The following is a 56,574-nucleotide window of genomic DNA, read 5'->3' as shown; positions in this document are numbered from 1 at the left end:
TCCACGCCCGTGAGCATCGCCGCCAATAAAACCTATTTCATGCGCCCGCTGCGCGAGATGAGCAAAAGCGTCGTTTTTGCGGGCGAACATTTTCCGGGGGAGATCAAAAGCCCCAAGGACGACAGCATCGAAATCGTGTGGCCAACCAAAACCCGGGTGGAGGTGTACTTGAAAGTACAGCCCTACAACTGCCCGAAGGACATTACCGCCAACATCATTTTGGATCTGTCCCATTAACACGGAGGAACAACCATGAGTCAAAAGCGCCTCTCCGGCAAAGACATCGACGTGATGATCGGCGACATGCTGGTGCATGTGGAGGAAGTCACTTTGAGCATTGAGGACGCCACGGCGGTGACCAAAACGCGCGGCATTCCTAACGGCTACGTAGACGGCGAAGTCAGCGCGTCCGGCGATATCACAGTGGACACCACCAACCTGCAAACCATTTTAGACGCGGCCAAGGCCGCCGGCAGTTTCCGCGCCCTGGAGCCGTTCGACCAGGTGTTTAACGGCGCCACCAGCGGCGGGGAACTGCGCATCGAGGCGTTCGGCTGCAAGTTAAGAATTTCGGATCTTCTCAACGCCAAAGCCAGCGGCGGCGAACAGCTGACCCACAAACTGGCCTACGACGTGACGGACCCCGACTTTGTGCGCATTAACGGCGTGCCCTATGTGGACGCGTCGGAAACGGAAAAGCTGGTGTAAGTCATGGCAAGGGACATCTTAGACCAAGCCGCCGAGTTGCAAGAAAAGCTTAACGCGCAGGCGTTAGCCCGGCAGCTGGCCGGCTCCACCCTGGGCCAACCCAGCCGCGCCGTCTGCATCGACTGCGAGGACGCCATTCCGCTGCTACGTCAGCAACTCGGCGGGGTCTCCCGCTGCGTGGAATGCGAAGACTACTACCAACATGCGCAACGGCAAATACGCCAAAGGGGGCGTGGATGATCGCTATCAACTATGAACAACTGCGCGCGGCGGTGCGTAACCAGGGCCACCGTTTTTTTGAAAGTGGCGATTACAACCTGAACCTGGTGGGCGTGCGCGCCCAGGATCGCCACGCCAACACCTTTAACGATTTGCTCTGTGTGGCGTTTCAGATCCAAGGGAAAACCCACTGCTTTAGTTTCCCGGCGACCACGGACCCCGGCGTTTATTGGCGCGAACACCTGGCCAACGAAAAAGGGACCGCCATCGTCGCGCCGGGCCAATACGCAGGCGTGTGGGCGCTGGGCAAACATCAAGGCAAGTATGAAGCCCTGGTGCAGCGCGGGCCGATTACTGTGTTTCGGGATAAGGACCGCAACGCCCAGCTGGACGCCCAGGGAGAAACCGAAACGGGGCTATTCGGCATCAATTGCCACCGCGCCACGGAAGCGGGCCAAAGCCTTCGGGTTGATCGCTGGTCAGCGGGCTGTCAGGTCATTGCGGACAGCGCCGACTTTGATGTGCTGATGGCCTTATGTCGCAAGGCGGCGGGGCTGTATGGACCCCGTTTCACTTACACCCTGTTGAACGAAACCGAGGTGAACCGATGAGCCTGTTAAGCAAAGTGGTGGACGTGGTGACCGGCGGCCTGGCGGACAGAGCTTACCAAGTCGTCAAAGACTATTTCCCGCCGGACATGAGCGAGGCGCAGCGCGCCAATGTGCAGCTGGCGCTGGACAAGCTGGAGCTGGAACGCAAACAGCAGGCGGAGCAAGCGCGCCAGGCGGCGGAAAAGCAGTTAACCGAACGCATCAAGGAACTGGAGGGCAGCGCCAAAGACCTGCTGCGGCTGCCCATCCTGGGACCGCTGATGTTGTTTCTGCGGGGCTGTCAGCGCCCGGTGTGGGGCTTCGCCACCCTGTATCTGGACTGGATGTGGTTTAGCGCCTGGACCCTGGACGAACAGCAACAAACCGCGCTGATCACCATCAACGTGCTGGTGTTGGGATTCCTGTTTGGCGAGCGCGCGCTGGCCAACGCCGCGCCCCGCATCCTGCACTTTATGAAAGCCCGTAAAAGGGGGTGACCCATGCACGACAAAGCCGCGTCAGCGGCGGCTTACGCCAGCTCCGCCGTGGCGACCTTATTCGGTTTGAGCCTGAGCCAGGTGGTCGCCTTGGGCGGGCTGCTGATCGCCGCCGCCACCTTTGTGATGAACTGGTATTACAAACAAAAGCATTTAGACCTGGCCCGCGAGCAGGCCAGCCAACAACGCAACGGAGTTAACCAAGATGAGCAACCCAACCACCCAACTGATTGACGTTACGGCAGCCGGCCAGGACTTCAGTTTTAACGTGACCCGCGAGGCGTACAACAAGTACGTCAACGCGGTGACGCCTAACAACAAGATCGCCCCCAGCCATAACTTTTTGGTCGGGACCATCGCCCAGGAGCAGCGCGACGCCCTGGTGAAACTGATCCGCGACATGCCCGGCGCGGAGGTGCAGCTAGCCGGCGCCGTGCTGGAGGAGTACACCCCGGATCTGGGCATCGTGGCAAAAAAGCGCAGCGCATAGCGGACCAGATCGCCGCCAACGGTTACGACCAGTTGCGCGCCTACGCCGCCAAGTGGCTGCCGGGACAGGACCAGGACGAACAGGTTTTAGGGTTCGCCCTGTTTCTGGAAACCGACTTTTGGAAACGCCAGGAAATCGCCATCGCGAACGGCATCGCCAAAGCCTTAAAAGGGTAAGACCCCATGAGCAACAAACTCGAAAAACTGATGTTCAGCGTGTCGCTGATCGACCGGGCGAGCGGCGTCGCGGGCAAGATCCAGCACAGCCTGGACAAGCTGACCCAGCACGCCACCCGGGGCTTTGTGCAGATGGCCGCCGGCGCGACGGGTTTGCTGGGCGCGGGCGTCGCCCTGGAAAGCATGCTGGGGCCGGCCATCGAGATGGACCGCGCCTTGGGGGAAGTCAAAAGCCTGGGCGTCGCCAACGAAGCCTTGCGCACCCTGGAGGAAACCGCGCTGCGCTTTTCCATTCGCTACGGCGAGGCCGCCGACGACTTTGTGCGCTCCAGCTACGACATTCAAAGCGCGATTGCCGGGCTAAGCGGTCGCGAGCTCGCGGCCTTTACCGAGGCCGGCGGCGTGCTGGCCAAGGCCACCAAATCCGACAGCGCCACGATCACCAATTACATGGGGACCATGTACGGCGTGTTCCAACGTACGGCGGAGCAGATGGGCAAGGCGCAATGGGTGCAACGCCTGGCCGGCCAAACCGCCAGCGCGGTGCAGATGTTCAAAACCACGGGGGCGGAAATGGCGGCGGCCTTTAGCAACCTGGGCGCGGAAGCGCAAAGCCAGGGCGTGGCCATGGCGGAGCAAATGGCCGTGCTCGGCTCGCTGCAGGCGACCATGAGCGGGACCGAGGCCGGCACCAAATACAAGGCGTTCTTAGCCGGCGTCGGCAACGCCCAGAAAGCCCTGGGTCTGGCGTTCACGGATAGCCAAGGCCGCTTATTGCCCATGGTGGAGATCCTGACCCGCATTCAAGGCAAGTTCGGCGACATCGACACGGTGGCCAAGGCGGACCTGTTGAAACAGGCCTTCGGCTCCACGGAAGCGGTGGGCCTGGTCAAGCTGCTGATGCAGAACACGCAAGGACTGGCCGGCGCTATTGACCAGCTGGGGGCGCAGACCGGCATGGACAAAGCGCGGACCATGGCCGAGGCCATGATAGATCCCTGGCAGCGCTGGGCGGCGGGCGTCAACGCGGCCAAGGTCAGCCTGGGGCGGGCGTTCCTGCCTTTGCTGCAACCGCTGTTAGAGCGGTTGACCGCCGGCGCGGAGACCCTGACGCGCTGGACCCGATTGTTTCCGAACCTGACCCGTTTGGTGGCGATCGCCACGTTAACCGTGATCGGGTTGGTGGCGGCGGCCTCCGCCTTCGCCCTGGCCGCCGGCGTCGCCCAGCTGGTCCTGGCGGGCTGGCATGCGGTGCTTTTGCTGGGAGCGGGAGCCATGCGCGCCTGGTCGCTGGCGGTCAGCGCCGGACGCGCGGCGCTGTTCCTGTTGCAGATCGGCACCTACCTGGCGGCGGGCGCCTTTACCGCCATGCGCGCGGCCCTGCTGACCGGCGCGGCGGCGACCTGGGCGTTTTCCACCGCGCTGCTGGCCAACCCCATTACCTGGATCGTGTTGGGCGTGGTGGCGCTGATCGCGGCGCTGGCCGCCCTGGTGATCTATTGGGATGAGGTCAGCGCGGCGGCGTCCGCCGCCCTGGGCTGGATCGTGGAAAAGTGGACCGGCTTACGCAGCCTGATCGAGGACAACGCCTTTTTAAGCGTGGTATTCGCGCCGCTGTTGGCGGCGGCGGATCTGGCGGGATGGGTGATTAATTCGTTTGGAAAGATCCCCGACTGGTGGGCGCAGTTTACTGACTGGCTGGCGCAGCTGGACCCGTTCGCGGTGATCGGCGCCGGGGTGGATTGGTTGATAGACAAAATCAACGCCATTCCCGGGATCGACCTCGGCGACGGCGGCGAGATCCAGCTATCGGAAAAAGTGCGCCAGGAGCGCGAAAGCATCCAGCGCTTTGCGCCGGCCCTGGACGAAGGCCGGGTGAACCAGACGCCGCCCGGGGGCTTTCTGCAGCAAGTCAGCAACGCCAATACGACTAATAACCGGGGCGTGACCGTGGAGAAACTGGAGGTGAACGCCACGGGACCGGTGAACGGTTTCATGCTGGCGGACGAACTGAGCATGGCGGCGGGGTAAATCGTGGCGGACTTTATCGACCTGCACATCGTTAACAACGATATCAGCCTGGACGCTATCGGCGTGCCGCAGGAGATCAGCGGGCGCGCCTCTATCGCCCAGGATATTAAACACATGATCCGCGACAGCGGTCTGCTGGTGGAGCTGATCGGCGAACGCAACCCGGAAAAAGTGGCGCTGAACCTGAGCCGCATCGAAACCCGGGTGGAGAACGACGCCCGCATTACGCCTGGCACGGCCAAGGTTACGCGCACGGATCTGGAAACGGTGTATATCACCGCCAAAACCCTGAAATACGGACACATCGAGTTTTACCTATGAACGATCACCACGCGGACTTTGCGCGCCTGGTCAAAGAGGCCGGCATTCCGACCACCGAGGCGGAGTTAAAAACCGTCTGGGAAAACGAAGTCGCCGCCCAGGGCGTGGCGTTCAGCAACAACAGCGAGTATTCGCCCTGGTGGCGCATCGTGTCGGCGCTGGTGACCAAGCCCGTGCTCTGGCTGGTGGATCTGCTGATGACCGGCGTCCTGCCGCAAATGTTCGTGAAGACGGCCAGCGGCTCCGCCCTGGATCTGCTGGCCTGGGGCGTGGCGGTAGAGCGCAAGCAGGCGGCTAAGGCGCGCGGACGCGTGCAGTTCACCCGGGGCGATTTGTCCGGAGAGCTGGAAATCGCGGCGGGAACCGTCATTCAGAGCGCGAGTATTAACGGGCGCATCTATCGTCTACAGACCACCCGGGCGCAACGCTTTAAAGACGGCGAAGCCCACTTGCGGGTGGAGGTGGAAGCGGCGGACACGGGCAGCGGTTACAACCTGGCGGCGGGCTATTACGCCGTGACGCCGAGCCCCATCCCGGGGGTGACGGTGACCAACCTGGATAACTGGCTGTTGCAGCCCGGCGCGGATCGCGAGACGGACGACGCGCTACGTCTGCGAGTGCGTAACCAGTTCAGCGCGGTGAACCAGTGGCACACCGACGCGGTGTATACGGCGATTATCGCCCGTTTCGACGGCGTCAGCGTGGATAACGTGTTTTTTGAACATGAGGCGCCGCGCGGCCCCGGCACGGCCAACGCCTTTATCTTGTTTGAAACCGGGACGCCGGACGCGGCCTTTTTGGCGCGCATCCAGGCGCGGATCTCCGACGAAGGCAACCACGGCCACGGCGATGACCTGCAGGTGTTCGCCATGCCGGAAACCCCGCACGACGTCAGCGCCGATCTGTGGGCGGACAGCGCCCTGGATGCGGACGCGCGGGAGCAGCTAAGGCAGGCGGTGACGCAGTTTATTCGGGCGGCGTTTCGGGAGAATCAGGACTACCAGCCGACGCGGACCTTTCCGTTTAGCCGGTTTTCCTTCAGTCGCCTGGCGCAGGAATTACACACGGCGTTTCCGGCGCTGTTATCCATTGATTTTAAAACCCGCGATATCACCAGCGGGATGGACATTCCCCGGCTGAAATCGCTGACGGTGACCTTGCCATGATCGAGATTAAATTGCCGTTTTGGCTGGGCGGGGAGCAGCTGGCCAAACTGGCCCGCGCCGCCCGTCGCTATTGGGAGCGGGTGGAACACTGGTTGCGCTGGCCGCTGCGTCAGATCGACGCGGAGACCTGCGCCCTGGGCGTGCTCAACCTGCTGGCCTGGCAGCGCAATATCGCGCGCTTCGCCGGCGAGCCGGAACGACTCTACCGGCTGCGGGTGAAGTACGCCTACGCCAACGCGGTGGACGCCGGCAGCATCGCTGGCTTCAAGCGCATCATGCTGCGCTTGGGGGTGGGTTATGTGGAGATGGAGGAACGCGCCCCGGGGCGGGACTGGGACGTGATCATCTTGCGTCTGTCGGATAACCAGTTAAGCGACAACCCGGAGCTATTGCGCATCATCCTGCAAATGTACGGGCGCACCTGTCGCCGCTATGAGTTCGCCTTGATTACGCCTGTCACGGTCGGCGTGCGCGTGGGGGAATTTGACTGGGACCAGCAAACCCTGACGGCGACCTTGCCGAACAGCCTGCGCCTGACCTTACGCCTGGCGGAGCCTAACCACGATTCACAACAGTTAGTCGCACGACTTTAAAGGAGTTTTTACCATGCCTGTGATCACCCTCGCCGGGGAACGTTTGATCGCCCAGAAACAAGCGGCGGGCGCGCCGCTGACCATTGACGGTTTTGTGCTGGCCAACGTGCCGGGACTGGACCCCGTCGCCCCTATTGACCGGGGCGACTTTGAATTTAACTGGATCGGTCTGGTGTCCTCTTCTGACGATAACGCGGTGGTGGCCATCGCCCATGTGCCGCTGCAACAGAAGCGCAAAACCCAGGGCGGCGTCACCGGCAACGCGATCACCCGCAACTTTATGCTGGAGTTCAACGGCGCGCAGTCGCTGACGGATATCACCGTCAGCGCCGACACCTGGCAGATTGATTTCACCGCGCGCCTGCTGGGCATCGACGAGCGCGAGCGTTTGAGCAATCAGGATTTTTACGGCGCCGCCACCTTCATTCAAGACGGGTTTAAAGTGGTGCGCGCGGGTGGGCGCTTCGCATTGCAGCCCGGCGTCGGCTATGTGGGCGGCGTGCGTATCGAGCTGACCGAGCCCTTAGCCGTCACGGTCACCGCGTGGCCCGCCAGTATTTGGGTGGACGCGGCGCTGGTGGGAGACGTGAGCGGCGTGGAGGCGCGCTTGCAGGTGATTGTCGCGGACCAGGCCGAAGGCGGCCCCGACGTTAACGGCGTGCGTCACTATGTGGCGAAGCTGGCGGATATCGCCATAGATGGCGTTATTACAGATCGCCGTCCGCTGGCGGTCACTGCGATCAAGGACGCCCTGAAAGCGCATAAGGCCAACTCTGACCCGCACCCGCAATACCTGACCGATGGCCAGGGGCGTAGCGTCGCCAGCGAGGTGGCCAAGTCGGCGTTGACCGCGCACCAGGCGGACGCCGATCCGCACGCGCAATACCTGGACACGGACAGAGGGAAGAAAGTCGCGGCGCAAGTGGCGCAGGGCTTTATGGGCGCGCATATGGCCCAGGCGGACCCGCATCCGAATTACCTGCGCAAGGACCAGTTCACGACGCTGATTTCCGGGCGCAAAAACTTGTTGATCAATCCCTATTGTTCCGTGTGGCAAACCGGCCCCGCCGTGGTGAGCCCCACCCACTTAACGTATCTGGCCGATGGCTGGCGGTTGCATCGCGCCAATAAGTTCAACGGCGAGCTGAACGCGCATTTGCTGGATAACAAGCAAGGCATGGCGTTGACCTGCACCGCCGCGTCCACTCGTAATTCGCTGGTGAGCGTGGTGCAGTACGTCGAGGCGTCCACCTTGCAACCGATCACCCGCCTGGGCAAAACCAGCAACATCAAAGCGGTGTTTAAAGTGCGCTTCTGCGCCAATTACACCGGCAAACTGGGCGTGGCGGTGCATAACCACGACACCAGCCTGCTGCTGGGTTGGAAGGCGTTGGCCGTCACCGGCGGCGCCACCTTTCCCTTTCAAGAGGTGGAAGTCGCCTTTGAGTTTGCGGACCACCACTTAAGCACAGAGCGAACCGGCGTCGGGATTAGCGTGTCCGTGCATATCGAGGACGACAGCCATTATGGATTTGCGGCCAAGGCCAACAACCAGCTGCGCCTGCATGCGATGCAGTTGGAGCTGGGCGAAACGTCCAGCGAATTTGAACCGATCTCATTGCATGAAGCCCTGGCGCAATGCCAACGCTATTACCGCGCGGTGACGATTCCCTACTTGCAAGGATGGACCACTGACCAGGAGCGCTTCACGGTGGGGAGTCTATGGTATCCCACTATGCGCGTGCCGCCGGCGGTCAGTCTGTTGGACCTCCATATCACGGGCGGCAATTTCGTCAGAGCGGAAGGGGTCACCGATAAAAACTGTTATCTCACCCTGGAACCCAACGGCAGCGGACACACGGCGGTCAGGCAAGGCAGAGCCATTTTGGACGCCCGCTTTTAAGGAGTAAGACACGATGACGAAACGCTATCTAGAAAACCAATTTGGTGAGTTTGTGTGTGACTGCACCACGTACCCGGCGCACTTTAAAACCCAGATCCTGGCGGAGGTGGAAGCCGGCGCCGCGACGCTGAGCCCGTTTGACCGCAGCGCGGCGGCGTTGGCCGACAAGCAACGCGCGGAACGCGCCTGGCGTGACCTGGAATTGAAGCGCGCGGACATAGAACTATTCAAAGTGGAGGACCAGAACAGCGACGGCCAGGCGCAGCGCTGGCGGGCGTATCGTTGCGCCCTGCGCGACTATCCCCAGCAGGCGGATTTTCCGAATGGACCCCGGCCCAGCGCGCCGAATCTTCGGCCCGAGGCGTTATGAGCTGGCGACTGACGGCGTTCAACGCGTCAACGACGGAGGCGCAAGCCGTCGCCCTGGCGGCGCCGATCCTGACGGGCGCGGACGCGTCCCTGGCCGATGCCAGCGCACGGGTGCAAGGCGTGTCGCTCGCGTACTCACCAAATCCCCTGGCGACGCAGGCCAGCGAAGCCGCAGCGGCGCGGGAGGCTTACCAGGCGCTTATGCACTACGAAGGCCAGATCCTATGCGTGCATCCGTTTCAGGAAGGCGTGGCCGATGGCAGCGGGTTGTATCGCTATTTGTCCGCACCCAATGCGGCGGCGCGCCTGGCGGCCAAACTGACCGACGCCCAGGACGCAGGCCGGCCCCTGGGCCAGCTGGACGCGGTCGCCCTGTTGATCGTGGCGCGGGATCTGGCGGGCTTCGCCGAACGCCTGGCGGCTTTCAACGCGGTATTCCCCGCGCCGGAGCTGCAACTGGCGCAGCGGCGGGCAGCGCAGCTGGCCACCCTGGAGCAGGAAAAATGGTTGCTACCGGATGCCCCTCTGACACCGCCTTGGGTGGCTCGCGATGGCCTACAAATCCCGCGCCTGGCGCAGCACGGGCGCGCGGTCGGGGCGCAGCTGGCGACGGCGCAAGGCTACGCAGCGGAAACGCCAAGCCCGATAGCGGAGTTACAGGCCGTCATTGAACGAAAGCGCCAACACCTGCAACAGCTGCAAAGCCACTACGACCAGTTAAAAAGCCAGCTGACCGGACAGGCGGGTTATGCGCTTTACGCCGAGGGCGATGCGTCAGCCGTGGCGGCGCAGTTACAAGCAGGCGCGCCCGGGCATGAATACGTGCTGACGGCGGGGGCGTTGTTTGTCGCTGACGCGGGCCGGCTGACCTTTTTAAAAGAGACTTTCGGATTATGAGATTGAACGACTTTACCGTTCCCGGGACCGAATTAACGGTGACGGGCAATCTGCGCATCGAGACGGAGGACCTGGGCGGCCAGACCAGCGGCACGGATCGCGCCAATAAGGGCATCAAGCCGAAAACGCTGACCGTGTCCCTGTTGATCCTGAAGAAGCACGCCAGCGACTTAACCGACTTGGTGAAAGTGGCGGAAGCGGAGGACGGCGCCGGCAAGCTACGCGTTTACGACATTGTCGAAGATACTGCGCGAGCGATGAACGTGCGCCAGGTGCAATTCACCGGGGCGTTCGTGTGCAAGGATCTGTCCCCCAGCCAGGCCTGGCGCGTCAGCTTCACCCTGGCGGAATACCTGAGCGTGGCCGAGAAAACCGAACAGCGCCGCGACCTGAGCCAGGTGGAAGCCCAGCAGGCCACCGGGGAAACCATCGCGGCCCAGGAAGACGCGCCCGCCGCAGGGGAAACCCTGACCGGCTTTGAAACCTTTCTGAGCAAGGTGGACAAGGCGCTGGCATGAAGCTGCATAAATCCCTATGCGTGGGCGGAACGCCGCTTAAATTGGTCTCTGAAGACGTGCGTCTGGCGTTGTTCAGTCCTGGGCGGGCGGTGTTTACCGTGCAGGCGGACGTGCCCTTGTCGGGCGTGGTCCAGTTCGCCCTGGGCTATGACCCCAACGCCTTACAGCGCTTTTTTATCGGTTACGTGGAAAGCTGCACGCCCCTGGATAACCAACAACAGCGGCTATTTTGCAGAGAGTTGACCGCCACGTTAAACCGGCGCTTAGCGCTCAATCTGCGCCATGTCTCGCTAAATGAAACCCTGGCGGCGATCAGCCAGGACACAGGGCTAACCTTCGTCACGCCGCCGGAGTCTTACGCGACCACCAAAGCGCCGGCGTTTTACTCCTGGGGCGGCGGATACCACTGCATGGACGCTTTGGCGGAGGTCTACGCCATCCCGCGGATGATCTGGCAACAACAAGGCGACGGCGCGGTCTATGTAGGAAGCTGGGCGCATAGCTACTGGGCGACCCGACCCGTAGAGATCCCAACCCATTTACTAAACGGCTTCGGCGTGGCTAACCGCGCCCGCCTGCCGGCGACGCCGAAACTCCGCCCGGGTGTCTGGCTGAACCAAACCCATTACGTCACCCAGGTGTGCCTGGCCGACAACCATATGAATCTGACCTGGAGCGCTGCGCCGTGGACGAAGAGATTAAAAAAATAGTACTGCAGATGTTCCCGGAATTGAGCGGCAATTTGCACTTGCCGCGCCTGGCCAAGGTGGTGGCGATCAGCGACCCACTGCAAAAGCCGGAACTCTGCGACCGCTTCCGCCCTCGCTACGCCGTAGACGTGCGCGTGCTGACGCCCCAGGGCGAGGAAGCCCCGGAGTTACCACTTTATCGCTGCGTGCCGCTGCCAGCGTCTTATGGCGGCATCGAGCGCGGCCAATATGGTTTCCCGGAACCCGGGACCATCGTAGAGGTGGCGTTCGCTTATGGCTTACCGGACCAGCCCTTTATCCGCACGGTGTTGGGACAGGGTTTAGGCGCGCCAGGCATTCAACCGGGTGACCTGATTTGGCAGCAATCCGAAGCCGTGCGCCAGTGTGTGAGCGCGAAAGGCGACTGGCTACGGGAGACGCACGGAAACATAACCGACACCAGCGCCCGCCGGCGCGTGGACGCCCTGAACAATCAGGAGCGCTACCAGGACAGCCAGATCGAAGTCAGCGAACACAGCGTGGAACAGGTGGGCGGCGTGAAGACGGTGGAAGCCTTGGGCGCGTTAAAGCTGCTGAGCGGAGGCCATGTCAACCTGTCGGCGGCGGATAACCTGAACCTGACCACCGCCGCCGACCTTAATCAGGCCGTCGCCCGGGACCGGAAAGCGTCGATCCAAGGCGACGACCAAACCACCGTGTGCGGCTCGCGTTCAGCAACGATCAGCGGTAACGACACGCAGACCAGCTCCAACAAAACCATAAACGTTCAGGGAAGCCATACGGATATCGCCAGCGCAGCTAGGAAGATTCAAGCGCAAGTTATTGAATTAAAAGCCAGCGCCGCCGTGACCATCCAAGCGCCGACTATCGCCATAGGCGGCGGGGGCGTGGATGTGTTGCAGGTGATTGCGGATCTAATTGGGGTGGTTCAAGAGTTGGCGGCTACGACGGCGAGCCACACCCACGGAGACGGAGGAAGCGGGACGCCATCAAGCAGTGGGAGCCATAGCAGCCAAGCGAGCCGCGCAGAAACTTTGAAGGGGCAAATATCAAGGCTTATGTGACTAGTTCTGTACTAAGCCGTTCTCAGCGAAGATCATTTATGCTTCGCTTTGTGCACAGATAGTTGTCAATAATCTGTTGACTGGTTATCAGATAACCGCTAAATTGTACGGTAAATGTCCGTACATAATGGGTGTTGGCTAACAGGCATCACTCAGCCCGCTAATGCTTTAATTCGTAGGGCGTACAACTATTAACTGACCCCCACAGAAGGGTGAGCAAAACTAGGATGAGGAGAAGCGAATGCAATCACTATCACGCATGGATCTACGTTTAGATCCTGAAATTAAGAAGCTTGCGTCTAGGGCCTCGGCCTTATCAGGTTCAAAGAGCCTATCCGAGTTTGTTATACAGGCAATCCGTGAAAAGTCTCTGCGAACTATTGAAGAAGTAGAGTCTCTGAAGCTGAGCAATAGAGCATTTGATGATTTTTGGGCAGCGTGCCAGCAAACAGTACCACCAAATGATGCACTTGTAGCAGCTAAACGACGCCTCAATAAACAGGTTGAAAATGGTGAAATTAGTATTAGAACAGCTGAATAGATCACGTCATGAACGAACAGGCTTTGATTGCGGGAACGACGAGGTCAACAACTTTTTACGCAAATCAGCTAATAAACTTCAAATTCAACAGGCCAGTCAAACGTATGTACTTGTTAAAGAGGAGCAAACGGCTGGCCTACAGCCTATAGTAGGATTCTTCACACTCACTTACTCTGAAATTAGAAGGGAAGAAACGCCAAGTGATGAAGAAATGAAGAAATTTCCGAGGTTCCCTCTTCCCGCAATTCGTTTAGCTTGGCTCGGAGTTGACAGTCAATATCAGAATACTAAAGATCGTATTGGGGCAGCAGTCCTACTTTTGGCCTTGGGAGAAGCATATAGAATTGTTAGCAACTCTGGTTTAGGTGTAGCTGTCATCGTTGATCCATTAACTAAGCAGAGCGATAGCTTTTTTAAGAGGTATGGATTTCAAGAAATGGAAAGAGATTTTGGAAATCTTAAGTCTCTCTATATCCGCATGACTACTGTGAAAGATATGCTTCAAATCTAATCGCTTATTAAGCGGGCTTATGGCCCGCTGTTAGCCTCGCCGTCCTCCTCTACAACTCAAGACTGATAATTCAGCCATCTTCTGACATGACTTGCCGAGACCTAAGAGGATTAGTTGGCCCGAACCAAGAGCTTCAAGGTCTGCTATATTCTTTTATGGTGAAAGAAAAGAGTTCTAGGTATTTTGGTGCAGTAGATTTCAAGGGCGTATCAGTGAATGTGTGGTTTAAGCTATTGCCATTCAAAAATTTTCTCAACGCTAATGAGAGGAAGGGACTTCTGAAATGTATTTTCTATATGCAGATGAAAGTGGTGATGTCGGAATGAGCGGGAGTCCTTGCCGCTATTTTTGTCTCAGTGGCTTCGTAATTCATGAGCTGAGTTGGCATGATACCCTAGAGAATATTATAAATTTCAGAGGGAGGCTCAGAAGTCAATATGGACTGAAGCTGCGTGAAGAAATACACGCAGCGGAATTCATGCACAAGCCTGGCAATCTTTCCCGAATTCCAAAGTCAGTGAGATTAAGAATATTGCGCGACACCATTGATTTCCAGGCAGGCCTCAACGGTGTAAGCATCATCAACGTTTTGGTTGATAAATCAAAAAGAAGAGCGGATGAAGACATATTTGGAATAGCCTGGACTACTCTTATTCAAAGGTTCCATAACACATTGTCAAAAAAGAACTTTCCTGGCCCTAAAAACTCTACAGACTATGGACTACTGGTTGTGGATCGTACTGAAGAGGTCAAATTGCGGGCACTTAGTCGTCGTATGCGTCGATACAACCCAGTGCCAAAAGCGTTTGGAACTGGAGCCTTTGCTATTCCAATCTCAACCCTAGTAGAGGACTCTGTTCATAGAGACTCAGCACACTCTTACTTTATTCAGTTGGCCGATGTAAATGCTTACTTCCTAAAGCAACGCTACGACGCTTGTAAGTATGTAAAAAAGAAGGGGGCTAAAAACTATTTCAGTCGCCTTGGGTCGGCGCTCTGCACCGTAGCCTGCAATAAGCATCCAGAGGGAATTGTTGAGAGATAGAAAGGTAAGGGCTCGTTTCCGAGCCCGGTAGATCCTACTGTGAAGTCTAGCTTCAGGTCAGATCTGTAACCTAGGCTAGTAGTTACAATCTAACAAGTCAATTATTAACCTAAAATATATCTATATTGAGAGCAAAGTCTGGCTGTTCAGACTAATAGCCATCGAGCCGTAGATACCTGCCTATGTGTTAAAAGCAAAAATAACTCTGAATGCCCATAGAGATGGTGTAATGGGGAATCTTCAAGTGGAGCCTTAAGAAAGCTGTTTCGCTTGATAGGCTTTCAAAGAGCTATTAAATGAAACTCACTCCTCCCCACGCCTACGCACAGACCAAGAGTTAGTAATTATTGAAACAGGCCCTAGCTGGAACTCCATATTAGTAGCGAGGTGTCAGAGGGCTGAGAAGTTCGTAGTTTGAAACCAATGGAAGGTCTCTGCACTCGAAAGCTGAGTGTGACACATCTAGTTACCCCTAGAACATCTGCGTTTTTGAGAATTTTCGTTAGTAGTCTACGCTTATATTTTAACAAGGCTTTTCAGGCAGGCTGGGCGCTCCTTGCTAGGGCCTATCCAGGTAGCTGGCAAAGCTGATTCACTGGGAGATGAGAGGTTCATCACAGGAGGGAGGTCACTGGAATGGTTGTAGAAAGTGGGCCGGAAAACTATGATGGCGAAGTGTTCATGTACTACGGAGACATCGCTAGAGAAGGGTACAACAAGATTTCTGAAGCTTATGAAAAAGCCGAAAATAAGAAAGATAAGGTTTGCCTCGTTCTCGTAACTTATGGTGGAGATCCCGATGCAGCGTATCGAATTGCTCGGGCTACACATCACCACTTTTCAACCGTTGAAGTCTTGATTCCTGATATTTGTAAATCCGCTGGAACACTTCTCTGTATCGGCGCGCAGAGGCTCATTTTTGGCGATAGAGGTGAGCTTGGCCCTTTAGATATTCAGCTATCTAAGCCTGATGAGATGTTTGAGAACATGTCAGGGCTGGATATTATTCAAGCTATAAATGCTCTACAAAACCAAGTATTAGAATCGTTTCGCACTTACCTATTCGACATACGGACAGGGAGCCGAATTCGTACAAAAACAGCCGCAGAGCTTGCTATAAGCTTGGCTGATGGCTTTGTGGCTCCAATTGCAGCCAGAATTGACCCTCTAACTTTGGGGTCTCACCAAAGGGCGATGCAAATAGCGTATGACTATGGTGAAAGACTAGGTAAAATGGCCGACTCCCTGAAACCTAATGCCCTTGTTAGACTTGTCAGCACCTATCCTTCCCATGGCTTTGTAATCGATAGAAAAGAGGCTGGGGAGTTGTTCAATCAAGTAGTAGCGCCTGAAGGTGCTACGCTAAGTATATATAATTGGGCCCGCGAAGTTATTACAGCTTACCAGTATCCCTTTGGAAACTCGCCGTGCGTACATAACATCCGTGAGGCTATAATGACTAATATATCGGCACAGGAGGCCTGTTATGAAGGTGGAAATACTAATGACCAGCGACTCAAGAGCAAAAGCTCGGAAGCTAATGCAAGCGCAAGGAACAAAAGCGAAGACCATGAGCCAGATGTTAGTCAATCAAGTAAATCGGGAAATGGCTCGGGGAATTCAAAGCGAAAAAGGGCGTATAAAGCAACTGGGGATGAGTAATTCAAAAGCTACTGCTCATGACGTATTCTTTGATTAGTTTGAGCGTGCCTTTTGATATTTAGATAGGAGGTATCCCTCTGCTTCCTATTTCCATCTCCTCCTGCATTGATCGCATTTTGCGACTGGTCTTTACCTTGCCCTTTACACTTTAGAATTAGCAAAAATCTTTCCAGAGAGCCTTTTCAAGGAAAAGTTTGATGGTGTCTATATCTGCACTGATTTGAAACTTCTAAACTTTTCAAATTGTTACTTTAATTCAGAAGCGTTCGTGTAGGCCGAAGCGACCTATACCAGCAAAGTTTCAATTCTTGCTTCCTGCAAACTTTAGCCCGTTGTTTTCAATAATGTTATTGACGCACTTGCGCTAACCTGCCAAGGACTTTATGGGAACCTGTGGTTAGTGCTGGGAACAATTAGGTAGATGCTTACGGCAATAGTAATAGTAGGGAAGTAAGGGGCTGGATTAAGGCATAGAGGGCATAAAAAAGCCCGCTTGTGAAAGCAGGCTTTCAAGATAATCACCAATTTAACCGCTGCTTTTGGTCGCTAGTGAGAATTCAATTTTTTTCCGCGTTGACACTTTGTTGACACTTAGGCGAAAACAGCACGAAATTACGCCACCACCAGCAAGAAATTGCTTTGTAATGTGCTGTTTTTAAAGGGAAAAATTGGTGGGCCCACCAGGACTTGAACCTGGGACCAACGGATTATGAGTCCGCTGCTCTAACCAACTGAGCTATAGGCCCTACATTGTTTCTGATTTCTCAGAAGTCCCGAATTTAGATGTCCGGGGAAGAGAGGGCGCCAATTATACCTTTCAGTTATAGTTGGCGCCAGTATTTTGCTAGCTTTCGATTAATCGTCGATGAAGCTACGCAGATGGTCAGAGCGGCTGGGGTGTCTCAGTTTGCGCAGGGCTTTGGCTTCGATCTGACGGATACGCTCACGGGTGACGTCGAACTGCTTGCCGACTTCTTCCAGAGTGTGGTCCGTATTCATCTCAATACCGAAACGCATACGCAGTACTTTGGCTTCTCTTGCGGTCAAACCAGCCAGTACGCGGCGAGTAGATTCTTTCAGGCCTTCAGTGGTCGCTGAATCAATCGGAGACTCTGCGTGAGAATCTTCGATGAAATCGCCCAAATGCGAATCTTCGTCGTCACCGATCGGCGTCTCCATGGAGATGGGCTCTTTGGCGATTTTCAGGACCTTGCGCACTTTGTCTTCCGGCATATCCATCTTCTTCGCCAGTTCTTCCGGCGTCGCTTCGCGGCCCATTTCCTGCAGCATGTGACGGGAAATGCGGTTCAGCTTATTGATGGTCTCAATCATGTGCACAGGAATACGGATAGTACGGGCCTGATCAGCGATAGAGCGCGTGATCGCCTGACGAATCCACCAGGTCGCATAAGTGGAGAACTTGTATCCGCGGCGGTATTCAAACTTGTCTACCGCTTTCATCAAGCCAATGTTGCCTTCCTGAATCAGGTCCAGGAACTGCAGACCACGGTTGGTGTACTTTTTGGCGATGGAGATAACCAGACGCAAGTTGGCTTCCACCATTTCTTTCTTGGCGCGACGTGCTTTTGCTTCGCCAATGGAGATACGACGGTGGATTTCCTTGATGTCTGCAACAGGCAGATCAACATCATTCTGAATGCTGACGATGCGACGCTGCAGGCGAGTGATTTCCTCTTCCTTGGTTTGCGCTGTTTTAGCCCATTCCTCGCTTCTTGCAGCCAGACCCTTGACCCACTCAAGGTTGGTCTCATTGCCGGGGAACATCTTGATGAAGTTCTTACGCGGCATTTTGCAGTCGCGGGTACAGATATTCAGGATCTCGCGTTCGTACTTACGGACACTGTCGTTAGTAATGCGGATCGTATTGATAATTTCGTCGAACTGCTTTTGCGCCAGTTTGAAGGGAGCAAAAATACGACTGACCTCTTCAAAGCATTCCTGTGCTTCACGGCTGGCGCGGCCATGCTTGTCAATGGCGGCGTTCAGCGTGTTAAAGGCTTCGCGCAATTCAGCAAAACGGCCGCGCGCAATTTCAGGGTCGGGGCCACTGTCATTGTCGTCGTCGCTATCGCTGCTGTCGTCGCCCTCGCTTTCTTCGTCCTCGTCCTCGTCGAGGTCTTTTTTGGCTTTAGCGTCGTCCTTCTTGCCTGAGCTTTCTTCTGCTTCTTCGTCCTCATCCTCGTCTTCGTCGACGTCATCGGACTCTATTTCATCGTTAGCTTCAGGAATGACGCCATCTTCAACAGGGTCAAGGAACCCGGTGATGACGTCGGAGACGCGACCGCCATCTTCGCCTTGTGTGGCGTCAAAAGCGGCAAGAATGTTGGAAACCGTGCCAGGATAGTAAACCAGCGTGGCCATAACATCGCGCAAACCTTCTTCGATGCGCTTGGCGATCTGGATCTCACCCTCACGAGTCAGCAGCTCAACCGTACCCATCTCACGCATGTACATACGCACCGGGTCAGTAGTGCGACCTACATCGTTTTCGACAGAGGCAAGCGCCGCCGCAGCTTCCGCTGCTACAGACTCATCAGTGGAATCACCATCGGTGATCAACAAGGTATCCGCATCTGGAGCTTCTTCGCAGACCATGATACCCATGTCGTTAATCATGCGTATAATGTCTTCCACCTGATCCGGATCTGCTATATCCTCTGGCAGATGGTCATTAACTTCTGCGTATGTTAGGTAACCTTGTTCTTTGCCGCGGGCGATGAGTTCTTTCAATCGAGATTTTCGGGAATTGCCTGACATAGTCACCCTACGAATTCGGTGGCTTAATGGGAGAAAAACAAACAGCTATTATAGCCTGTATACTGTTTGCGCGCTAGAAACCCTATGTGGAGACGACTTAAAAAATTTCAAGTCCACACAAGATTAAGATTTCGGTGTGGCGATCATCGCCATCTTTTCGCTCGACATTGTTCTGAATTTTTCGTGTAACTCCTTGTTTTTAGGGTCTCTTGAAAGATCCTGATGAATTTTGTCAAAAGACCTGTCGAAATATTTTCTTTTGAGCACTAATAAACTTTCCTGAGCTCCCGCTTCAATTTCTTCCGCACCGAAAATATGCTCCAAGGAATTGAACAGGTTTTTGAAACGTCTTTGTTGGTGTGGATCAACCGCTAACCGGTAAAGTAGGTCTTCCGCTGTCTCGATATTTTCCTTAAGCAGCCACTCCAGAAAGTAAGTCAACGCCCTTTCATCGTCCTGAGTAATCTCATAATTCAGAGTATTTGAGATTTCCTTCGCCCAGGATGGATTGACGTACAAGCCAAGACAGGCGCGGGCGGCAATACGATTGGGCACCGGGATGGGTTCTTCACGAGGCTCGTCTCGGTTCTGAAACGAATAGCCTTTTTTGCCTTTCCAGTCGCCTTTCTTCCACTCCCCGCCATTTTTGCCTTGCCGGTCTCCCCAGCGGGAAGAGCGCGTCAGTTCATTCAGGCGCTGGTAAAGAGCATCCTTTAGGACTGGCGCATTAATGACTTTTAGCGCTGTGCGGGCCTGGGTGGATAGTATGCCTTTGTTTTCCGCAACGGACAGGTCCAGACCCCTGCTCATGGCCTGGAAAAAATACTCCGAAAGGGGCGTAGCATTGGCGACGCGCTCGCGGAATGCATCCGCGCCTTCGTTCCTGACAAATGTGTCTGGGTCCTCACCTTCCGGAAGAATCAAGAAGCTGACCTTGTAGCCATCCTGAAACATGGGGAGCAAGTTATTAAGCGCCTTGTCGGCAGCCGCCAAACCGGCTTTGTCGCCATCGAAGCAGAAGACAATATCCTGACTGGTGTTAAGCAGGTGACTTAAGTTGTCCTCGTTGGTGGCGGTTCCCATGGCGGCGACAGCATTAACCACACCAAACTGGGCCAGAGAAATAACGTCAAGATAGCCTTCGACCACAATCAGCTGTTCAAGCTTGCGTGATTGCTTGCGCGCTTCCCACAGCCCATACAGCACGTTGCTCTTGTGAAATATAGGAGATTCGGGGCTGTTGATGTATTTGCTGCGGTCATTGCCAAGTGTACGACCACCGAAAGCGATGGTTCTGCCCCGGGTATCCCGGATGGGAAACATAAGGCGGTTTTGGAACATATCGAAACGATCCTGTTCCTTTTCTATTACCAAACGCAGCGTGCTGAGCGCTTTGACCAGACTGCGGTCGCTGGAGCCACTAAGAAACTGGCGTTGCGCTGGTGCGAAGCCTATGCCGTATAAGTCAGCCATTTCGGGAGAAATATTTCGACGTTTCAGGTACTCCTGAGCGACTCCGCGTTGCGGATGGCTTCCCAGCGCCTGACGAAATGCTGCATCTGCATGTGAGGAGGCATCATACAGTGATTTGTTTTGACTGACTTTTTGCTCCGCCGCTCTATCGCGAGGGACTTCCACGCCGCAACGTTTCGCCAATTGCTCAACGGCTTCATTAAAGGAAAGATGTTCGGTTTCTTTGATGAAGTTGATGGCGTCGCCGTGAGCGCCACAGCCATAGCAGTGGTAATGCGCAGGGTGGTTTTCGTTGTATACGTGAAATGAAGGAGACTTTTCGTCGTGAAACGGGCAGCGACCCTGATAGGTTGCGCCGGATTTCTTGAGATTCACCCGCTCAGCGATGAGGCTGGCAAGATCAACCCTTGAAAGTAAATCATCGACAAATACTTGAGGGATCAGACCGGCCATGACTTTAATCTATCAAGTAGAAAGTCTAGTTGCAGGGCAACGCCTGCAACCACTCTGACCTGGCGAAGTCCTGAAACAGGTCGCCGTAATATAGAGAAGCGTTTGGGTGATTAAGATAGTCGCAGAAGGGATCAGGACAAAGCTTTTTTAACTTTTTGTCCGATGACCGCCATGTCCGCACGTCCCTGAACTTGTGGTTTCAGGACCGCCATTACCTTGCCCATATCGCGTATCGACTCCGCGCCTGATTCGCTTACCGCAGTCTGGATAAGTTGATCAAGTTCTTCTTCGCTGAGCGCTTCAGGTAGAAAGCCCTGAATTACGTCCAGCTCAAGCTGTTCTTTAGCGACCAGATCATCCCGGCCAGCGGCGGAAAATTGAGAGATGGAGTCTTTGCGTTGTTTCGCCATCTTATCCAGTACTTCGAGAACACGAGCATCATCAACTTCAATGCGCTCGTCCACTTCGATTCGTTTAATGTCCGCCAGAATCAAACGAATGGCTCCAAGGCGGTCTTTTTCCTTGCTGCGCATGGCCGATTTCATGGCTTCAGTTAAACTGTCTTTCAATGACATGATCGAATTGTCTCTGTCCGTATTTGGATATATAAGCGTACTAGAACTGGAAAATGCGAGACTTGTAAAAGTCGTATTAACGCCAACAACCCGGTCTCAACAGTATTAAGACCAGGTCAACGCGGGCGTAATTCGATTAGTACAGGCGCTCGAAACGTCTTTGTTCGCGCTGAACTTTCTTCGCGTGACGTTTTACAGCTGCAGCCAACTTGCGCTTTCTTTCTGAAGTCGGCTTCTCGTAGAACTCGCGACGACGTACTTCTGAAAGGATTCCTGCCTTTTCGCATGAACGCTTAAAGCGGCGCAGGGCAACGTCAAATGGCTCGTTCTCTTTAATTTTTACGGAAGGCATATCCCCTCTCTATGATCTGTAAAAACCGAATTGGTTAAAATTGTGTCAACACAAATAGGGCGCGCATTGTAATCCCGTTAGGCTGCTCTTGTAAAGGTGTTGGCCTGTATAAATTCTAACAAATCTGTGCGAGCGGCGCTCAATTTAAAAGCGATTTGGAATGGAATAGTTGCCACGATGGCTATAAGATGCCCGGCTTGGGCGAGCGGCCTTGCTGGTCGCTGCTCTCAGACGTTTGGGCGCTTAGCTGGCTTTTATTGTACTGTCCTGACGTAGACGAGAATCAAGAGCCCCCCCGATTAGTATGGTGGCCGACCTGTGCGGCGATTTGATGATGGCGGAACGCAACATGTTAGTACTGGGCATAGAAACATCCTGCGACGAGACCGGAATTGCGTTGTATGACGGAGAGCGTGGACTGTTGGCTCATACGTTGTACAGTCAGATCAAGTTGCATGCGGATTATGGCGGCGTCGTTCCCGAGCTGGCCTCTCGCGATCATGTGCGAAAAGTCATTCCTTTGATTGAAGAGGTGCTAAGTCAGGGGGGCGTCGGCAAAAGTGATGTGGACGCTATTGCTTATACGGCGGGCCCAGGTTTGGTTGGCGCATTAATGGTGGGAGGCGCCATCGCCTCGGCGCTGGCTTACGCTTTGAATATCCCCACTATTGGCGTTCATCATATGGAAGGGCACTTGCTGGCGCCCATGTTGGAAGAAAATCCGCCGGAATTTCCTTTTGTCGCTCTTTTGGTATCGGGTGGTCATACGCAGTTGGTGCGAGTCGATGGCGTTGGCGAATATGAGTTGCTAGGGGAATCCGTGGACGATGCTGCTGGGGAAGCTTTCGATAAAGTGGCCAAGATGCTTGGTCTGGATTACCCCGGTGGCCCTCAAGTCGCTAAGCTGGCGGAGCAGGGGAATCTTCAGCGGTTTAAATTTCCTCGTCCGATGACGGATCGCCCTGGGTTGGACTTCAGTTTCAGCGGACTTAAGACGTTTACGCTGAATACTCTTCAGGAGGCGGAAGCCAGTGGTGGCGCAGACGATAGTTTACGCGCAGATGTCGCCGCCTGCTTTCAGGAGGCCGTGGTGGAGACTATGGTGATCAAGTGTCGCAGGGCGCTCAAGCAAACAGGGTTGAAACGATTGATCATGGCTGGCGGCGTAAGCGCGAATCGTCGCCTGCGGGAAAAACTGCAGCAAATGGTCAAGGGCGAAAAAGCGCAGGTGTATTATGCCCGGCCTGAATTTTGTACGGATAACGGTGCGATGATCGCTTACGCTGGTTATCAGCGTCTGGCTGCCGGACAACGAGGAGATCTTAGCGTTGTCGCCACGCCCCGCTGGCCTTTAGTGGAATTGCCTTCAATTAGAAGCTAAGGCGGCAGGAGACTAAAGCGAGCGCTCTTTGCCTTTAGCTAGATTGATGATGTTCTCTCTGTGTCGAATCAGGATGAACAGCGACAATATGAGGAATAGGGCGAGATGCTCTGGATTAAGTCGCCATGCCACCCAGGGCGCCATAACTGCCGCAGTCAGAGAGGCAAGGGACGAGATCCGTTTCCAATATACGACGGCCGTCCATACCAGCGTCAAAGCAAGAGTGGTTTGCCAGGCCAGCGCCAGTCCCGCTCCCAACACGGTGGCGACGCCTTTACCTCCCTTGAAGTGATGAAAAGCCGGTAGCATATGGCCGACAATCGCCGCTACGGCGGTGACGCCTTGCTCATAGGGCGACAGTCCCAGCATGGCTGCAATACAAACGGCGGCGGCGCCTTTGGCGGCGTCCCAGAATAAAGTGAGCGTGGCGGGAATGGGGCCGCCGAGGCGGTAAATATTGGTCGCGCCAGGATTGCCGGAGCCCGCTTCGGTGGGGTCGGGGAGCTGGAAGTAACGGCATACCCAGTAGGCCCCCATGATGGAGCCGAGCAGGTAGGCGATGGATGTCGCCATGAGAAGTTGAAAAGGATGCTCCATGGGCCCCTGCGGCTTAAAATAGATCAGACTGCGTAGATTATGAGCCATAATAGAGGTTGCTTGTCTACACCCCTTTGGTCGCTAGGGAGCGCTTCTTTCCCAGCGTATAAACGACGGGCGTATGTTAGGTGTCATGGATACAGTACTTATTGAAGGTTTGCAGGTAGACGCCATAATCGGTGTTTACGAATTTGAGAAGGGATATCAACAACGGCTTTTTGTTGATATCGAGCTGGGTTGCGATATTTCTGGCGCTGCGCGTGAGGATAACCTTGATCTCACCTTGAACTATGCAGCCGTCAGCGAGCGTTTGCGTGAATATGCGGCCGCCAGTCGTTTCCAACTCATTGAAACTTTGGCGGAGCGGTTTGCTGAATTGCTGCAGAAAGAGTTTGGCGCGCCCTGGTTGCGTCTGACGATCCGAAAGCCTGGCGCTGTCGCGGAAGCGCGTAGCGTGGGAGTAAGAATTGAAAGAGGAGCTCGCAAGAGTGGTTAAGGTGGTTGTTGGTATTGGCAGCAATATCGACCCGGATAAGAATATTGCTCTGGCGCTAGACGCGTTGGATGCGCATTTTCAGGATCTGCGTTTATCGCCGGTGTATGAGTCGGAAGCGATTGGGTTCGCCGGCGACGCCTTCATCAACTTGGTGGCGGCGTTTCACACTGATGAGTCGGTTGGCGCAGTGCAGCGCACCTTGAAGCAGATTGAAGCGAGCAGTGGGCGTACGGGGTTGGAGTCCAAGCACTCTGGGCGCACGCTGGATATCGATATCCTTACCTATGGGGATGTTGTGGGGGAAGTGGAGGGGATTGCGCTTCCGCGGGGTGAAATAACCGAGAATGCGTATGTTTTGCTGCCCTTGGCTGAACTTGAACCCAATGAGCGTCACCCTGCCTTGAACGTCTCCTACGCGGAGTTGTGGGAAAAGTACGATCGCGCCCAGCAACTTCACAGAGTCGCCTTTAGTTGGCGCGATCAGACTTTCTAGCGGAATCCGGGAGAGTTAGCTCCCGGAGCCGTTGGCTTTGCGGAATTTCTCCACCAGCGCCGCGCTGGACGGATCTAGCGCATCCGTCGACGCACCTGTGTCCAGCAGCATGGGCAATATGCTGTCGCTGAGTTGTTTGCCCAGCTCTACGCCCCACTGATCAAAAGAATTTAAGTTCCAGATAACTCCCTGCACGAAAACTTTCTGCTCATACAGGGCGATCAGCGCGCCGAGTGTATGCGGGTTGATTTCGTCCATCACCAGCGTGTTGCTGGGACGGTTGCCGGGAATCACTTTATGAGGCGCCAGTTCCTCTGCTCGCTCTGATGACATGCCGCCATCGAGCAGCTCCTGGCGGGCCTTTTCCAGAGACTTGCCGCACATCAAAGCCTGACTTTGCGCAAAGCAGTTGGAGGCAAGCATGGCGTGATGACGCCCGGCGGGCTTGTGGGATTTCAGCGGCAGTATGAAGTCCGCTGGGGTCCAGCGTGTGCCTTGGTGTAGTAACTGGTGATAGGCATGCTGGCCATTAGTACCGGCGCCGCCCCAGATAATAGGGCCTGTGGCGTAGTCGACGCCAACGCCTGCGCGGTTGACGCCCTTGCCGTTGCTTTCCATATCAACTTGCTGCAGGTGCGCAGGCAGATTCTCAAGCGTCTGGTCATAGGGCAGGATAACGTAGCTGTCCGCGCCCAGGAAATTGTGATACCAGATGCCCAGCATGCCCATCAATACTGGCATATTCTGTTCAAGCGGCGCTGTTTTGAAGTGCTGATCCATGGCTTCTGCGCCGGCGAGCAACTCTCTGAAGGCTTTCATGCCCACCTGCAGCGCAATGGGCAAGCCAATAGCGGACCACAAAGAGTAGCGTCCACCCACCCAGTCCCACATCGGGAATACATTTTCCGCATCGATACCGAAATCGCGGGCGCGCTGCACGTTGCTGGAAACTGCGACAAAATGCTTGCTCAGTCCCGCTTCAGAGCCGCCTTCGCGCAAATACCATTCGCGAGCCGTCATGGAGTTCGCCAGTGTCTCCTGAGTCGTGAAAGACTTGGACTGGACTATGAACAAGGTTGTCTCTGGGTTCAGGTTCTCCAGGGTGTAGGCAATGTCAGAGCCGTCCACATTGGAGACGAAGTGGCAGCGGATATTTTCCTGCCAGTAAGGGCGCAGTGCTTCTACAGCAACACGAGGCCCCAGATAAGAACCACCGATGCCGATACTGACGACATCATTGATCGGCTTGCCGCTGTAACCTAACCATTCGCCACGGTGAACCTTGCTAACGAATTGCTCCATTTGCGCCAGGGCACTGCGAATTTCAGGTTTGATATCCTGACCATCCACCAGCACGGGCGTAGCTGAACTGCTGCGCAGTGCGGTATGAAGTACCGCGCGACCTTCTGTATGGTTGATCGGCTCGCCAGCGAACATGGCGTCGATGGACTTTTTCATCCCTGCGTCTTCAGCCAGTTTTACCAGCTTTTCCAACGTAGCGGAGTTTGCTCTGTTTTTGGAGTAGTCCAGAGTGAGTCCCGCAGCGGTGAGAGAGTAACTTTGGACTCTGGCGGGATCGCGGTGAAAGTAATCCAGAATATGGTCGTTGGCGGTGTTTGCAGCATGTTGCTGCAACGCCCGCCAGCTTTCTCTAGCCTTATCGTTAAGCGTTTGAGGCGTGTCTTGCATTGTTTTGAATTTCCTTGGGATTGATGAAGGGTATCAACCTAGGTGTACGCTGATGTTGTCGATAAGCCTTGTCGTTCCCAGATAGGCCGCTGCAAGTATCGTGATATCGCTGTCACTGGCGACCGCCGGAGACAAAGTGTCGCTGTTCACAATATTGAAGTAGTCAGGAACGAAGCCGGCTTTTGTCAGTTTATTGTTGGCTTCTGCGCTTATTGCGGCGAAGTCCTTGTCGCCATTTTCAATCTGCTCCGCACTTTCCTGCAGGAGCTTGTACAGCAATGGCGCCGTTTGGCGTTGTTCGGCGGAAAGGTAGCCATTGCGGGAACTCATCGCCAGACCGTCCGTTTCCCTGAGGGTGGAACCGCTCTCAATGACAATGGGGAGATACAGATCGCGGGTCATTTTGCGAATGACCGCCAATTGCTGAAAGTCTTTTTCACCAAATATGGCGACATCAGGCTGCACCATATTGAATAGCATGGATACGACGGTCGTCACGCCGGTAAAGTGTCCGGGCCGGCTGGCGCCGCAATGAAGCTCGCTCAGCGCTGGCGTGATGACCTTAGTGTGACGCTCTATTCCCTCAGGGTACAGCTGACTGACCTCCGGGGTGAATAAAAGGTGGTTGCCGGCGGCGACCAGCTTTTCTTTATCTGCGTCCAGGGTTCTCGGATACTTGTCCAGATCCTCGTTTGCCCCGAATTGCAGCGGGTTAACGAAAATGGACGTCACCACATAGTCGCACAATTCCTTGGCTTGTTTGACAAGGCTGACATGCCCTGCATGCAGGTTGCCCATGGTGGGCACCAGTCCAATGCGTTTCCCTTGCGTACGCTGCTGCCGGATTGCGGCGCGCAGATCTTTAACCCTGTGGATGGTGATCATATGTTGAAGCTGTGCTCCTCCGCCGGAAATGCGCCGCTTTTGACGGCCTCCACATAACCTTTAAACGCTGCTTGAATAGAATCGGAACCGGTAAGGAAGTTTTTGACGAACTTCGGTTTCTTACCTGCGCCGATTCCTAAAAGATCGTGCATAACCAACACTTGTCCGTCAGTGTAAGGCCCAGCGCCAATACCGACGACTGGCGCGCTGACTTCTTCCGTCAATTGCTTGGCGAGCTTGGTGGGCACGCACTCCAGCAATAATATGTCCGCGCCGGCTTGTTCTAATGCCTTGGCGTCGTCCAGCATCACCTGCGCCTGACTTGCTTCTTTGCCTTGCACTTTATACCCGCCGAATTTGTTGACGGATTGCGGTGTTAGTCCCAAATGAGCGCATACCGGGACGCCCTGGCGGGAAAGATGAGCAATGGCGTCACAAAGCCAGGCTCCACCTTCCAGTTTTACCATATGCGCGCCCGCTTGCATGAGCTGCTTGGCGCCGGCCATCGCTTGTTCCGGCGTGCCGTAACTCATAAAAGGCATGTCGGCGATGATGAACGCGTTGCGCGCGCCGCGTTTGACTGACGCCGTGTGGTAAACCATGTCTTCCAGGCGAACTGGAACCGTACTGTCGTGACCCTGTAAAACCATACCGAGCGAATCGCCGACCAATATCACCTCAACGCCAGCCTGATCCATTTCGTAGGCGAAGGTGGCGTCATAGGCGGTCATTACCGCGAACTTTTCGGATTTCTTCTTGAGGTCCAGGAGGGTGCTCAGAGTGATGGACATGCAATCATCCTGTACTGTTGGAGGCAATAGACTAAATGGAAACCTGGTGTGAATAAAGCCCCGGATGCGTTGGGTCGACGTTTCGCTCTACTGAATACGCTCAATGCCTTCCTGCGGCAATGTCGCAAGCAGGGCGGAGATCAGTCCAATGCCCGGAATAACGCAGTTTGGCGCAATTTCAGCCAGGGGGAAAATAACGAAATTACGCTCATGCATGGCGTAGTGAGGTACGATCAATTCTTCGCTGTTGATGGTCTGTTCTCCAAATAACAGCAAATCCAGATCCAGGGTTCTGGGAGTCCAGCGTTCGCCCTGGCGTACGCGCCCTTGGTTGTTTTCGATTGTTTGCAGCTCTCGCAACAGGTCGAGGGAGGACAGGCTGGTTTCCAGCTGTGCGACAGCGTTGACATACCAGGGCTGGTCAGGCGCGCCGAGCGGCGCGCTGCGATACAGGCTGGACGCCTGCAACAACTGGACTCCGGGTATATCTTCCAATGCGCTTAGCGCTTGGCGCAGCTGTTGCTCAGGCTGGCTTAGGTTGCTACCCAGGCCGACATAGCAGTTTGTCATTGCGATGGCGCACTGTTGTTAGTGCGGCGCGGGCGTCTGCGCGGACGTCTGCGTCCGCCGGAGCCGTCCCGTTTAGGGCCTTGCTGCTGCAATTTGCTGCGCCCCTGGTCATCGGCTTCCTGGTAGCGCGTCCACCACTCGCCAAGTCCCTGCAGGTCTTCACCGCTTTGTTCGCGTAAGACCAGGAAGTCATAGGCGGCGCGGAAGCGTGGATGCTCCACTAAGCCTTGCAGACGCTTGCTTTGTTTGCGGGGCAGACGGAGCTGCAATTCCCAGATTTCGCGCATGGGCTGGCTAAAACGCTTGGGCAAGGCAGTGTGTTTGACCTGCTGCGCCAGTACTTTGTCGATAGCCTTATGCATCGCCTGCATGGGAGGCAAGCCATCGTCCAGATAACGCTGCTGCAGCCTTTGCATTGGCGACCACAACATGGCTGCGTACAAGAACGCAGGAGTTACTGGTTTGTCCTGGGCGATTCGCTTATCTGTATTGCGCAGCGCCTGCAGGATCAGTTTTTCCGCGTATGGGTGCTCAGCTTCCAACAGGCGGTCGGTTTCTGGAAACAGAAACTTGAATAAGTCGAACTGGCGCAAAATTTCGAATGTGCGTACGGCTTTGCCGGATAAGAACAGCTTCAGTACTTCTTCAAACAAACGCGCGGAGGGAATGTTGAGAAGCAAAGGCCCCAGTTCCAGAATAGGACTGGCGGTGCGTTCTTCGATGGAAAAATCCAGTTTTGCCGCGAATCGGGCTGCGCGCAGCATGCGTACGGGGTCTTCCCGATAACGGGTTTCAGGATCGCCGATCAGCCGCAGAACCTGGTGCTCAATGTCTTCGATTCCGCCAGCGTAGTCATAAATACTGAAATCTCTGACGCAGTAATAGAGCGCGTTAACGGTGAAGTCGCGGCGTAGCGCGTCTTCTTCCTGATTACCGTAGACATTGTCGCGCAATATCTGGCCTGAGTCGCTGGTGACCGCGTCGCCATCGTCTTCGCCAGCATTTTGATGGCCGGCGCGAAACGTGGCGACTTCGATGATCTCACGACCGAAGCGCACATGAGCGAGGCGGAAACGACGCCCGATCAGACGGCAGTTGTTGAACTGCTCGCGCACTTGCTCTGGGGTTGCGCTTGTGGCGACGTCGAAGTCTTTGGGCTGTTCGCCCAGTAATAAATCGCGGACGCCGCCGCCGACTAGAAAGGCGTCATAGTTGGCGCTGTTCAGGCGGTAGAGAACTTTCAACGCCGCAGGGCTGATCTGCTTGCGTGAGACTGTATGGCTGTCGCGGGGGATGATTCGCAGTTTCAAAGGTTTTGCGCCGGCTTCTTTGCGTCCCGGTTTTATCAGGCCCATTAACTTTTTCAGCATGACGATCTTGTGTCTATCAATACCAATGATTTCGAGGGCCGGAGTGTACTCTTTTGTAACGGATATTGCGACAGCAAAAGCCGTGCCTCATACGTGGTGGAATGCGGCTGAAAGGTGCACAGACCCAATATGCTTTAAGCATAGCTTTGATGAGGCATTAGTCGACAAAAGACGGAAATTTAAGGAAAAAATGAGAAGAGGGGAGAATAACTAAGGGGAAAGCAATGTTGCTTTCCCCCACTGAGAAGAAGGTTAGACGATTTTTTGTTTTTATTTTTGTCTTGGTCCCAAACGATTGGTCGCTCCACAATTAGAGCCTAGAGTATTAGTTACAAACGGAACGCTTTGAATACTTTGAGTGATAATAGGGATTTGGATAGTGTTGTTTATGTCTAGAATGTCCACTGTCGTGGTTCTTTTTAATACTAGACACCCTACCCATACCTTGAAATACCACTAAAAAGCTCGGCATCCAAAACAATCAGTTCGCCACCCGTATTTTTATTTTTGTTCTGGGTTGTTCTTTTTGTTCACTCTGCTTTTTTATTTTTATTTGTGCAGTTCGGTGCATTTTTATTTTTATTTTGCACTGTAAGAGAGCATGGGGCGTGCCATAAAATTAAAAAAACATTATAAAACAGCAATGTAGCTGCAAGTGTTCAAAAGTCATACGTGTTTTTGCTTACCTGAGTGTTACCAATGCCCACTGAAAGGGCATCCTGGTGTTCCCCAAAGTAACGCTGGGTAACAACTCAACCGCAGTTGGTGTCACAAAGAGGGGCGCGAGGCGCATTTAGGCTGTTTTTTAATCAAAATTATGGTCCACATTAGTGAATATGCAAGTCGGCTTAGCGCAATAATTTAAGGTTGTGAGCAATAAATGCGCGATTTCGACTAAATGTTGATCAAAGATGGGCGATTTGGGGCGTGAGAAAAGAAAGTGTGGGGGAATTGCAGCCCGGATGAGCCGGGCTGGCTGGAAAAAGTGTTACTTAGCGCTTTTTTTGGTGCGCGGTATGCCCAAACGCTGTCGACGCTCCCACAAACTCTTGCGGCTGATGCCCAATTTTCGGGCCAACTCGGTTTCGCTCATGGTGTCCTGGTTTTCCAGTACAAAGTGCTGGAAATAGTCCTCTAATGACAGATCGGTGCCTTTATCCGCGCCTTTGGAGTTGGCGGGGTTATCCATACTCAGCATACCTTCGGGGATATCCAGCTCACCTTCCAGATCAATCGCCAGCAGGTCTTTGCCAATATGGTCGCTGTCCGAGAGGATGACAGCGCGCTCGACGGCGTTCTCCATCTCTCGCACGTTGCCTGGCCACTGATAGCGGCGAATAAGGGTGAGGGCGTCCTTATCGAACTTGAGGTTGGGCTTATCCATACGCTCGCCCATTTTAGTCAGCAGCATTTTAGCCAGGCCGATGACATCATCTTCCCGGTCGCGCAATGGGGGGATGCGGAGCTGCATGACGTTGAGTCGGTAAAACAAGTCCTCCCGAAACTCGCCCACTTTCGTCATGGCCTTGAGGTTACGGTGCGTTGCGGCGATGAGGCGTACGTCCACGCGTTTGGACTGGGTGGAGCCGACCCGACGAATCTCGCCTTCTTGGAGCACCCGTAACAAACGCGCCTGGGCTTCCAGTGGCAGTTCGCCTATTTCGTCGAGAAATAAGGTGCCGCCATCAGCCGCCTCTATCAGGCCGCTACGCGCGCCCACAGCGCCCGTAAACGCGCCTTTTTCATGGCCGAATAGCTCGGACTCAATCAGTGTTTCTGGAATCGCTGCGCAGTTGACGCAGATGAGGGCGCCTTCCCTGCGTCGGCTCAACATATGCAGAGCGCGTGCGGCCAGCTCTTTACCCGTACCTGACTCGCCTTGAATCAGGACGGTGGTGTCGGTCGGGGAGACTTTACCGATCAAATCGAACAGCTTCAGCATTTCTGTGCATTCACCGAACATCAGGTCATTGATGTCCGTGCGCGCTGAAGAATTTTCCGCTTCAAGTTTGGGAGGCGAGGGCTTGGCGGGGCGCCGGTCCAGGATGGATTTGATCGACGCCAGCATCTCGTCGTGATCGAAAGGCTTGGCGATATAGTCCACCGCGCCGAGTTTCATGGAATCCACGGCGGAGCGCAGGCTGGCGTAACTGGTCATGATCAGGACGGGAGTCTCGGTCGCCTGAATCAGATCGGTGCCGGGTCGACCGGGAAGACGCAGATCGGAAATGATCAAATCCGGCTTGCTTTGCTCCGCAACTTCCAGGGCGCGATCAACGGAGTCCGCTTCGGCGACGGCGTAACCGTTGTGCTGTAAGAGTCGCGTCAGGGCGGAGCGGATAATGCTCTCGTCTTCTACAATCAAGATTAAAGCCATAGCTTAAGTTTCCGTTAACTCTGCAGAGATACTTTCTGAGTCGGACTGATAAGCCGGTAGTTCGATAATGACCCGGGTTCCTTTGCCGGATTCTTTATCAGCCGGACTTTCTATCCGAATGTGGCCGTAGTGCTCTTCTATAATGCTGTACACCAGAGACAGCCCCAAACCAGTGCCCTTATCGGGGCCTTTGGTGGTATAGAAGGGCTCGAACAGGTGATCTATCTGGTCGCCGCTGATGCCGCTGCCTTCATCCTCCACTTCAACGTGGATGGAATATTGTTGCAGCGTCGCTCTCACCCAGATATTGGCTGAAGCCTCCGAAGCGTCGCGGGCGTTGCTGAGCAAGTTGACGAACACCTGCACCAGGCGTTGTCCGTCGCCCATTACCTTTACCGTTTCGTCCACTTCGTTGACGTAGAGCACCTGTGGCTCTTTAGTGGATAAGGAGAGTAAGTGTATCGCTTCGTCGACGCAACGTTTTAACTCCGTCGGCCCATGCTGGGCGGATTGCGTGTAATTGCCGGAGCGCGCGAAATTCATCAGGGTTTGTAAAATTCTAGAGACCCGCTGGGTCTGCACAAGAATATGTCCCGCTGTCTCCAGCACTTCTTCGTTGCTGGTCATTAGTTTGAGGTTTTGGGCAAGACAGGCGATGCCTGTTACCGGGTTGCCAATTTCGTGGGCGACCCCCGCTGCAAGACGTCCCACGGAAGCAAGGCGTTCACTATGAACCAGCTCGTCTTCCAATAACTGGGTCTCCGTATAATCTTCTAAAAGCAACACTTGCCCTGCGCCGGATGCGCCATCGCTTTCAATCGCGGCTTTGTGCAGATTGAACCAGTGTGGCGCGCCGCTAATGTCCAAGCGTTTCTTGGAGACATGGCGCTCTTCCGCATTGGCGAAGCTGAATAGCAGCGTGGACCAGGGCTTGGCGATAGCGCTGATGTGCGAACCGATGACCTGTGGAGCGGGAATTCCCGTCAGCTGTTCCATCGCGTGATTCCACATCAACACCTCAAGGTCGGCGCCTAAAGAGCAGGTGGCGATAGGCAGATTTTGCAGGGTTTGCCGATGGTAACGGCGCAGCGTATCCAGCTCGCCTGCAAGTCCGCTGAGGCGGTTATGGTATTCCTCCAGTTTGCTCTCAACGAAGTAAATGTCCTGAGCGGGGGCAACGCTGGTGGCGGGCTTGAAGCTGAGATTCTGTTTGACTATGTCCTGCGCCAGAGCCGGGCCTAACAATCCTGACAAATTGGCTTCGATCTGATCGCGCAGTCTGCGTAGCGCGTAGGGGCGGTACTCGACTTCGTGCAACTGCAACTGCGCAAGAGCGTGATTCACTTCCCTCTCAGCAGCTTGGCGGCCCAGAGACTCTGTCAGAAAATCCTTAAACTGCTCGGAGCTGGTGGCGACCAGTTCGCGCCGTGATGGCCGCATCAATGTGTCGACGGAGCAGGCCTGGGCGGAACGCGCTTCCGCTTGAGAGGCGTCGGTAAACAGGCTGACCATAACGAAAATGAAAATATTCAGCGTTAGCGACGCCATCACATAGTAGTGCCAGTCGTCAGGATTGAAGCTGTAGCTGTCGCGCCATGGATTGACCGAGAATACGTCTACGCCAAACAGGATGGGCAGTGGCATGGTGACGAACCACAAGCTTACGCCGGCGCATAAGCCACTGATGAACCCGTTGCGATTTCCCAGGGGCCAATAGATGACCGCCATCACCCCCGGCAGCAATTGCAGGCCGGCGGAAAAAGCCAGTATGCCCAGCTCGGAAAGAGAAAAGCGGTTGTCCAGGAATAGAGAGAACAGGTAGCCGGAGCCAAGGATAAACAAGATTAACCCGCGTCTTACCCAGGTCAGCCAGGAATAAATATTGCCGCGGGACAAAGGCTGATACACAGGGAGAATAACGTGGTTAAGCATCATTGAAGCCAGCGCCAGGCAGGTCACGATCAGTAAACCGCTGGCGGCGGTCAGTCCGCCAAGAAAGGCGACAATGCTGATCCAGGGGGCGTTGAGCACCTGACCCAGGCCCAGAATAAAAAACTCCGGCGTTGTGGGAACGGACAGCTTGATGCCCGCCCACATGAAAATTGGGATGGGCAGACTCATCAGGAGCAGGTACACCGGCAGTCCCCAGCTTGCTTTGTAAAGCGCGGTGGGATTCAGGTTTTCCGTAAAGGTGACATGAAACATGTGCGGCATCACCAGGGCGGATGCGAAGAATATCAGCAGCATCGCCCGCCAGGGTCCTTCCTCTAAGTGGCGCTCCATGGCGCTGATGCGTTGCGCGTTCTCTTGCAGCCAGCTGTTCACTTCTCCGAAGCCGCCGAACACCTGATAGGCGATCAATATGGCCAGGGCCAGAATGATCACCAGCTTGAGTCCGCCTTCAAGCGCTATCGCCACGATCAGGCTGGGGTGTCTTTCCGCGCGAGTTTGCCCGCGGGCGCCGAAAAAGATGGCGAAGAAAATAATCATGGCGCAGAACAGCACACTGACGATCCGTGTGTCCTGAGACGGAGCCAGGACATGCAGAGAGTTGTCGAGCGCCTGGAACTGCAGCGCCAGCAGCGCGAGTGAAGCGAAACTGATGAAGAGCGTGCTGATGGTGCCAGCAGCCTGACTCCTGTAGCGGAAGGTGAATAAGTCCGCCACTGAAGAAAGTTGATAGGATTTTGTAACCCGCAGAACAGGAATCAACAACACCGGCGCAAGGAGAAAGGCGCCACAGACACCCAGGTAGAAAGCTAGAAAGCCGTAGCCGAATTCGTAAGCCAAGCCGACGGAGCCGTAAAACGCCCAGGCGCTGGCGTAGACGCCGAGAGATAGAACATAGGTGGCGGGGTGCCGAACCCAACGCAAAGGTATCCAGCCGCGCTCGGTGATATAAGCCAGGCCAAACAATGCGCTGAGGTACAAGGCTCCGTAGGCGAGCAGGCTCCAGGCGCTAAAATTCATTCGGTCCCCGCTTTCGCTCTAACCAGTATGCGACGACGATCAGCAGAGACCAGATAATGTAAGGCCTGTACCAAGCGCTACCTGGCGCGATCCACCAGTCCATGATCACTGGTGAAAATATGTAGACGCCTAAAATCAGCAGAAACACCAAGCGATAAATATACATAGACCGCGTTACCAAAATACCCGGAAGACTAGGTTTGTCCATGTTACTGGAGGAAACGGGAGCATGCAAAATACCTTTTTGGCTTCCCAATTGTTTGTTTTCGCGCACTTATTAAATATAAGTGGGTGAAAGCAGGGTAACAGGTTTTAAGCGCCTTATGCGCCAGTTATGTCAGGCAGGGGAACGCTGCGCAGTCCATGGATCTTGTCGCGGGACCAGTTTATCGTTAGTTGTGGCAGAAGTTCCTGAGGCGTTTCAGCCTGCGCCAGCTCTGCGTTATCGATCAACAGCGCCGCTGCCGCCGCTCTGAGGTTACTCATGATTTGCCGGTTATCCAGTCCGGGGGCCAGGTTCTGCTTACTGAGTTTGGCTCCGTAAGCATCGACGACGACCGGGAAATGTCCGACTTGCGGCGACTCTTTGCTCAATGCTTTATACATTTGGTGCTGCAATGGCGTGGAGTTAAGCAAGTCGGAGCCGCGAATGATGTGGCTGATATTTTGCGCCAAGTCATCGCATACCACCGCCAGTTGGTAGGAGAAAAACCCTTCTTTACGCCGAATGACGAAATCATCCAGTTCTCCATGCAGATGGTAGGGAACGACGCCTTGTATCAGGTCATTAAAACTGTATTCTGCGTCAGTTACGGCAAATCGATAGGCGTATTCGGCGTCCGGGTTCGTTTGGCGTAAGCGACAGGCGTCCAAGTGGCGTCCGTGTCGCTCAGACAGCTCTTTGCGACTGCATGGGCAAGGGTAAGCGTGGCCGCTCGCAAGCAATTGCGCGAGTAGTTCAGTGTAGGAAGAGAGGCGTTGAGATTGATAGACAACGTTTTCGTCCCACTGCAGGCCGTGAGCCTCGAGTGTTCGCAAAATGCTGTCAGCGGAGCCGGGTACTTCCCGTAGAGGGTCGATGTCTTCAATGCGAACGAGCCAGACGCCTTGTCTGCTGCGCGCATCAAGATAGCTGGCCAGCGCGCCGACCAATGAGCCGAAGTGAAGGGGGCCTGTGGGAGAGGGCGCGAAGCGCCCTCGATAGATATCCGAAGAGACTGCCAGCATTGAGGCGCGGGCGAGGCCGGATTAGATGCCGGTTTGCTTTTCCCGAATTTCCGCCAGTGTTTTGCAATCGATACACAGTGTGGCGGTTGGGCGGGCTTCCAAACGGCGAATGCCGATTTCCACGCCGCAGGATTCACAAAAACCGTAATCTTCCCGATCAATCTGATCGATAGTCTGGTCAATTTTCTTGATCAGCTTACGCTCTCTGTCGCGAGTACGTAGTTCCAAGCTGAATTCTTCTTCCTGAGTTGCTCTATCGCTGGGGTCTGCGTAGTTGGCCGCGTCTTCTTGCATATGATGCATGGTGCGGTCTACTTCTTCCATGAGCTCTTGTTTCCAGTCCAGCAGGATCTGTTTGAAATGCTCCAGCTGAGGAGGGCTCATGTATTCTTCGTTTTCACCAATTTCATACGGAGTAAAATTCGTGAATTTACCAGCGCTACCCGCTTTTTCATTTGGCATATCTTCTGCCTCGTCTAGTCACTTCTCAAAAGTAGTGTAGGCTCCCGCGCCCGCACTGGACTTATATTTGCTAATATTCGCGATTTGTCAGGATTTAAGCGAGCGAAACATAGCAGATAACTGAACTGATCGCCAACCCTTATTTATTTCAAAGTAGCCCAATTTAATGCGATTGCTATTTTCGGGGTTTATCAGTGCGAACAAGGAGTCATTTTTTTGAAAATAGATACAGTTTCAACCCCTGGACGATTGCTGAAACGATACAAAAGGTTTCTGGCGGACATCCAGCTTCACGATGGCGGCGAGTTGACCATTCACTGCCCTAATACCGGAGCGATGACAGGGTGCGCTGAGCCGGGGAGTCTTGTGTACTACAGCGATTCCGGCAATCCCGCCCGTAAATATCGGCATACATGGGAGTTGGTGGAGACACCAGAAGGAGAGTTTGCATGCGTGAACACGGCGCGCCCAAATCAGCTGGTGGGCGAGGCCATTGACGCCGGTGTGATCAAGGAATTACAGGGATATCCTTTGAAGAAGGCGGAAGTGAAATTCGGCGATCAAAACAGCCGGGCTGATTGGATGCTTTCTGGTTCTTCCGAGCTTCCCGACTGCTATGTAGAAGTGAAAAACGTCACTCTTTGCTTGAATGGGCGCGGCTACTTTCCCGACGCCGTCAGCACGCGCGGGCAAAAGCATCTGGAAGAGCTGATGTCTGTGGTGCGAAATGGAAAGAGGGCTGCGTTGGTCTTCTGCGTTAACCACAGCGGCATTACTGTGGTGAGCCCCGCGTCACACATCGACGCCCGCTATGGGATTTTGCTGACGGAAGCCATTGAGGCGGGAGTGGAGGTGTTGGCGTATAAATCAGAAATTACGCCAGGGGAAATAAGGCTTTCCCGGAAACTAGAGGTGATTCCATTCGATCCAGAGGCGTTTTAATTCGGCGTCAGCGATGCAGGTAAAAGCGCCACTCATCGTCACCGCGCTCCATGTCCAGCCGCTGAAGGGATTGCCCCTGGCATGGGCCGCTGATGCACTCTCCAGAATGGATCAGAAATAGTGCGCCGTGTGTAGCGCAGTGAATAAATTGCCGGGCTTGATCGAGAAACTGGTCTGGCATCCACTCGAGCTCTATGCCTAAATGTGGGCAGCTATTTATGTAGGCGAAAAGGGCGTTTCGTTGCTTGACGACAAAAACGCTGTGTTCGGCTAATTGAAAGCCTCGGCTGGCGCTGTTTTCTAATTGATCCAGCTCACATGCCGGCACTGCGCCCAGCAGTTTTCGTGATGCCATGAATAAAGCTAAAGCGCAGCGGAGTCGCCAGTCAGGCGGCGGTTCAGATCGTTGATGGCCCGAGCCATATTTTCCAGTAAATGGAAGCAGGTTTCCGGATGGGCGTGAATCAGACTGACAAACTGGGATTTGGGCACAGCCATGACCGTGCATGAATTCCCCGCCACCACCGTGGCGTTGCGAGGTGCGTTGGTCAAAGCGGCGATAGCGCCGAATATTTCCCCTTCGTGCACCTCGCCGACTTCCTGATCATCAATAAAGACTTTCGCGTCGCCCATCATCATGGTGTAGACGTTGTCTGCTTCTTCACCCTGGCGAATGATGACATCCCCCGGCTTGTAGCGAGTAAACCCGGCCTGAGGGCGATGTTGTTCTTTACTGATATCGCCGTAGGAGTGGCTGAAAAGGGTCATCAGACCGACGACATAGCTTTGCCATGTGTTAGAGAGCTGCTGGTTTTCTTTCATCAGTTCCTGAAAAGCGACGGGAGAAAAGCAATCCAGCTCTACTGGATCTTCACACACATAGCTGACAGTCGCCGCTTTAATGCCGCCTTCAATACCGGCGACATCTCCAGGTTGAAGAATATAAGCCACGCGGTTATCCATGACAGCCGAGAGCATGCCGCGTCTCACCAGGCACAAATGGCCGCGGGGAATACGCCTGAACAGATCTGTGCCGGGGTACAGCTCTATATGGTTAGGGCTGGGAGGAAGCAATCTTTGCAGGCTGCGCGCGGAGCTGTTTACATATTCGAGTAGGCCTTCGACGGAGGCCACGTGTTCACCAAGTAAAAACATAGGTCCGGTTCCGGTTCAACGACGGTAGCGTAGGCGCGTGCCATGGGTGACTGACATTACAATCTCATCTGGAGACAGCTCTTCAGGAAAATAACAGCCAGAAATTTTGGTGCTGGCGATACTGGAGCCTTCCAGATCCGCTTTGCGGAAATCGATACCACGCAGATCCGCTCCACGAAAGTACGCGCCTTTAAGGTCCAGGCCTGAAGCATCAAGGCCGCGTAAATCCAGGCCACGAAAGTCACAGAGCTCAAAGCTGGGAACAGGGGATGACTGTTTCTGCTTATTGAACTCCTCGACCTTCTCAGAACGAAGCAGTTGATAAAGAGGGTGATCTATTATCTTGACCCGTTCCATTGAGCTGCACCTCCGGAAACAATTCTGCGATTGGGCGGATAACGCCGCCCTGAGTAAACGCTATTCGGGGCGCCGTTATTGTAACGACGCATAATCGCAGTATAGACAGAGGTTTAAGTCAAGTCATGTAGTGTTCCGTAACAAAACGGAACGATAAAACGACGCAATTGCAAAGAATAAGGAGCGAAGCGGCGCAGCTTATGCTGCGCCAAGACGTTGTACTAACTTTTCAGTCAGAGTATGGATGTCCTCTGAGCTATCTGTGGAGACCACAAGCACGTGAGGCAGTTCATCCTCCTGGAATGGCTCATCCCGGGTGAGCTGTTTGTGCATCACTTCCACATCCGCTTCCGCAGGATCATCGTTCTTTTCCTTGCGGCGGTTTAGACGACGTTCAATTTCGTCCAAGGGCACGCGGCAGTCCACTACAGCGAACGGGACGCCCTCTTCTTCCGCTACTTTTTCCATCTGCTGGCGTTGATCATAGCGAAGGAAGGTCGCGTCGATGATAACAGCCGCTCCACAGTGCAATAGGGCGCGAGCGGTGTCGGCGAGATGGGTGTAGGTTTTAATAGAGGCGTCTTTGTTATAGATGCCCTGATCGCTGCCGGAAGCGCCCGTGTTATCCAGATTAGAAAAGCCGAACAGGCGCTTACGCTCCACGTCCGAACGCAGGCGAATGGCGCTTAAGCGTTCCAGTAATCGAGAGGTGATGGTGGATTTACCCGTGCCGGAGACGCCGTGGGTAATGAGCAGAAAGCGTGTCGGTACATCCATATAGCTTTCCGCCAACTCCAGGTACTTGCGATATTTACGCACCTGTTCCGCTTTGGCTTCTTCGCTCAGCCCTGGGGCGCCGAGGGTAAACAGCGCCACTTTACATCGCACCATGGCGCGGTATGACTTATAGAAAGGCAACAACTCAGCGCCGACGTAATCGCCAGTAATTTCCAGGTATTTATTCAAAAACCGGTAGGACAGATGTTTCATGCCCCGATCTTCCAGATCCATCATCAGGAAGGCGAGATCGTTGTAGACATCCGTCCAGCGAAAGTCCTCGTTAAACTCAATACAGTCAAACAGAGTGACTTTATCCTCAAACAGGGTCACGTTGCCGAGATGCACATCGCCATGACATTCACGTACGAAGCCCTTGTCTTTACGCGACTGCAGAAACGGACGCAGGCGCTCGTAGGTGCTTTGCGCCCAGCCTTCGATATATTCCAGTTGCCGTAACTCCGCAGGGTCCGACAACATGGGGCGGACTTGGTCGAAGTTTTGCTGCACCGGCGCGAATACTTGCTCAGGGTCGCCAAATTCGCAGCTGCCGTCGGCGACAGCGGACTCTTGCATGTGGAAGTCCGCCAGTTGCTGGCTGAGGGCGTCCAGGTAGCGGGGCAGCTTATCAGAGTCATTGGGTAGCTTGCTCAGCAGGTCTTCAGGGTTGAACTGCTTCATTTTGACGGCGTATTCGATCACGTCTCCATCGCCATCAATGGAGGGCTCCGCCTCCGAACCGGTAATTCTGACCAGCCCTTGGTAAATCTCCGGCGCAAGACGGCGATTAAGTCGCAGTTCTTCCTCGCAATAGAAACGGCGGCGCTCCAGATCTGTGAAATTAAGAAAGCCGAAATCCATGGGTTTCTTGATTTTGTAGGCGTATGGCCCGGTCAGAATGACCCAGGAAATATGAGTTTCGACGAGTTGAAACTGTGTGACGGGATGTCCATAGACTGCCGGATCCTGCAGCGCTTTAATTAAGCTCTCGCTCACGCGTCGCTCCTTCTTATTTAATATTGCGAGGGTTTCATGCCACTGATTGCTGAAATTGGTTATGATAACCGCCGCGACCGCCCGAAAAACAATCATCTGGCGCACATCTAACGTCCTGAAACAACGCGTTTCAACGAGAATAAAAGGCAGCCGCGCCAGCAGACTAGAGCTTAAACCATCTACATTCCCATGTCGAAACCTAAAACAGCCCGCAAGCCTGCAAATAAGCGGCCCGGCAAGAAAAAGACAGCACCAAAAAGACGCATTCTTTCGATCCTTTTTAAAGTGACTTTGGTCCTCTCCGTATTACTGGTGATCTGGACCATTTATCTGGATGCGACCGTAAGAGAAAAGTTCGAAGGTAAACGCTGGCAGCTACCCGCCCAGGTGTTCGCCCGCCCCATGGAGTTCTTTCCTGGCCAGAACTACACCCGAGGACAGGTTGAGGAAGAGCTGAAGAGCCTGGGATACCGGCGTACGGATCGTCCGGGGCAACCGGGAACTTATTCCATGTCTTCCAGCGCGCTGGAAGTATACAGCCGTTCGTTTAAGTTTCCCGATGGCGATCAGAAAGCTCAGAAGTTTCGTCTGGATTTTGATGGCCAGGGCGTTAGTCGGGTAAGCGCCAGTGGGACGGATACGAACTGGTCCAGACTTGAGCCGGTGGTTATTGGCGGCATTTATCCCGCCCAGCATGAAGACCGTTTACTGGTTAGCCTTAAAGAGGTTCCGGATAGTTTAAAGAAGGCGCTGGTGGCGGTTGAGGATAAGAACTTCTACTCCCACTTCGGCGTATCGCCTCTATCTATAATGCGGGCGACCTGGGTGAATATTCGCGCTGGACGCGTCGTACAGGGCGGCAGTACGCTGACGCAGCAGTTGGTGAAGAACTTTTACTTATCCAGCGATCAGACGATTTGGCGCAAGTTCAACGAGGCCATTATGGCTGTGTTGCTGGAGTGGCACTACGAGAAAGACGAGATTCTGGAAGCCTACTGTAACGAGATCTTCCTGGGCCAGGCCGGCGCTCGCGCTATTCACGGCTTTGGCATGGCCAGCCAGTTCTACTTTGGCGTGCCGGTGCAGGATTTGACGCCGGAAAAATCCGCGCTGCTGGTGGCGATCGTCAAAGGCGCTTCTTATTACAACCCGCGCAAACATCCCGAGCGTGCGCAGAAGCGCCGCGACTTGGTGCTGCAGATGATGGCTGACGGCGGGGTGATCTCCAATGAGCAAAGCATTGGCTTTAAAAATCGCCCGCTGGGTGTGGTGACGCAGCCGCGATATTCCGACAGTCTCTACCCGGCTTTCATGGATTTGGTCCGTCAACAGTTGGATAAAGATTATCGTGAAGAGGACTTACAGTCTGAAGGGCTGCGGATTTTCACCACCCTTGATCCGCTGATCCAGTCGCAAGCTGAATCGGCGTTAAGTAAAACGGTGAAAGGGTTGGAGCGTAATAAGGCCAACCAAGGCTTGCAAGGCGCTTTGGTGTCCACTGCGCTGGACAGTGGTGAGGTTGTCGCTTTGGTTGGCGGCAAAGACGCGCAGTTCGCCGGTTTTAATCGGGCGCTTGAAGCGAAGCGGCAGATCGGCTCTTTGATCAAGCCTGTCATCGCGCTGACGGCTTTGCAGGAGAAGGATAAGTACACACTGGCGACGCCGATCAAAGACGAAGCCTTTTCGATCAAGTTTGAGAATGGCGATGTATGGGCTCCGCAGAACTATGACAAGCAAACTCATGGTGAGGTGACCTTGCAGCATGCGTTGGCGCACTCACTAAACCTGGCTAATGTTCGTTTGGGACTGGAGCTGGGCGTACCGGCGGTATTGGATCAAGTACGCAAACTTGGCGTGGAGACGGATGCCGCGCCATATCCGTCAGTGCTGCTTGGGGCGTTGAATTTGACGCCGCTTCAGGTCGCTCATTTGTATCAAAACCTGGCCTCCACCGGATTTGATACGCCTTTGCGGGCAATTCGCGCGGTGACGAAACCCGATGGCGAATTGCTGACAAGATATCCTTTTGATACTCATCAGGTTGTTGATCCAGCGTCGACTTATTTGCTCCAATACGCCATGTTCGATGTCATGCGTGAAGGCACGGGCCGACGCGTCTATCAGCGCTTTCCGGAAGACTATTCCGTGGCGGGTAAAACAGGCACGACCGATGACTACCGCGACAGTTGGTTTGTCGGCTTTAATGGGCAATACCAGACGACTGTGTGGCTGGGTAAGGACGATAACAGCGTGACTCGTCTGACAGGGGCGTCCGGCGCTTTGGAAGTCTGGATGAATCTGTATCAGCGATTGCCTCAGGTGTCCTTCGTACCCACAACCCCGGAGACGGTGGAATGGGTGTGGGTGGATAGCGCCACGGGTAAAAAGTCGGACGAAGGGTGTGACGGCTCTGTCGCCATGCCTTTCCAGCGCGGTAGCGCGCCTGTCGAAGAGGTGGCCTGCGTCGGACGCGATAATGCACTGCAGCGTTGGCTGCGTAGCTGGTGGGATGGTTAATACCGGGGAATAATAATGATGCGATTGCTGAATAGAGTTTGTGTGTTGGGAATCTTGGCGGTGATGACCGGTTGCGGGGTGAACCCTTATCGCAGCGCGACGACGGAGACGGGTCCAGAGACGACGCAACCTTCAACGCCGGCGACAGAAACGGCTGCGCCGCAGCAACCGGATCGCACGGGGCGGCCGGTTTCACCCCCGGTGCGTATTTCCCGGGTAGAGCCCACACCAGCGGCTCGCCAAATGCTGGCGAATGCTGAGACTGCCGCTCGCGAAGGGCGCTACGACCAGGCGATGCTGATGGTGGAGAGGGCGCAACGTATGTCGCCGAAGGCTGGCGATGTTTATCTGGTGATGGCGCGCTTGCACTACGAGCAGCAACGCTACGCCAAATCTGAGCAACTGTGCCTGAAGGCGTTGTCTTTGGCGGGCGATGATAAAGCGTTCAAGGAGTCCGCTATGTACTCTCTGGATAAAGCGCGTCAGGCGCAAGGTAAGTAAGCGGGAATTTATCGGGCCTGAAAAAGGGAAGCGGTTAAGGCTTCCCCATAAGTCAGGGCTGACTTTGAAGATAACGGCGGGACATTCCCGCCGCTCAGCATTACATTGAGGCGAACAGGCTGGAGGCTGCATCCAGCGTCGCTTGGATGTCCTCGTCGGAGTGCGCTGCGCTGACAAATCCCGCCTCATAAGCGGATGGCGCCAGGTACACGCCTTTATCCAGCATGCCGTGGTAGAACTTGCGGAAACGCTCCAGATCACAGCGGGTGACTTGGTCAAAGCGGGAAACTTTCTTCTCTTCACTGAAAAAGAAGCCGAACATGCCGCCAACCTGATTGATGGTCAGGGGAACGCCAGCTGCTTGTGCGCGCTCTTGTAAACCTTTCGCCAGCGCTTCAGTTTTTGCGGTCAGTGCGTCGTAAAAGCCTGGCTCACTGATCTTGTTCAGCATGGTCAAGCCACAAGCCATGGCCAGAGGATTGCCGGACAACGTTCCCGCCTGATAAACCGGGCCCAATGGGGCGATGTGCGACATGACGTCACGGCGACCGCCGAATGCGCCAACCGGCAGACCGGCGCCGATTACCTTGCCTAGCGTGGTCAAGTCGGGTTTGACGCCATAAACCTGCTGAGCTCCGCCCAGAGCGACGCGGAAACCGGTCATGACTTCATCGAAAATCAAGATTGATCCATGCTCGTCACAGACAGTGCGCAGTGTTTCCAGAAAGCCGGGCTCGGGCGGGATGCAATTCATATTGCCGGCGACAGGCTCAACGATAATCGCGGCGATTTCATCTCCGTGGCGGGCGAAAACTTCCCTGACCATGACCGCATCGTTGTAAGTCAAAGTAAGCGTGTGTTCCGCCACGCTGGCGGGAACGCCGGGGGAGTCGGGTATGCCCAGGGTCAGCGCGCCGGAGCCTGCTTTCACTAGTAGGGAGTCAGCGTGGCCATGATAACAGCCTTCGAATTTAACGATCTTGTCTCTTCCGGTGAACCCTCGCGCCAGACGGATGGCGCTCATGGTTGCCTCGGTGCCGGAGTTCACCATCCGCACCATCTCAATGGAGGGAACCAGCTCGCAGACTTTTTCCGCCATGTCGATTTCGATGCGAGTAGGAGCGCCGAAACCCAGGCCATTGACGAGTTGGCGCTCCAAAGCCTGACGTACGTCAGGATGGGCGTGACCCAGAATCATTGGACCCCAGGAGCCGACATAATCGATATAGCGCTTATCGTCCTCATCGTATAGATACGCCCCTTCGCCTTTGCTGAAGAATACCGGGGCTCCGCCGACACCGCGAAACGCCCGCACCGGCGAATTAACGCCGCCGGGGATATGTTGCTGGGCTCGGCTGAAAAGTTCTTCTGAGATAGTCATGCCTGTTCCTGTATCTATGGCTTAAAAAGGACAAATTATGTTGCGCATTGTCGGAACTCCGGATGGGGAATGCAAATACCGGAATTCCTGCGCTTAAAAAGGACGCACCACCACCATAATGACCACGCCGACCAACACCAGTACAGGGGCTTCATTGAGCCAGCGATAAAAAACATGGCTGCGTTGGTTACGGTCTTCTTTGAATACTTTTAACAGATGCCCACAGTAAAAGTGGTAGCCGATCAAGGCGACGACCATTGTCAGTTTGGCGTGCATCCAGCCCATGGCGAGATAGCCCGAAAAATTATATGACAGCAGCCACAGACCCAAGATTACAGTAATGACCATGGACGGGGTAGCTATGCCGCGATACAGCTTGCGCTCCATGATTTTGAAGCGCTCCTTGCTGATTTGATCCTCGCTCATGGCGTGATAGACGAACAGGCGCGGCAGGTAAAAAATGCCGGCGAACCAGCACACCATGGCGATAATATGAAAGGCTTTTATCCAAAGCATGCTGCGCTCCTTGTTCTGCTTGATCGCATAAGTAAATGCTTATTTGCTTTTGTACTGGTAGTAAGATTCCAGGTCCGCGCGGGTGATCACACCAATAATGGGTTTGATCAGTGGGGCGGTTGTACGCTCGACATAGAGGGCTTCCACCCCAGTGGCGTTCAGTCGATCCAGCGCTTCTTCCAGGGTGGCCTGGACATGCAGGGACGCCACATCTCGCCGCTGCGCGGGGATACTGAGCAAGTCCAGAGACGCCTCTTCGGCGTTAAACTCGGGCTTGCCTTCTTCTTCCGTCAGATAGCGGGCCAAATCCGCAGCAGGCAGAATGGCGCGTGGGCCGCCTTCACTCTCGATGATGATCCAGCGCGGTTCTGTGCGCAGCAGCTCTTTCGCCTCACCCCATACTAGCTTCTGCTGTGAACGCTTGATGCCTCTCTCCATGATGGCTCCCACCGCTACACGACGCAGAGCCAAAGTTAGCGGCTCCGCACGATAATCCAGCCCCTGTAATTGCAGGATGGTCAGAAACACCGAGCGCTGTCGAAAGTAGTGGGAAGCGATCAAGCTGGACACGATGATGATCAACATCGCAGGGAGAATGACGTTGGGGTTTCGGGTCAACTCGATCACCGCCATGATTGCGGCCAACGGCGCTTGTAGAACGGAACCCATCATGGCGCCCATACCCAGCACGGCGTAAAACCCAGGCTCTGAGGCCAGGGTCGGCATCAGCATGTTCGCCAGAACTCCGAGCGCCCCTCCGAGGGTCGCCCCGATAAACAGGGTGGGGCCGATAATCCCGCTTGGCATGCCCAGTCCGATGGTCGTTGCGGTAACAAGCAGCTTCGCCAGGGCGATGGTCAGAAGCAGCAGGAAACCAATGTTGCCGGCGATGGCGTCATTAACGGTGTCGTAACCAATACCCATGACTTGAGGTAGCGCCAATGCGGCCAGACCAGTCATGAGCCCTGCCGCTAATAAACGCCAAAGAATAGGCGTTTTCACCTTTTCCGTGGTTTGGCTGATGATTTTGACGAACAGAGCCGAGCACATGCCGATCAGTATGGCGACAGCCACAATGTAAGGCAGTTCCACCAGAGAGTTCAGACTGAAGTTAGGGACGATAAAGGCCGGATCATCGCCATAGACAGGTTGAGATACGACGGCGGCGGTCACCGCCGCCAGAATAATCGGCGTAAAGCCATTAATAGTGTATTCCAGCATGACGACCTCCATCGCAAAGATGACGCCAGCGATAGGGGTGTTAAAGGATGCGGACACGGCCGCAGCGGCGCCACAGCCCACCAGCATTCGGATACTGTTATTAGGGAGCCCCATCCATTGGCCCAACAAGCTGGAACTGGTGGCGCCAAGATGCACGGCGGGGCCTTCCCGACCAGCGCTTTGTCCCGTGGCCAGAGTGGCGACGCCGCAGAAAAACTGCAGTAGTCCGCTACGCAGGGAAATATATCCCTGGTGGTATCCCAGTCGCTCCATGACGTGAGTGACGCCGACTTTGCGCTGTTGTACACCCAGTCGCATCAACCATAGGGCGAGAATGAGCGAGCCAACGATTGGCAGGCAGAACTGCATCAGCGGCGTTAGTTGCTCAAAGTTCTCCGCGCTGTCGCCGGGTAAAAGGTAACCGAGAGGAAGTTCAATGGCCGCTCGAAACAAGAGGATGACTAAGCCAGTGGCCAAGCCGGATAGAAAACCCAACAGCGCCAGTTGCGGTAGCGCCTCATAGCTGGCGACGCGGCGGCGGAAAGACTGGAATAGCAAGTCCAGTTTGAGAGCCAGCGCGGAGACCTGTTGTTTTTGCGTCTTCTTCCCGTTTGGTTTGAGCACAAACCTCTCCCATTCAAACTTGTTGCTGAGTTTGCTCGACAGGTGATGCAGCCATGGCTTATAGCCAGAGGGTGGAATGTAATAGCGCCGCCCGCAATTCAGGAAAGCTGACTCTGCGCGGGTGTCGGAAAGCTGCTAGTATAGCGAATTTATTAGAGTATTGTCCGGCGCGGCACACGGCTGTGCGGGGAAATTGGTTCGGCATTTAGCGGAGGTCAGTAAGCTCGTGGTTAAAATTGGCATTGTCGGCGGCACTGGATATACCGGCGTTGAGTTGATCAGGTTACTGTCGGCTCATCCTAAGGCGGAAGTGGCGGTAGTAACCTCGCGAGGAGACGCCGGCGTTCCTGTTGCGGAAATGTTCCCCAATTTACGCGGTTTCACAGACTTACGCTTTAGCGCCCCTGATGTCGAAGAGCTGTCAAAGTGCGATCTGGTGTATTTCGCCACCCCCCATGGCGTCGCCCTTGAAATGGTTCCGCAATTGCTGGCTAAAGGAACGCGGGTGGTGGATTTGGGGGCGGACTTCCGCATCCGTGATGCGGAATTGTGGAGTCGTTGGTATGGGCTGCCTCATACCGCGCCCGAAGCGCTGGCGGAAGCTGTCTACGGCTTACCGGAGATGAACCGGTCGGCGATCAAGTCCGCTCGACTCGTCGCTAATCCAGGATGTTATCCCACAGCAGTCCAGTTAGGTTTCTTGCCTCTGTTAAGCAAAGGTCTGGTGGATACACAGCGTCTGATCGCAGACGCCAAGTCCGGCGTGAGCGGCGCAGGAAGGCAAGGCAAAATCGCTAACTTACTGTGTGAAGTCAGCGAGAGTTTTAAGGCCTATGGCGCATCAGGACATCGCCATCTACCGGAAATTAAACAGGGGCTCAGTTTGGCGGCTAACGAACCGGTCGGTTTGACGTTTGTGCCTCACCTTGTGCCAATGATCCGGGGCATAGAAGCCACTTTGTATGCGGAGCTGAAGCAGGATAATGACGATCTGCAGGCGCTGTTTGAGTCGTTTTACGCCAATGAACCTTTTGTCGATGTGATGCCGTTTGGCAGCCTGCCAGAGACGCGTTCGGTAAGAGGCTCTAACCTGTGTCGCATCTCATTACATCGGCAACCTGAATCTAACGTGGTGATTGTGCTCTCAGTGATCGATAATCTAGTGAAGGGCGCGGCAGGTCAGGCCGTACAAAATATGAATATTATGCTGGGGTTGCCAGAGACAGCGGGATTGAATCTCATCGCGGCGCTGCCTTGATCCTGTCCTGAGCGCCCGCTGAAAAGGCGTATTTCAAGCCAAATGCGTGACGGTGTTTGGCTTGCTACCTAAATTCACAAAAAATAACTTTGCCGACAATGAGTTAGTAGAGAATACTAAAACGGCGCGTAAGGTTATGGACACTTCAGAATCGGTATCAATCGTCAATGTCTACCAATGCAAACGAAAAACTGGTCGTCGTACCTTACCGCCCGGGAGAAACGCTTAAAAAACGGGCTCTGGCATGGCTGGCTATTATCATCAGCATTACTGGCGGCATCGCCATGGGATGGTATTTCTCTGACCTGAGAAAGGAAAAGCTGGGCTCAAAAAATCAAGAGCTCACCCGGATGCTGGTTATAGCGGAAAGGCGCGCCACTGAGCTAGCGCAACAGGTGGCTAACCTGGAGCGAGGCAAAGCGATTGATCAGGCCGCCAGCACGGATGTGCTGAAGACCATTCGTGACTTGGAAAGCGCGAACTTGCAACTGCGTGAGGATATTGCTTTTTACAAGACCATCATGGCTCCCTCCGATGAGGATACCGGTCTGCAGGTTCAGCGTATGGAAATTCGCCCTACGCGGGAAAATCGAAGGTTTCAGTATAAACTTGTATTAACGCAAGTGGCTGACAACAAAACCTACATCCAAGGCGTTGTGGCGGTGAACCTGATCGGAGTCAAGGGTGGCGAAAAAGAGATATTGCCGTTGCGGGATGTCGATGGAGCCGAGGAGTTGGGGGTTAAGTTCAGATTTCGTTATTTCCAGGATCTTACTGGAGAAATGGAGTTGCCGGAAGGCTTCGTTCCTGAGCAGATTCAGGTAGTGGCGCAATCAACCGGGAAAAAAGCAACGAAAATAGAAAGAACCTTCGATTGGAAGGTCGGGGAGTAAGAATGTTCGGGAAAAAGAAAACCAAATCAAAAAACGTCAATGGCGGGCACTTCGATACGCTGATTTCACGCAGCACGGAAATCAAAGGCGATCTGCAGTTTACCGGCGGTCTGCACATTGACGGTAAAATACTGGGCAAGATTAAGGCTGATACGACGGATGAAGACGCCATTGTGCGAGTCAGCGATGTCGGTGAAGTGAATGGCGACGTCATTGCGCCGCACATCATCATCAACGGCAAAGTGAACGGTGATGTCTACTCTTCGGAGCATATCGAGCTGGCGCCGAAAGCTTCTATCACTGGCAACGTTTATTACAACCTGATCGAAATGGCGATGGGCGCGGAAGTGAACGGTAATTTGGTTCATAGCAAAGAAAGCGTTTCAACCGCCACGGTGACGGCTACGGATAAATCCGGACAGAAGAAAGCGGCGAAAGAAGATAAAAAAGCAGGTAAGACTCAGGACGGCACTGGCGATCAACCTGAGCTGATCAACTTGGCGAGTCACTGATATAGTTGACCGATTAAGTAGGATAAATAGATAATTCACGTTGTATCCTACTTTTTTTAATTGCCGAGTATAGAGCGCTTGCAACAAAAGTTGCGGCGGGAGGAACTATGAGCGTCGCTGAGACATATGAACCAACCCCTATAATCTTCACTGATAACGCTGCTGCGAAGGTGAAGTCTCTGATTGAGGATGAGGGGAATGATGAGCTGAGCCTGCGTGTTTTTGTTACCGGAGGTGGCTGTTCAGGGTTTCAGTATGGTTTCTCTTTTGATGAAGCCGTAAATGAAGACGACACGATTGTCGAAAAAGACGGCGTGCGTTTGGTTGTGGACTCGCTTAGCTACCAATACCTTGTCGGTGCGGAAGTTGATTTTCGTGAAGGTTTGGAAGGCGCGCAGTTCGTTATTAAGAATCCTAATGCTGCGACCACCTGTGGCTGCGGCAGCTCCTTCTCTATATAAAGGATCAGATATATGCAGTTCAGCCGCTATTTAACACTTCTGTGGCTGACTGTTTTCTGTTTCTCTCTACATGCAGCGGACAGGCCTGAAACCAGTCCCGCCATCGCAACCGATTCTCTGAACTATCTGGCGAAGATCGAGCTTCATACGCCAGAGGAAATTGCCGAGTTGTTTGAACGGGCCTCCAAACTGCTGGAGGGAGAGAACGGTTACTCTCTTGGCAGTCCCATCGCCTTTGTCCTGCATGGACCTGAAGTCGAGTATTTCGCCAAAATGAATTACCCAGAGTTCAAATCTATCGTAGACAAAGCCGCGCAATTAGATGCTTTTCGCGTGATTGACGTGAGAGTGTGCAACACCTATTTGCGCATACACAATATTGATCGCAGTGCATTGCCGCCCTTTGTCGAAATAGTGCCTTATGGTCCCGCGGAAGAAAAAAAGCTGAAAGAGAAAGGCTACGTGGACTTCTAGTCTGGGCTAATCACCACAAGCTATCAGGCGGGGTAAATCGCCCCTAATATCCTCTTCCCTTGAGCGCGAGTTACCGCTGGGATATTGCCCGGCAACCCATCTAATGTTCGCTTCGCCAGCCAGGCGAAAGCCATTGCTTCCATGAAATCTGGATCGATGCCTGCGCTGTCGGTCCCCTGCAACAAAACGTGGGGCAGATGATGACGAAGTCTTTCCATCAAAAAAAGATTATGCACGCCGCCGCCGCAGACAAAGAGGTGAGTGAGAGTGTGGACGTTTAGAGCTTCGCAGATGGTTTGGGCGGTCAGTTCAGTGAGTGTCGCCAGAATATCTCTATCGCTAACAGATGGAGCCTTCTGCAGGTTGGTCTGCAGCCAGTCATGATTAAACAGCTCCCGACCTGTGCTCTTGGGAGCTGGGAGAGAGAAGAAAGGCTCCCTTTTCATTTCCTGCAGTAATGCGTGGTTAATCGATCCCGTCCTGGCTATTTGTCCGCCTTGGTCGCAATTCAGTTGGAAGGCATGCGAACACCAGGCATCCATGAGCATGTTGCCTGGTCCACAATCAAAACCAACAACGGAGTTGGTTGCTTCCGACCATTGAGTGATGTTAGCGATGCCGCCGATATTAACGACGGCGCAATTGGGAAAACGATTCTGTAAAGCATGCAGATGGAATGCTGGCGCCAGAGGCGCGCCTTCGCCGCCCGCTGCGATATCTCTGCGGCGAAAGTCCGCAACAACGGTGATTCCTGTTTTCTCAGCCAGTAGACTGGGGTTGGCGAGCTGGCAAGTGTATGGCCAACTTGCTGCTGGTCGATGTCGGATGGTTTGACCGTGGCAGCCGATTGCGCGAATGCGGCATCTATCGATGTCGGAGCTGATAAGAAGGGTGTTTATTGCGTCGGCGTATAGCAAGGTTAGCTGGCTTTCGGCTGTGAATAATTCGTCTGGACGCCAGCTGTCAGCGACAGCAAGGTTATGAAGTTTAGACTTCAGATCAGAAGGAAATGGCGTAAAGGAGGTTGCGACGGTTTCGGGAATTTCGCCCTGGAATTTCGCCAGGGCTGCATCAACACCATCCAGGCTGGTGCCGGACATGAGTCCGGCGAATATTTCCTGATCGTTCATAAGTCCGCGTTGTCGGAGCTTAGACTGTCTCGTTTTGCGACCTGATAACTGTCAGAGTAGGCCTGCATTTGGGCCAGTGCCGTTTGGGCCTGTTCTTTAAAGCGAGACATTTCATTGCTGGCGACAGGTTGCGCATGAGGGAACTTCACTGTTACCGGGTTTTTGTGTACGCCGTTGACGCGGAACTCATAGTGCAGGTGGGGTCCTGTCGCCAAACCTGAGCTGCCTACATAACCAATAACTTGTCCTTGGTTTATGCGCTTGCCGTTTTTGATGCCGCGAGCAAATCCTTTCATATGAGCGTAGAGAGTGGTAATGGATTGACCATGCTGCAGAATCACTACGTTACCGTAACCTCCCTTGCGGCCGGCGAAAATCACCTTGCCGTCTCCACTCGCCTTTATAGGGGTGCCGCGCCCAGCTGCGTAGTCGGTGCCTTTATGTGCACGGAACTTATGCAGAACAGGATGTTTACGTTGCAAGTTGAAGTGGGAGGATATACGAGCGAAATCTATCGGTGTGCGTAAAAATGCTTTTTTCAGGCTCTTCCCATCTGGGGTGAAATAGCCCGTTTTGCCTTCCTGGTCTTCATAGCGCACTGCAGTGAATGTTTCACCTTGGTTTGTGAACTCAGCGGCAAGGATATTGCCATTGGAGATCTTTTTGCCATCAAGGAAAAGCTCTTCATAAACCAGCTTGAACGAGTCGCCACTGCGAATGTCCAGCACGAAGTCAACATCCCAGCCAAAAATGTTTGCCAAATCCATGATCAGGCTGTCAGGAAGGCCGGCATTTTTAGCGTCAATGAACAGCGCCGATTTAATCACGCCTTCAGCGTAAGCGGTCTGAACATCTGGCTTGAGAACGACTTTCTCAAGCTCGAATTTATTGTCAGCGTTGGCGTTTATCAGCCAGTTTTCCAGCTGGCTACGGTGAATACGCAGCGCGCTAAGTTTGTTTTCCGAGTTGAATGCAAAATCCAGCTTTTCTCCAGGAAAAATCTGAGTCCATTCTTTACCGGGAATATCGTCCACCATCTGCGCCAGTTCGGCGCTGGAAGCTCCGGCTCTTTTAAATAAGCTGGACAGGCTGTCGCCGTTCTTGACCTCAAACTCATTCCAGGCGATTTCTGGTTCGGCTGCGGCAGTTGGGGCGGGTGTCTCAGTGACTTGCTCTACTGCTGAGGGAACCAGTGGTTTAATCTTTGTGGGGGCTGTGGTTTCGGGCAAGTCCGCAATAGGACTGCTGGAATCAGCTTGGCTTGAGGGCTGGCCATCTAAAGGAATGTTTAAGGTAATGCGGCCTGCCGCTGTTTGCTCGGATGGGCTAAGAATGAGCGCTGATCCGAGCATAGATCCTGCAGCCGCGACCGCCAGGAAATGTATCCGTGAGAACTTGGGTAATATTTTCTTAATTAACATCGAAGGTTAAGTCCAGATGTTTGTAAAAAACTTTAACTATAGAGTATAAGCGTTTTTGGAAACTGTGCATATATCAAACAGTTTGGCTGGCGAAAAATGCTGCTATACTATCGCGCCCCCGGGTCATATTAAAGCCGTTGCCTGGTGCTGCGTTCGTGACAAGGGTCATGAATATCGATTACTAAGTGTTAATAGCGTAACAAGTTGCAAATAGGGCGTCTGTAATGCCATCTGTAGAAGAGTCTTTAGCGCTGATAAAGCGCGGTGCGGAAGAAATTATTCAGGAAGAAGGATTGATCGAAAAGTTAAAAAGGGGAGAGCCGCTCAGGATCAAAGCGGGCTTCGATCCGACTGCGCCTGATTTACATTTAGGGCATACGGTTCTTATTAATAAGTTGCGTCAGTTTCAGGACCTGGGGCATCAGGTCATTTTCCTGATTGGCGACTTTACGGGGATGATCGGAGATCCTACTGGCAAGAGCGCCACTCGTCCTCCATTAACGAAAGACGATGTGGCTCGAAACGCTCAGACATATAAAGAACAGGTGTTCAAAATTTTGGACCCGCAAAAAACGGAAGTTCGCTTTAACAGTGAATGGATGGATAAGCTCTCTGCGGCGGACATGATTCGTTTGGCGGGTCAATATACCGTTGCGCGTATGCTTGAGCGCGACGACTTTCACAAGCGCTACCACAATGAGCAGTCGATCTCTATCCATGAGTTTCTCTACCCGTTAGTGCAGGGGTATGACTCTGTTGCTTTGCGCGCTGACGTTGAACTGGGTGGAACTGACCAGAAGTTTAATTTGTTGATGGGGCGTATGCTGCAGAAGCATTACGACCAAGAGCCTCAGGTAATCATGACAATGCCGATCCTTGAAGGTCTGGACGGTGTGCAAAAAATGTCGAAGTCTCTGGGCAACTATATCGGCGTTAATGATCTGCCTGGAGAGATGTTCAGTAAGCTGCTGTCTATCCCTGACGAATTAATGTGGCGCTACTTCGAACTCTTAAGTTTTCGGGATATGGCGGAAATTGAAGATTTTAAAGTGCAGGTTAACGCTGGAGAAAACCCTCAAAACATCAAGCGGCTGCTTGCTGAAGAGATTGTTGCTCGTTTTCATGGTGGCGAGGCTGCGCAAAGTGCGCATAAATCAGCGGGCAATCAAGTTAAGCTGGGAGAGATCCCGGAGAACGTGCCTGCCGTTCATATAGAAGAAAGCGATGACCAGACGGAGTTTTCCATATCTTATATTCTTCGCAGAGCCGACTTGGTGAAGAATGGCGCAGCGGCGAAAGATGTTCTGGGTCGAGGTGCAGTGTTTGTGGATGGCGCGCTGGTGGACTCGAGCTTTATGGTGCAAAGAGGAAGCGAGCACGTGATTCAGGCGGGTAAGAAGAAGATAGCGCAGGTTTTTGTGAAATAACGAAAATAGTGCTTGCGCGAAATTAGTGGGTGCGTATAATGCGCCCCACTTCGACGGGGAAGCCGGTCGGAGGGGAGGGAAAGAGCTGGTTCGAAAGAGTCGGCGGCGCTAAAAAGGAGTTGACACTGAGAAACGAAAGTGTAGAATGCGCGCCTCGGTCGGAGAGAGTCTCCGGAAGAGAAAGTTCTTTAAAAAGTTAATCAAGTAATTTGTTGTGGGCGCTAACTGAGGCGGATCTGGAAAGATTAAGTCTTAAGTTAGTGACTCGTACAATTCATGGGTGAGCAATCACTCAAGAGTACAGTAGTTTTAACTTGAGCAAGATTAAGAATCTTAATGATTCACACTCTTTAAACTGAAGAGTTTGATCATGGCTCAGATTGAACGCTGGCGGCAGGCTTAACACATGCAAGTCGAGCGGTAACAGTCCTTCGGGAGCTGACGAGCGGCGGACGGGTGAGTAATGCATAGGAATCTGCCTGTTAGAGGGGGATAGCCCGGGGAAACTCGGATTAATACCGCATACGCCCTACGGGGGAAAGCAGGGGATCTTCGGACCTTGCGCTAACAGATGAGCCTATGTCGGATTAGCTAGTTGGTAGGGTAAGAGCCTACCAAGGCGACGATCCGTAACTGGTCTGAGAGGATGATCAGTCACACTGGAACTGAGACACGGTCCAGACTCCTACGGGAGGCAGCAGTGGGGAATATTGGACAATGGGGGCAACCCTGATCCAGCCATGCCGCGTGTGTGAAGAAGGCCTTCGGGTTGTAAAGCACTTTCAGTGGGGAGGAAAGGGCAGTTGCTAATATCAGCTGCAGTTGACGTTACCCACAGAAGAAGCACCGGCAAACTCCGTGCCAGCAGCCGCGGTAATACGGAGGGTGCGAGCGTTAATCGGAATTACTGGGCGTAAAGCGCGCGTAGGCGGTTGCTTAAGCTAGATGTGAAATCCCCGGGCTCAACCTGGGAACTGCATTTAGAACTGGGCGACTAGAGTTTTGGAGAGGAGGGTAGAATTCCAGGTGTAGCGGTGAAATGCGTAGAGATCTGGAGGAAT

General features: G+C 54.1%; 57 protein-coding genes, 1 tRNA gene and 1 rRNA gene (2 of these 59 running past the window's edge). 35 read left to right on the top strand and 24 right to left on the bottom strand.

Annotation, left to right across the window (positions count from 1 at the left end; translation table 11 throughout):
* The 22 genes from EUZ85_RS29840 to EUZ85_RS29740 all read left to right on the top strand — a co-directional run.
* Positions 1–237: the end of a DUF2586 domain-containing protein gene (locus tag EUZ85_RS29840; RefSeq protein WP_127973725.1), read on the top strand. 867 nt of this gene lie to the left of the window's left edge; the window shows 237 of its 1,104 coding nt (coding positions 868–1,104); the start codon falls outside the window, past its left edge; it ends in the stop codon at positions 235–237.
* Between the two features lie 15 nt (positions 238–252).
* Complete coding sequence (locus EUZ85_RS29835; RefSeq protein ID WP_011394376.1) at positions 253–708, top strand: DUF2597 family protein; 456 nt, start codon at positions 253–255, stop codon at positions 706–708.
* Positions 709–711: 3 nt separating this feature from the next.
* The gene (locus tag EUZ85_RS29830; RefSeq protein ID WP_127973724.1) at positions 712–948 is read left to right on the top strand and encodes a TraR/DksA family transcriptional regulator; all 237 of its coding nucleotides are present in this window, start codon (positions 712–714) and stop codon (positions 946–948) included.
* Complete coding sequence (locus EUZ85_RS29825; RefSeq protein ID WP_127973723.1) at positions 945–1,538, top strand: hypothetical protein; 594 nt, start codon at positions 945–947, stop codon at positions 1,536–1,538. The genes EUZ85_RS29830 and EUZ85_RS29825 overlap by 4 nt, the downstream gene beginning before the upstream one ends.
* Positions 1,535–2,014, top strand: a complete 480-nt coding sequence (locus EUZ85_RS29820) for a hypothetical protein (protein WP_127973722.1) — start codon at positions 1,535–1,537, stop codon at positions 2,012–2,014. The genes EUZ85_RS29825 and EUZ85_RS29820 overlap by 4 nt, the downstream gene beginning before the upstream one ends.
* A gap of 3 nt (positions 2,015–2,017) precedes the next feature.
* Positions 2,018–2,248 (top strand): HP1 family phage holin, encoded by a 231-nt coding sequence (locus tag EUZ85_RS29815; RefSeq protein WP_127973721.1) that lies wholly within the window; start codon positions 2,018–2,020, stop codon positions 2,246–2,248.
* Positions 2,220–2,504, top strand: a complete 285-nt coding sequence (locus EUZ85_RS29810) for a putative phage tail assembly chaperone (protein WP_127973720.1) — start codon at positions 2,220–2,222, stop codon at positions 2,502–2,504. The genes EUZ85_RS29815 and EUZ85_RS29810 overlap by 29 nt, the downstream gene beginning before the upstream one ends.
* 32 nt (positions 2,505–2,536) lie before the next feature.
* A complete protein-coding gene (locus tag EUZ85_RS31305; RefSeq protein ID WP_164887394.1) occupies positions 2,537–2,680 on the top strand; it encodes a hypothetical protein in 144 nt (47 codons plus the stop codon).
* A 6-nt stretch (positions 2,681–2,686) separates the two neighbouring features.
* A complete protein-coding gene (locus EUZ85_RS29805) occupies positions 2,687–4,711 on the top strand; it encodes a phage tail tape measure protein (RefSeq protein ID WP_127973719.1) in 2,025 nt (674 codons plus the stop codon).
* 3 nt (positions 4,712–4,714) lie between these two features.
* Entirely contained in the window at positions 4,715–5,032 is a 318-nt protein-coding gene (locus tag EUZ85_RS29800; RefSeq protein ID WP_127973718.1) for a DUF2590 family protein, read from the top strand.
* On the top strand, positions 5,029–6,198 hold the full coding sequence (locus tag EUZ85_RS29795) for a baseplate J/gp47 family protein (protein ID WP_127973717.1): 1,170 nt from the start codon (positions 5,029–5,031) through the stop codon (positions 6,196–6,198). Before EUZ85_RS29800 ends, EUZ85_RS29795 begins: the two co-directional genes overlap by 4 nt.
* On the top strand, positions 6,195–6,791 hold the full coding sequence (locus EUZ85_RS29790; RefSeq protein ID WP_127973716.1) for a phage tail protein: 597 nt from the start codon (positions 6,195–6,197) through the stop codon (positions 6,789–6,791). The genes EUZ85_RS29795 and EUZ85_RS29790 overlap by 4 nt, the downstream gene beginning before the upstream one ends.
* A 13-nt stretch (positions 6,792–6,804) precedes the next feature.
* On the top strand, positions 6,805–8,694 hold the full coding sequence (locus EUZ85_RS29785; RefSeq protein WP_127973715.1) for a phage tail protein: 1,890 nt from the start codon (positions 6,805–6,807) through the stop codon (positions 8,692–8,694).
* A gap of 13 nt (positions 8,695–8,707) precedes the next feature.
* A complete protein-coding gene (locus EUZ85_RS29780) occupies positions 8,708–9,064 on the top strand; it encodes a phage tail assembly chaperone (protein WP_127973714.1) in 357 nt (118 codons plus the stop codon).
* Positions 9,061–9,960, top strand: a complete 900-nt coding sequence (locus EUZ85_RS29775) for a hypothetical protein (protein WP_127973713.1) — start codon at positions 9,061–9,063, stop codon at positions 9,958–9,960. Before EUZ85_RS29780 ends, EUZ85_RS29775 begins: the two co-directional genes overlap by 4 nt.
* A complete protein-coding gene (locus tag EUZ85_RS29770) occupies positions 9,957–10,478 on the top strand; it encodes a DNA-binding protein (RefSeq protein ID WP_127973712.1) in 522 nt (173 codons plus the stop codon). The genes EUZ85_RS29775 and EUZ85_RS29770 overlap by 4 nt, the downstream gene beginning before the upstream one ends.
* Complete coding sequence (locus EUZ85_RS29765) at positions 10,475–11,188, top strand: hypothetical protein (RefSeq protein WP_127973711.1); 714 nt, start codon at positions 10,475–10,477, stop codon at positions 11,186–11,188. Before EUZ85_RS29770 ends, EUZ85_RS29765 begins: the two co-directional genes overlap by 4 nt.
* Positions 11,164–12,252, top strand: coding sequence for a hypothetical protein (locus EUZ85_RS29760; RefSeq protein ID WP_127973710.1), 1,089 nt, complete (start codon positions 11,164–11,166; stop codon positions 12,250–12,252). Before EUZ85_RS29765 ends, EUZ85_RS29760 begins: the two co-directional genes overlap by 25 nt.
* Before the next feature lie 241 nt (positions 12,253–12,493).
* Positions 12,494–12,793: a DUF1778 domain-containing protein gene (locus tag EUZ85_RS29755; protein WP_127973709.1), complete on the top strand. Its 300-nt coding sequence runs from the start codon at positions 12,494–12,496 to the stop codon at positions 12,791–12,793.
* Positions 12,762–13,304, top strand: a complete 543-nt coding sequence (locus tag EUZ85_RS29750) for an acetyltransferase (RefSeq protein ID WP_127973708.1) — start codon at positions 12,762–12,764, stop codon at positions 13,302–13,304. Before EUZ85_RS29755 ends, EUZ85_RS29750 begins: the two co-directional genes overlap by 32 nt.
* A 283-nt stretch (positions 13,305–13,587) precedes the next feature.
* On the top strand, positions 13,588–14,349 hold the full coding sequence (locus EUZ85_RS29745; RefSeq protein ID WP_127973707.1) for a DUF3800 domain-containing protein: 762 nt from the start codon (positions 13,588–13,590) through the stop codon (positions 14,347–14,349).
* 636 nt (positions 14,350–14,985) lie between these two features.
* The gene (locus tag EUZ85_RS29740; RefSeq protein WP_127973706.1) at positions 14,986–16,011 is read left to right on the top strand and encodes a SppA protein; all 1,026 of its coding nucleotides are present in this window, start codon (positions 14,986–14,988) and stop codon (positions 16,009–16,011) included.
* 669 nt (positions 16,012–16,680) lie between these two features.
* On the opposite strand, the gene EUZ85_RS29735 is transcribed toward EUZ85_RS29740, so the two are convergent.
* The 5 genes from EUZ85_RS29735 to rpsU all read right to left on the bottom strand — a co-directional run bounded on the left by EUZ85_RS29735 (position 16,681) and on the right by rpsU (position 21,642).
* Positions 16,681–16,757, bottom strand: a tRNA-Ile gene (locus tag EUZ85_RS29735).
* 109 nt (positions 16,758–16,866) lie between these two features.
* Positions 16,867–18,789, bottom strand: a complete 1,923-nt coding sequence (gene rpoD, locus EUZ85_RS29730) for an RNA polymerase sigma factor RpoD (protein ID WP_127973705.1) — start codon at positions 18,787–18,789, stop codon at positions 16,867–16,869.
* 123 nt (positions 18,790–18,912) lie between these two features.
* Positions 18,913–20,715, bottom strand: coding sequence for a DNA primase (gene dnaG, locus EUZ85_RS29725; RefSeq protein ID WP_127973704.1), 1,803 nt, complete (start codon positions 20,713–20,715; stop codon positions 18,913–18,915).
* Positions 20,716–20,846: 131 nt separating this feature from the next.
* Positions 20,847–21,290: a GatB/YqeY domain-containing protein gene (locus tag EUZ85_RS29720; protein ID WP_127973703.1), complete on the bottom strand. Its 444-nt coding sequence runs from the start codon at positions 21,288–21,290 to the stop codon at positions 20,847–20,849.
* Between the two features lie 136 nt (positions 21,291–21,426).
* Positions 21,427–21,642, bottom strand: a complete 216-nt coding sequence (gene rpsU / locus EUZ85_RS29715; protein ID WP_011399974.1) for a 30S ribosomal protein S21 — start codon at positions 21,640–21,642, stop codon at positions 21,427–21,429.
* 349 nt (positions 21,643–21,991) lie between these two features.
* Here rpsU and tsaD point away from each other — a divergent pair, with 349 nt between their 5' ends.
* Positions 21,992–23,023 (top strand): tRNA (adenosine(37)-N6)-threonylcarbamoyltransferase complex transferase subunit TsaD, encoded by a 1,032-nt coding sequence (tsaD, locus tag EUZ85_RS29710; RefSeq protein ID WP_127974617.1) that lies wholly within the window; start codon positions 21,992–21,994, stop codon positions 23,021–23,023.
* Between the two features lie 12 nt (positions 23,024–23,035).
* Here tsaD and plsY read toward each other — a convergent pair whose 3' ends face one another.
* Positions 23,036–23,668: a glycerol-3-phosphate 1-O-acyltransferase PlsY gene (gene plsY / locus EUZ85_RS29705; protein ID WP_241566894.1), complete on the bottom strand. Its 633-nt coding sequence runs from the start codon at positions 23,666–23,668 to the stop codon at positions 23,036–23,038.
* An 85-nt stretch (positions 23,669–23,753) separates the two neighbouring features.
* On the opposite strand from plsY, the gene folB reads away from it, so the two are divergent.
* On the top strand, positions 23,754–24,116 hold the full coding sequence (gene folB, locus EUZ85_RS29700; RefSeq protein WP_164887393.1) for a dihydroneopterin aldolase: 363 nt from the start codon (positions 23,754–23,756) through the stop codon (positions 24,114–24,116).
* The gene (gene folK, locus EUZ85_RS29695; protein ID WP_127973701.1) at positions 24,088–24,609 is read left to right on the top strand and encodes a 2-amino-4-hydroxy-6-hydroxymethyldihydropteridine diphosphokinase; all 522 of its coding nucleotides are present in this window, start codon (positions 24,088–24,090) and stop codon (positions 24,607–24,609) included. The genes folB and folK (EUZ85_RS29695) overlap by 29 nt, the downstream gene beginning before the upstream one ends.
* A gap of 15 nt (positions 24,610–24,624) precedes the next feature.
* Here folK (EUZ85_RS29695) and pgi read toward each other — a convergent pair whose 3' ends face one another.
* The 9 genes from pgi to dksA all read right to left on the bottom strand — a co-directional run bounded on the left by pgi (position 24,625) and on the right by dksA (position 36,950).
* Complete coding sequence (gene pgi, locus EUZ85_RS29690) at positions 24,625–26,298, bottom strand: glucose-6-phosphate isomerase (protein ID WP_127973700.1); 1,674 nt, start codon at positions 26,296–26,298, stop codon at positions 24,625–24,627.
* Positions 26,299–26,331: 33 nt separating this feature from the next.
* Positions 26,332–27,183: a pantoate--beta-alanine ligase gene (panC, locus tag EUZ85_RS29685; protein ID WP_127973699.1), complete on the bottom strand. Its 852-nt coding sequence runs from the start codon at positions 27,181–27,183 to the stop codon at positions 26,332–26,334.
* Positions 27,180–27,974, bottom strand: a complete 795-nt coding sequence (panB, locus tag EUZ85_RS29680) for a 3-methyl-2-oxobutanoate hydroxymethyltransferase (RefSeq protein WP_127973698.1) — start codon at positions 27,972–27,974, stop codon at positions 27,180–27,182. Before panB ends, panC begins: the two co-directional genes overlap by 4 nt.
* An 87-nt stretch (positions 27,975–28,061) precedes the next feature.
* The gene (folK, locus tag EUZ85_RS29675; RefSeq protein WP_127973697.1) at positions 28,062–28,544 is read right to left on the bottom strand and encodes a 2-amino-4-hydroxy-6-hydroxymethyldihydropteridine diphosphokinase; all 483 of its coding nucleotides are present in this window, start codon (positions 28,542–28,544) and stop codon (positions 28,062–28,064) included.
* Positions 28,541–29,914, bottom strand: a complete 1,374-nt coding sequence (gene pcnB, locus EUZ85_RS29670) for a polynucleotide adenylyltransferase PcnB (protein WP_127973696.1) — start codon at positions 29,912–29,914, stop codon at positions 28,541–28,543. Before pcnB ends, folK (EUZ85_RS29675) begins: the two co-directional genes overlap by 4 nt.
* Positions 29,915–30,902: 988 nt before the next feature.
* The gene (locus EUZ85_RS29665; protein ID WP_127973695.1) at positions 30,903–32,291 is read right to left on the bottom strand and encodes a sigma-54 dependent transcriptional regulator; all 1,389 of its coding nucleotides are present in this window, start codon (positions 32,289–32,291) and stop codon (positions 30,903–30,905) included.
* A 3-nt stretch (positions 32,292–32,294) separates the two neighbouring features.
* A complete protein-coding gene (locus tag EUZ85_RS29660) occupies positions 32,295–35,261 on the bottom strand; it encodes a sensor histidine kinase (protein WP_127973694.1) in 2,967 nt (988 codons plus the stop codon).
* A gap of 321 nt (positions 35,262–35,582) precedes the next feature.
* Positions 35,583–36,488 carry a tRNA glutamyl-Q(34) synthetase GluQRS gene (gene gluQRS, locus EUZ85_RS29655; RefSeq protein WP_127973693.1) on the bottom strand — a complete coding sequence of 302 codons (906 nt, stop codon included), beginning with the start codon at positions 36,486–36,488 and terminating at the stop codon, positions 35,583–35,585.
* A gap of 21 nt (positions 36,489–36,509) precedes the next feature.
* On the bottom strand, positions 36,510–36,950 hold the full coding sequence (gene dksA / locus EUZ85_RS29650; RefSeq protein ID WP_127973692.1) for an RNA polymerase-binding protein DksA: 441 nt from the start codon (positions 36,948–36,950) through the stop codon (positions 36,510–36,512).
* A 216-nt stretch (positions 36,951–37,166) separates the two neighbouring features.
* Here dksA and sfsA point away from each other — a divergent pair, with 216 nt between their 5' ends.
* Positions 37,167–37,892, top strand: coding sequence for a DNA/RNA nuclease SfsA (gene sfsA, locus EUZ85_RS29645; RefSeq protein ID WP_127973691.1), 726 nt, complete (start codon positions 37,167–37,169; stop codon positions 37,890–37,892).
* Between the two features lie 7 nt (positions 37,893–37,899).
* Here the strand turns inward: sfsA and EUZ85_RS29640 are convergent, their stop codons facing one another.
* The 4 genes from EUZ85_RS29640 to EUZ85_RS29625 all read right to left on the bottom strand — a co-directional run bounded on the left by EUZ85_RS29640 (position 37,900) and on the right by EUZ85_RS29625 (position 41,177).
* The gene (locus EUZ85_RS29640) at positions 37,900–38,247 is read right to left on the bottom strand and encodes a Rieske (2Fe-2S) protein (RefSeq protein WP_127973690.1); all 348 of its coding nucleotides are present in this window, start codon (positions 38,245–38,247) and stop codon (positions 37,900–37,902) included.
* Between the two features lie 8 nt (positions 38,248–38,255).
* Positions 38,256–39,047, bottom strand: coding sequence for a cyclic nucleotide-binding domain-containing protein (locus tag EUZ85_RS29635; RefSeq protein ID WP_127973689.1), 792 nt, complete (start codon positions 39,045–39,047; stop codon positions 38,256–38,258).
* 15 nt (positions 39,048–39,062) lie between these two features.
* Positions 39,063–39,404, bottom strand: coding sequence for a pentapeptide repeat-containing protein (locus tag EUZ85_RS29630; RefSeq protein ID WP_127973688.1), 342 nt, complete (start codon positions 39,402–39,404; stop codon positions 39,063–39,065).
* 198 nt (positions 39,405–39,602) lie between these two features.
* Positions 39,603–41,177, bottom strand: coding sequence for a bifunctional aminoglycoside phosphotransferase/ATP-binding protein (locus EUZ85_RS29625; RefSeq protein ID WP_241566893.1), 1,575 nt, complete (start codon positions 41,175–41,177; stop codon positions 39,603–39,605).
* Between the two features lie 285 nt (positions 41,178–41,462).
* Between EUZ85_RS29625 and mrcB the strand changes: the two genes are divergently transcribed.
* Positions 41,463–43,694, top strand: a complete 2,232-nt coding sequence (gene mrcB, locus EUZ85_RS29620; RefSeq protein ID WP_241566892.1) for a penicillin-binding protein 1B — start codon at positions 41,463–41,465, stop codon at positions 43,692–43,694.
* 15 nt (positions 43,695–43,709) lie between these two features.
* The gene (locus EUZ85_RS29615; protein WP_127973685.1) at positions 43,710–44,195 is read left to right on the top strand and encodes a lipopolysaccharide assembly protein LapB; all 486 of its coding nucleotides are present in this window, start codon (positions 43,710–43,712) and stop codon (positions 44,193–44,195) included.
* 100 nt (positions 44,196–44,295) lie between these two features.
* On the opposite strand, the gene hemL is transcribed toward EUZ85_RS29615, so the two are convergent.
* The 3 genes from hemL to EUZ85_RS29600 form a co-directional block, all read right to left on the bottom strand.
* Entirely contained in the window at positions 44,296–45,576 is a 1,281-nt protein-coding gene (hemL, locus tag EUZ85_RS29610) for a glutamate-1-semialdehyde 2,1-aminomutase (protein ID WP_127973684.1), read from the bottom strand.
* Positions 45,577–45,669: 93 nt separating this feature from the next.
* Positions 45,670–46,092, bottom strand: a complete 423-nt coding sequence (gene hemJ / locus EUZ85_RS29605) for a protoporphyrinogen oxidase HemJ (protein WP_127973683.1) — start codon at positions 46,090–46,092, stop codon at positions 45,670–45,672.
* A 39-nt stretch (positions 46,093–46,131) separates the two neighbouring features.
* A complete protein-coding gene (locus EUZ85_RS29600; RefSeq protein WP_206617973.1) occupies positions 46,132–47,937 on the bottom strand; it encodes a chloride channel protein in 1,806 nt (601 codons plus the stop codon).
* Between the two features lie 226 nt (positions 47,938–48,163).
* Here EUZ85_RS29600 and argC point away from each other — a divergent pair, with 226 nt between their 5' ends.
* From argC to EUZ85_RS29575, 5 genes are all read left to right on the top strand, one after another.
* The gene (argC, locus tag EUZ85_RS29595) at positions 48,164–49,195 is read left to right on the top strand and encodes an N-acetyl-gamma-glutamyl-phosphate reductase (RefSeq protein WP_127973682.1); all 1,032 of its coding nucleotides are present in this window, start codon (positions 48,164–48,166) and stop codon (positions 49,193–49,195) included.
* A gap of 167 nt (positions 49,196–49,362) precedes the next feature.
* Positions 49,363–50,088, top strand: coding sequence for a DUF6776 family protein (locus EUZ85_RS29590; protein WP_127973681.1), 726 nt, complete (start codon positions 49,363–49,365; stop codon positions 50,086–50,088).
* A gap of 2 nt (positions 50,089–50,090) precedes the next feature.
* Positions 50,091–50,600 (top strand): polymer-forming cytoskeletal protein, encoded by a 510-nt coding sequence (locus EUZ85_RS29585; protein ID WP_127973680.1) that lies wholly within the window; start codon positions 50,091–50,093, stop codon positions 50,598–50,600.
* Between the two features lie 107 nt (positions 50,601–50,707).
* On the top strand, positions 50,708–51,061 hold the full coding sequence (erpA, locus tag EUZ85_RS29580; protein WP_127973679.1) for an iron-sulfur cluster insertion protein ErpA: 354 nt from the start codon (positions 50,708–50,710) through the stop codon (positions 51,059–51,061).
* A gap of 12 nt (positions 51,062–51,073) precedes the next feature.
* Complete coding sequence (locus tag EUZ85_RS29575; protein ID WP_127973678.1) at positions 51,074–51,535, top strand: hypothetical protein; 462 nt, start codon at positions 51,074–51,076, stop codon at positions 51,533–51,535.
* 23 nt (positions 51,536–51,558) lie between these two features.
* Here the strand turns inward: EUZ85_RS29575 and EUZ85_RS29570 are convergent, their stop codons facing one another.
* Positions 51,559–52,665 (bottom strand): anhydro-N-acetylmuramic acid kinase, encoded by a 1,107-nt coding sequence (locus EUZ85_RS29570; RefSeq protein ID WP_127973677.1) that lies wholly within the window; start codon positions 52,663–52,665, stop codon positions 51,559–51,561.
* Complete coding sequence (locus EUZ85_RS29565; protein ID WP_127973676.1) at positions 52,662–54,086, bottom strand: OapA family protein; 1,425 nt, start codon at positions 54,084–54,086, stop codon at positions 52,662–52,664. The genes EUZ85_RS29570 and EUZ85_RS29565 overlap by 4 nt, the downstream gene beginning before the upstream one ends.
* 224 nt (positions 54,087–54,310) lie before the next feature.
* Between EUZ85_RS29565 and tyrS the strand changes: the two genes are divergently transcribed.
* A complete protein-coding gene (tyrS, locus tag EUZ85_RS29560) occupies positions 54,311–55,513 on the top strand; it encodes a tyrosine--tRNA ligase (protein WP_127973675.1) in 1,203 nt (400 codons plus the stop codon).
* Positions 55,514–55,865: 352 nt separating this feature from the next.
* Positions 55,866–56,574, top strand: a 16S ribosomal RNA gene (locus EUZ85_RS29555); it runs 826 nt beyond the window's last position.

The sequence above is a fragment of the Hahella sp. KA22 genome (assembly GCF_004135205.1).
Lineage (GTDB): Bacteria > Pseudomonadota > Gammaproteobacteria > Pseudomonadales > Oleiphilaceae > Hahella.
This window is presented reverse-complemented; position numbering and strand designations above follow the sequence as displayed.

Bases quoted from the DNA above. Each gene is read 5' to 3' on its own strand.
- EUZ85_RS29835 (WP_011394376.1), top strand. From the start codon at position 253: ATGAGTCAAAAGCGCCTCTCCGGCAAAGACATCGACGTGATGATCGGC.
- EUZ85_RS29830 (WP_127973724.1), top strand. From the start codon at position 712: ATGGCAAGGGACATCTTAGACCAAGCCGCCGAGTTGCAAGAAAAGCTT.
- EUZ85_RS29825 (WP_127973723.1), top strand. From the start codon at position 945: ATGATCGCTATCAACTATGAACAACTGCGCGCGGCGGTGCGTAACCAG.
- EUZ85_RS29820 (WP_127973722.1), top strand. From the start codon at position 1,535: ATGAGCCTGTTAAGCAAAGTGGTGGACGTGGTGACCGGCGGCCTGGCG.
- EUZ85_RS29815 (WP_127973721.1), top strand. From the start codon at position 2,018: ATGCACGACAAAGCCGCGTCAGCGGCGGCTTACGCCAGCTCCGCCGTG.
- EUZ85_RS29810 (WP_127973720.1), top strand. From the start codon at position 2,220: ATGAGCAACCCAACCACCCAACTGATTGACGTTACGGCAGCCGGCCAG.
- EUZ85_RS29805 (WP_127973719.1), top strand. From the start codon at position 2,687: ATGAGCAACAAACTCGAAAAACTGATGTTCAGCGTGTCGCTGATCGAC.
- EUZ85_RS29795 (WP_127973717.1), top strand. From the start codon at position 5,029: ATGAACGATCACCACGCGGACTTTGCGCGCCTGGTCAAAGAGGCCGGC.
- EUZ85_RS29790 (WP_127973716.1), top strand. From the start codon at position 6,195: ATGATCGAGATTAAATTGCCGTTTTGGCTGGGCGGGGAGCAGCTGGCC.
- EUZ85_RS29785 (WP_127973715.1), top strand. From the start codon at position 6,805: ATGCCTGTGATCACCCTCGCCGGGGAACGTTTGATCGCCCAGAAACAA.
- EUZ85_RS29780 (WP_127973714.1), top strand. From the start codon at position 8,708: ATGACGAAACGCTATCTAGAAAACCAATTTGGTGAGTTTGTGTGTGAC.
- EUZ85_RS29775 (WP_127973713.1), top strand. From the start codon at position 9,061: ATGAGCTGGCGACTGACGGCGTTCAACGCGTCAACGACGGAGGCGCAA.
- EUZ85_RS29770 (WP_127973712.1), top strand. From the start codon at position 9,957: ATGAGATTGAACGACTTTACCGTTCCCGGGACCGAATTAACGGTGACG.
- EUZ85_RS29765 (WP_127973711.1), top strand. From the start codon at position 10,475: ATGAAGCTGCATAAATCCCTATGCGTGGGCGGAACGCCGCTTAAATTG.
- EUZ85_RS29755 (WP_127973709.1), top strand. From the start codon at position 12,494: ATGCAATCACTATCACGCATGGATCTACGTTTAGATCCTGAAATTAAG.
- EUZ85_RS29750 (WP_127973708.1), top strand. From the start codon at position 12,762: ATGGTGAAATTAGTATTAGAACAGCTGAATAGATCACGTCATGAACGA.
- EUZ85_RS29745 (WP_127973707.1), top strand. From the start codon at position 13,588: ATGTATTTTCTATATGCAGATGAAAGTGGTGATGTCGGAATGAGCGGG.
- EUZ85_RS29740 (WP_127973706.1), top strand. From the start codon at position 14,986: ATGGTTGTAGAAAGTGGGCCGGAAAACTATGATGGCGAAGTGTTCATG.
- rpoD (WP_127973705.1), bottom strand. From the start codon at position 18,789: ATGTCAGGCAATTCCCGAAAATCTCGATTGAAAGAACTCATCGCCCGC.
- dnaG (WP_127973704.1), bottom strand. From the start codon at position 20,715: ATGGCCGGTCTGATCCCTCAAGTATTTGTCGATGATTTACTTTCAAGG.
- EUZ85_RS29720 (WP_127973703.1), bottom strand. From the start codon at position 21,290: ATGTCATTGAAAGACAGTTTAACTGAAGCCATGAAATCGGCCATGCGC.
- rpsU (WP_011399974.1), bottom strand. From the start codon at position 21,642: ATGCCTTCCGTAAAAATTAAAGAGAACGAGCCATTTGACGTTGCCCTG.
- tsaD (WP_127974617.1), top strand. From the start codon at position 21,992: ATGTTAGTACTGGGCATAGAAACATCCTGCGACGAGACCGGAATTGCG.
- plsY (WP_241566894.1), bottom strand. From the start codon at position 23,668: ATGGCTCATAATCTACGCAGTCTGATCTATTTTAAGCCGCAGGGGCCC.
- folB (WP_164887393.1), top strand. From the start codon at position 23,754: ATGGATACAGTACTTATTGAAGGTTTGCAGGTAGACGCCATAATCGGT.
- pgi (WP_127973700.1), bottom strand. From the start codon at position 26,298: ATGCAAGACACGCCTCAAACGCTTAACGATAAGGCTAGAGAAAGCTGG.
- panC (WP_127973699.1), bottom strand. From the start codon at position 27,183: ATGATCACCATCCACAGGGTTAAAGATCTGCGCGCCGCAATCCGGCAG.
- panB (WP_127973698.1), bottom strand. From the start codon at position 27,974: ATGTCCATCACTCTGAGCACCCTCCTGGACCTCAAGAAGAAATCCGAA.
- folK (WP_127973697.1), bottom strand. From the start codon at position 28,544: ATGACAAACTGCTATGTCGGCCTGGGTAGCAACCTAAGCCAGCCTGAG.
- pcnB (WP_127973696.1), bottom strand. From the start codon at position 29,914: ATGCTGAAAAAGTTAATGGGCCTGATAAAACCGGGACGCAAAGAAGCC.
- EUZ85_RS29665 (WP_127973695.1), bottom strand. From the start codon at position 32,291: ATGGCTTTAATCTTGATTGTAGAAGACGAGAGCATTATCCGCTCCGCC.
- EUZ85_RS29660 (WP_127973694.1), bottom strand. From the start codon at position 35,261: ATGAATTTTAGCGCCTGGAGCCTGCTCGCCTACGGAGCCTTGTACCTC.
- gluQRS (WP_127973693.1), bottom strand. From the start codon at position 36,488: ATGCTGGCAGTCTCTTCGGATATCTATCGAGGGCGCTTCGCGCCCTCT.
- dksA (WP_127973692.1), bottom strand. From the start codon at position 36,950: ATGCCAAATGAAAAAGCGGGTAGCGCTGGTAAATTCACGAATTTTACT.
- EUZ85_RS29640 (WP_127973690.1), bottom strand. From the start codon at position 38,247: ATGGCATCACGAAAACTGCTGGGCGCAGTGCCGGCATGTGAGCTGGAT.
- EUZ85_RS29635 (WP_127973689.1), bottom strand. From the start codon at position 39,047: ATGTTTTTACTTGGTGAACACGTGGCCTCCGTCGAAGGCCTACTCGAA.
- EUZ85_RS29630 (WP_127973688.1), bottom strand. From the start codon at position 39,404: ATGGAACGGGTCAAGATAATAGATCACCCTCTTTATCAACTGCTTCGT.
- EUZ85_RS29615 (WP_127973685.1), top strand. From the start codon at position 43,710: ATGATGCGATTGCTGAATAGAGTTTGTGTGTTGGGAATCTTGGCGGTG.
- hemL (WP_127973684.1), bottom strand. From the start codon at position 45,576: ATGACTATCTCAGAAGAACTTTTCAGCCGAGCCCAGCAACATATCCCC.
- hemJ (WP_127973683.1), bottom strand. From the start codon at position 46,092: ATGCTTTGGATAAAAGCCTTTCATATTATCGCCATGGTGTGCTGGTTC.
- EUZ85_RS29590 (WP_127973681.1), top strand. From the start codon at position 49,363: ATGTCTACCAATGCAAACGAAAAACTGGTCGTCGTACCTTACCGCCCG.
- EUZ85_RS29585 (WP_127973680.1), top strand. From the start codon at position 50,091: ATGTTCGGGAAAAAGAAAACCAAATCAAAAAACGTCAATGGCGGGCAC.
- erpA (WP_127973679.1), top strand. From the start codon at position 50,708: ATGAGCGTCGCTGAGACATATGAACCAACCCCTATAATCTTCACTGAT.
- EUZ85_RS29575 (WP_127973678.1), top strand. From the start codon at position 51,074: ATGCAGTTCAGCCGCTATTTAACACTTCTGTGGCTGACTGTTTTCTGT.
- EUZ85_RS29570 (WP_127973677.1), bottom strand. From the start codon at position 52,665: ATGAACGATCAGGAAATATTCGCCGGACTCATGTCCGGCACCAGCCTG.
- EUZ85_RS29565 (WP_127973676.1), bottom strand. From the start codon at position 54,086: ATGTTAATTAAGAAAATATTACCCAAGTTCTCACGGATACATTTCCTG.
- tyrS (WP_127973675.1), top strand. From the start codon at position 54,311: ATGCCATCTGTAGAAGAGTCTTTAGCGCTGATAAAGCGCGGTGCGGAA.